This is a genomic window from uncultured Brachyspira sp., assembly GCF_934747485.1.
GTDB lineage: Bacteria > Spirochaetota > Brachyspiria > Brachyspirales > Brachyspiraceae > Brachyspira.
The window spans coordinates 1-45,650 of the sequence record NZ_CAKVGN010000017.1 but is presented as its reverse complement, the minus strand read 5'-3'; the positions used below and the strand labels follow the sequence as shown (position 1 = coordinate 45,650).

Here is a 45,650-nt window from a genome sequence, read left to right as displayed (position 1 = left end):
TAGCTATTTATATTATAAGGAATACCTACTTTATTTTAACTAAAAAACGTGCAATATCTATGGCTCCTAAACAAAAATTGTTTTAATAAAGTATTGACATAAAAGAAAAATAATTATATAATTGAATACCACTTAAAATATAAGTAGTCTAAATTTCGGAGATATAAAAATGGCAGGTAATAAAGTAAAAACCGAACAAATACATTTACAATGCACAGAATGTAAAAGAAAAAATTATATAACAACTAAAAATAAACAAAATGTTCAAGAGAAATTGGAATTAAAAAAATATTGTCCTCATGATAGAAAGCATACAGTTCATAGAGAATTGAAAGTTTCAAGATAATTTTTTATATATTTGGGTCAGTAGTTCAATTGGTAGAGCACCGGTCTCCAAAACCGGGTGTTGCAGGTTCGACTCCTGTCTGACCTGATTTTTTACTTAATTTAATATTAAAATTTAAGGTATTGTATATGGCAGAGAAGAAAAAGAACAAATTATTTAATTCTTTAGAAGAGATAAAAAAAGAGCTTTTTGAGAGAAGCGTATGGCCTACTCGTCAGGAAGTTCTTAATCAAACAGTAGTAGTTGTTATTTTGCTCATTTTGTCTGCTGCTTTTTTGGGTGCTGCAGATTATATAGTAACATTTTTGACTAGGGCGTTATTGGACGGCTCTATATTATCTTCTATAGTTTCATCAAAAATAGCTTTAGCTTTAATACTTCTTGTTGTTGTATTATTTGTGGTTTATTTTGCTATACGATACGTAAGAAAAAATAGATATAGTAGGTGATATATGTCTGAAGAAATGACTAAAGATTATAGATGGTATATAGTTCACACTCAGCATGGTTATGAAAATAAAGTTCGTGAACGTTTAGAGAAAAGAATTAAAGAAAATGGTATGTCTGATTTGGTAGTAGATATATACATACCTTCTGAAACTGTACAAAAAAACAAAAATGGTAAGAAAGTAACTAAAGAAGAGTTTTTTTATCCCGGTTATGTTTTAGTTAAAATGGTAATGAATGATGCTACACAATCTATGGTAAGAAGAACACCGGGAGTGGCAGGATTTATAGGAAGTCATGCTACAACAAAAGAGGAAGGAAATATTATTCCAACTCCATTAAGCGAAGCTGATGTTGCTCGTATATTTGAAGACAGAGAAGCTAAAAACAAAAATGATATTAATGAGCTTATAGGAATGGAATTTGAAATAGGGGAGAAGGTACAAGTTATAGACGGACCTTTCAATGGTTTAAATGGCTTAATAGAGAATATTAATGCTGATAAGGGTAAGGTTACAGTAAAAATAGAGATATTTGGAAGAAGTACCCCAACAGAATTAGACTTTAATAAAGTAAAGAAATTATAATAAAAAGAGGTAGTAAAAATGGCTAAAAGAGTAGTTGGTATTGTAAAGGTTAGAATACCCGGCGGAGAGGCAACACCTGCTCCACCACTTGGACCTGCATTAGGTCAGAAACAAATACAAATAGCCGCTTTCGTTAAAGATTTTAATGCTAAAACATCTAAAATGAAAGGTCAGCTATTAAACACTTATATAACAGTGTATGAAGATAAAACTTATACATTTGTTACTAAAGGTACATCAACTTCTACTTTAATAAAGAAGAAATTGGGTATCGAAAAAGGTTCCGGTGAGCCTAACAAAACAAAAGTTGCAACAATCAATCAAAAGCAGCTTGAAGAAATAGCTCAAGAGAAAATGGCTTATATGTCAGCTAATGATATAGAAGCAGCAAAGAAAATAGTTGCGGGTACAGCTCGTGCTATGGGTATTAAAGTAGAATAATTAAAGAAAATTAAAATAGGCAACACCATTTAATAATAAATGGAAGTACGCGTTTGAAAAAGGAAAGAAAAGATGGCAACAAAAGAAAAGAAAATAGGTGGCAAACGTTACGACGCTATAAGAAAGACTGTAGAGAAATTAACACTCTATTCTGTAGATGAAGCTATAGATTTAGCTAAGAAAAACGCTACCTGTAAATTTGATGAAACTATTGAGGTTACAATCAACCTTAATATATTACCAAAACACACAATAAGAGATACATTATCATTCCCTAATGCTTTCGGTAAAGAGAAAAGAGTAGTAGTATTTGCTCAAGGAGAGAAAGCAGATGAGGCAAAAAATGCTGGTGCTATGGAAGTAGGTTTTGAAGATTTAATCAGCAAAATTAAAGGCGGATATACTGACTTTGATGTTGCAATATCTACACCAGATTTAATGAAAGAAGTAGGTAAATTAGGACAGATTCTTGGTAGAAAAGGACTTATGCCTAACCCTAAAACAGGAACAGTTACACTTGATATAGCTCAGGCAGTAAAAAGCTTTAAAGCAGGAAGAATGGAATACAGAGCAGATAAATTCGGAGTTGTAAGAATGGCTATAGGTAAAGCATCTATGGACGTTAATAAGTTAAATGAGAACTTCAGAGCTTTTTATGATGAGATTTTAAGAAAGAAACCATCAGACTTAAAAGGTGATTATATAAAGAGCGTTGGTGTAACATCAACTATGGGTGTAGGTATAAAAATAGACCATAAAAAGATAAAATTATAATAATATAGCTGATAAACATTTTTATAAAGGAAGTCGTATTTTGTGATCCCATTATATGAATAGCTTTATAGAGATTGTTTAATATAAATAGAAGAAGGTGGATATATGCCTAATAAGAAAAATATAGAAACAGTTGCAGCTCTTAAAGAAAGTATGGGAAGTTGTGCTGGTTTAGTTTTCTTCGATTATAGAGGAGTAACAGTAGCACAGCTAACAGATTTGAGACGCGAATTAGCAAAAACTTCTTCTTCAATGAAAATATGTAAAAACTCATTAGTAGACATTGCTTTGAAAGATTTAGGCAGAGAAGTAAAAGATGAGATGTTTATTAACCCAACAGCAGTTGTATTTGCAAAAGAAGATATGCCTTCAGCTGCTAAGGTAATCAGTGAAGCCGCTAAAAAGAATGATAAAATCAAAATAAAAGGCGGTTACATGGGTGAGGATTTATTAGACCCTGCTAATGTACAGGTTGTAGCTAATATACCTCCAAGAGAAGTTCTACTTTCTCATCTTGTTACAGCACTCGAGTCTCCTATATCAAGTTTTGCAAACAGCTTGCAAAGCGTTATATCAGAGCTTGCTTATGTGCTTGACAGCGTTGAAGAGGAAAAAAAGAAATCAGCATAATATGTTGATATTAAATTAAAAAACAAGAAATTAAAGAAAACATTTAAGGAGAATAAAAATGGCTTTAAGTAAAGAAGAAATATTACAAGCAATAGAAGAAATGAAAGTTATCGAGCTTCATGAGTTAGTAGAAGCTATAAAAGAAAAATTTAATGTAACAGCAGCTATGCCAGTAGCAGCAGTAGCAGCAGCACCAGCAGCAGGTGGAGCAGCAGCTGCAGCTGATGAAGAAAAAAGCGATTTCGATGTTATTCTTACAGGTTTTGATGCAGCTCAAAAAATTGCTCTTATTAAAGAAGTTAGAGCAGTTAGCGGTTTAGGCTTAAAAGAAGCTAAAGACGCTGTAGAAAAAGGCGGCGAAACAATTAAATCTGGCGTTTCTAAAGATGAAGCAGCAGCTATCAAAAAACAATTAGAAGCAGCTGGTGGTAAAGTTGAAATTAAATAATATCATTAATATTTGATTATATTTAAGAAGGGTATGATTGTTTTTCTACCCTTCTTATTAGCGTATCTTGAGAAAATAAAAAATAGTATATAATAACTGTTATAAATATAATAGTGGAGATCTTTAAATATGTCTAATAACATTCAGATAGATAATAAAGTATATAAAGAACGCGGAGTAGAATTCGCAAAAAAATACAGAATGGAGAATGGCCGTGTAAACTTTTCACGTTCGGCTTCTGTGATAGAGCCTCCAGATCTCCTCGCTATACAGAAAGAATCTTATGAAAGCTTCCTTCAAAAAGATGTTCCTGAAAATAAAAGAAAAAATGAAGGCTTGCAAGAGGTTTTAACTTCTATATTTCCTATAGTGGCAACTAATGAGAAAATGCAAATAGAGTTTATCTCTTATTCTATAGGTGAGCCTAAAATATCTGAAAAAGAAGCTAGAAGAAGAGATAAAACTTATGCTTATCAATTTAAAATAAAAGTACAATTAACTGTAAGAGACCCAGAAAGAATAATAGAACAAGAAATATTTGTTGGTGAAATACCTGCTATGACAGATAGAGGTACATTCATTATTAACGGTGCTGAGAGGGTTGTTGTTTCTCAGATTCATAGGTCTCCGGGTGTTGTATTTAACCGCAGTGATAGAGATGCTATGTTTGTAGCTAAGATTATTCCAGATAGGGGTACTTGGCTTGAATTTGAACTTGATACCAAAAAAGATATAATGTATGTAAGAATTGACAGAAAGAAAAAACTTCCTGTTACAGTATTTTTAAGAGCTATTGGTATCACAACTAATGAAGAAATTTTAAAATTATTCTATGAAATTGATAAAATATCTTTAGCTAAACTTTCTGATGAAGAGAAAAAAGCAGCACTTATAGGAAGACGCTCATATTCAACAGTGTTTGATAAAGAAAACCCAGAAGAAATCATATTAAACCCAGGCGAGCTTATTAACCAAAACCTTGCTGAAAGACTTTTAATGAGCGGTATAGATGAAATTGAAGTATTAAATATGGAAGCTATAAAAGACAATGTTACTATAATTAATACTTTAGATAAAGACACTACAAAAAATCAGAAAGAAGCTTGCACAAAGATTTATAATGTAATAAGACCGGGCGAGCCTGCTTTAATAGAGAACGTTGTAAAAACTTGTAATGATTTAGTATTTGACCCTAAACTTTATGCTTTAGGTGATGTGGGACGTTATAAAATAAACAAGAGATTAAACTTCCCAGAAAGCGAGCAGGATAAGGTTTTAAGACATAAAGACATAATAGAGACAATCCGCTTTTTAATTAAAGTTTTCATAAATGAAGAGCAATTAGATGATATAGACCATTTAGGCAACAGACGTATAAGAAGCGTTGGTGAATTATTGGCTATACAGATAAAAACAGGCTTTACAAGAATGGAGAGAGCAGCGAAAGAGAGAATGCAAATGCAAGACATGGAAGCTGTAACTCCTCAATCACTTGTAAGCATAAAAGTAATACAAGCGGTAATTAAAGAGTTTTATGGTACAAGCCAATTATCTCAGTTCATGGACCAAAACAATCCATTATCAGAGATTACGCACAAAAGGAGACTTAATGCTTTAGGTCCTGGAGGTCTTACAAGAGATAGGGCTGGTTTTGAGGTTCGTGACGTACACCATACTCACTACGGTAAAATATGTCCTATTGAAACTCCTGAAGGTCCAAACATCGGTCTTATAGTTTCGCTTGCTACATACGCTAAAATAAATAAACATGGATTCTTAGAGACTCCATATAGAAAAGTTGTTAATGGTAAAGTAACTGATGAGATAGAATACTTAACAGCTCATGATGAAGAGCGTTATCATATTGCTGATGCTAATGCTCCTTTAAATGAAGATGGAACATTCAAAGAAAATCTTATTCCTACAAGATATAGAAGTGAATTCCCATATTCTACACCAGATCAAGTACAGTATATGGACGTTTCACCTCAGCAGATAGTTTCACTTTCAAGCTCACTAATTCCATTCTTAGAGCATGACGACGCTAACAGAGCTTTGATGGGTTCAAACATGCAGCGTCAAAGTGTACCTCTTTTATTCCCAGAATCACCTATAGTTGGTACTGGAGTAGAAGCAAAAATCTGTCAGCCCGGCACTGGTATTGCTGTTCATGCAAAAAGAGCTGGTAAGGTTATAAAAGTAGTTCATGATGAAATAGTTATTAAACCTACAAAACAAAATAGCGATGATGATTATGATGTTTATGAACTTATAAAATATCAAAGAACTAACCAAGATACTAATTATCATCAAAGACCTGTAGTTAATGTTGGGGATACTGTTAAAGCTGGCGGGCTTTTAGCTGACGGCCCTGCTACAGACCATGGTGAATTGGCACTTGGAAGAAATGTTTTGGCAGCATTCATGATTTTTGAAGGATACAACTTCGAGGACGCTATTCTTTTAAGTAAAAGATTAGTACAGGAAGATGTATTTACTTCAATTCACATAGAAGAGTTTTCTGTTGAAGCTCGTGAGACAAAATTAGATAAAGAAAATATTACAAGAGATATACCAAATGTACCAGATTCTGCGTTTAAAAATCTTGATGAGAGAGGTATTGTAAGAATAGGTGCTAAGGTAAAAGCTGGAGATATATTAGTTGGTAAGGTAACTCCTAAAGGCGAAACAGAGGTTACTCCAGAATACAGACTTCTTCATTCAATATTTGGTGAGAAGTCAAGAGATGTAAAAGATACTTCTTTAAGAGTTCCTCATGGTAAAGACGGTACAGTTATAGATGTAAGAGTTTACAGCAGAGAGAACGGCGATGAATTAAAGCCGGGTGTTGAGGAAGTAGTAAAAGTATTCTTAGCTAAGAAGCGTATAATACAAGAAGGCGACAAAATGGCAGGACGTCACGGTAACAAAGGGGTTGTTGCGAGAATTATGCCTATAGAGGATATGCCTTATTTAGAGGACGGTACTCCTGTAGATATATGTCTTAACCCTCTTGGTGTACCTTCTCGTATGAATATTGGTCAGGTAATTGAGATGTTGCTCGGTTGGACTGGTCATAAGATGGGATTAAAATATGCTTGTCCTGTATTTGAAGGTCCTAAGGAAGATGAGTTAAAAGAGGCTATGATAGCAGCTGGACTTAATCCTACTGGTAAAGTAAAACTCTTTGACGGAAGAACAGGTGAGCCTTTCAAAAATGATGTAGCAGTAGGGTACATGTATATGCTTAAGCTTAATCACTTGGTTGAAGATAAGGTTCACGCAAGAAGTACAGGTCCTTACTCACTTGTTACTCAGCAGCCTTTGGGCGGTAAATCACAATTTGGTGGTCAGCGTTTAGGAGAGATGGAAGTTTGGGCATTAGAGGCTTATGGAGCTGCTAATATGCTTCAAGAGTTCTTAACTGTTAAATCTGATGATATGACAGGTCGTGCAAGAATATATGAATCTATTGTTAAAGGTGATGTTATATCTTCTCCGGGTATACCTGAAAGCTTTAACGTATTGGTTCAAGAGCTTAGAGGTTTGGGTCTTAATATCACTATTCATGATGAAGAGGGCAATCAGCTTCCTTCTACTGAAAAAGAATTAAAGAAAAAAACCAAAAAACAAACTAAGATTTTTAAATAATTAGGAGAAGTTTAATGCAATTTACAAACTTTGACCAAATAAAAATAGGTATAGCAAGTCCTCAGGTTATGAGAGAGTGGAGTTATGGCGAAGTTAAAAAACCAGAAACTATCAACTATAGAACTTTAAGACCTGAGAGAGATGGGCTTTTTTGTGAGAAGATATTTGGAACTACTAAAGAATATGAGTGTTATTGCGGTAAGTTTAAAAGCAAGCGTTATAAGGGTGTTGTTTGTGATAAATGCGGAGTTGAAGTTACACATTTCAAAGTAAGACGTGAGAGAATGGGTCATATAGAGTTAGCTGCTCCTGTTGCTCATATTTGGTATTATAGAAACACTCCTTCAAGAATTGGACTTCTTCTAAACATGAATATTTCTCATTTAAGAAGCGTACTTTATTTTGAGAGATATGTTGTTATTGATGCGGGGGAAAGTGATTATTCTAAGGGTGATTTGCTTACTGAAGATGAATATAATGAAGCTTTAGATAGATATGGTGATAATATTCGTATTGGTATAGGTGCTGAAGGCATACGCGATATGCTTAAAGACCTTGACATGGACGAAGAAATCAGAAAACTTAGAGAAGAAATGATTAAAAAGGGTGAGAAATCTGACAGAAGACTTAGAAAACGTCTTGAAATTTTTGAAGATTTCAAATCATCAGGCAATGACCCTACTTGGATGATACTTGATGTAGTACCTGTTATTCCGCCTGAATTAAGACCTATGGTTCAGCTTGACGGCGGACGTTTCGCTACTTCAGATTTGAATGACCTTTATAGAAGAGTTATAAACAGAAACATTCGTTTAAGGAGATTATTAGTTTTAAGAGCTCCTGATATCATTATAAGAAACGAAAAGAGAATGCTTCAAGAGGCAGTTGATGCTTTATTTGATAACAGCAAGAGAAAAAAGGTTGTAAAAGGTCCCGGAAACAGAGCTTTAAAATCACTTTCAGATATGTTAAAGGGTAAGCAAGGACGTTTCCGTCAAAACCTTTTGGGTAAACGTGTTGACTATTCAGGACGTTCAGTTATTGTTGCTGGTCCTAGGCTTAAAATGCATCAATGCGGTCTTCCTAAAAAAATGGCTGTTGAATTATTTAAGCCATTTATTATGAAAAAATTAGTTGAGAATAATTCAGCTCATAATATAAAATCTGCAAAAAGATTTGTAGAAGAGGGCAGAGAAGAAGTTTGGGGAGTATTAGAAGAGATTGCTAAAGAGCACCCAGTACTTTTAAACCGTGCTCCGACACTTCACAGACTTGGTATACAGGCTTTTGAACCTGTACTTGTTGAAGGAAAGGCAATTCAGCTTCACCCGCTTGTTTGTCACGCTTATAACGCTGACTTTGACGGCGACCAGATGGCAGTTCACACTCCGCTTTCTGCAGAATCACAAATTGAAGCTTGGACTTTAATGCTTGCTCCGCATAACATATTAAACCCTGCTAATGGTGAGCCTATTGTTAACCCTACTCAGGATATAGTTCTTGGTATTAGTTATTTAACTAAATTAAGAACTGGCATGAAAGGCGAAAATAAAGTATTTGCTTCTCCTGAAGATGCTTTGCTTGCTTATGACAGCAATTTAGTTGAGCTTGAGGCAAGAATTAAAGTGCTTATGAAAGATAAAGACGGAGAAGAGAAATTTGTTGAAACTTCTGTTGGAAGAATTATGTTTAATCAGGTGATACCTGAGGACTTTAGATTCCAAAACAGAGATTTCGGAAGTAAAGATTTAGCTAAATTTATTCATGAAGTATATTTAAAACACGGTACTGCTACAACTGTTAATATGCTTGATGATATTAAAGAACTTGGATACAAAAGTGCTACTGTATTTGGCTCTACTATATCTGTATCTGATATACTTATACCTCCAATGAAGAAGCATGAAATTGAAGAGGCTACTAAACAGGTAGAACAGCTTAGAGACCAGTATATGAACGGTATTATTACTGATGATGAGAGGAGCCAGAAGGTAAAAGACTTATGGACTGCTGTAGAGGGTAGAATTACTGATGCGATGATGGATAATTTAAGACAAGACCAAGACGGATTTAACCCTATATATATAATGGCAGATTCCGGAGCAAGAGGTTCTAAACAGCAGATAAGACAGCTTGCAAGTATGAGAGGACTAATGGCTAAGCCTAATGGTGATATTATAGAGCTTCCTATTATTTCAAACTTTAAAGAGGGTCTTACTGTACAAGAATACTTTATCTCTACTCACGGTGCAAGAAAAGGTCTTGCAGATACTGCATTAAAAACTTCTAGTGCTGGTTATCTTACAAGAAAATTGGTTGATGTTGCTATTGGGGTTGTTGTTTCAGAGCATGACTGCGGTACTGTTAAAGGTATTGAGATTGAGCCTATTAAAGAATATGATGAGATTAAAAAATCATTAAAAGAGAGAGTTGTTGGTTTCTTCAGTAATGAACATATTTATCATCCTCAAACTAAAGAGCTTATATGTGAGGCTAATACTGAGATTACAGAAGAGATTGCTGATAGAATAGAGCAGGCTGGTATAGAAAAAATTAGAATAAGACATCCGCTTACTTGTGAAAGCAGAATGGGTGTTTGTCAAAAATGTTACGGTAGAAGTTTATCTACTAACACTCTTGCTTCTATTGGTGAGGCTGTAGGTGTAGTGGCAGCTCAAAGTATTGGTCAGCCGGGTACTCAGCTTACAATGAGAACTTTCCACATCGGAGGTGTTGCTACTCAGTCTGTTGAAGAAAATGAAGTTAAGCTTAATTATCCTATATATATTGAGCAGTTCTCTAACTATGTTGTACAGCCTAATGGCGTAAAAATTACAGCAAGAAACGGGGAGCTTTTAATAAGACGTGTACTTAATAAATGGGAAAAGAGCTCTATAAAAGATATATTAAAAGAAAACAATGCAAAAGTGCTTATTGGAGATATTATTGCTAATACAAAAGATGGTGAGGATATTAAGGCTACACATAATGGTACTTTGAAAATTACTAGCGATAATAAATATTTAATGATTACAGGTGCTAAGCATAATATACCTATTAAAGTGGGTAGTGAATATAGAGTTAATGAGAATGTATTTATTGATGCTAATACAGTAATTGCGAGCTTTGATGGTTATAATGAGCCTATAATATCTGAAAAAGCTGGTATTGTAAGGTATCAGGATATCATTACTGGAAGAACTATGGTTGAGGCTATAGACGAGCAGACTGGTAACGTTACTAAGATTATTCAAGAGTTTAAAGATGCAAGCATGCAGCCTAAGATACTCATTGTAGACGGTGATGATATTTTTGAAACTGATATACCTAATGGTGCTCAGCTTATGGTTGAAAATAACCAAAAAGTTGAAGTTGGTGAGGTTATAGCTAAAACTACTCGTATACAGCAAAAAAGTAATGACATTACAGGCGGTTTGCCTCGTGTACAAGAGTTGCTTGAAGCTCAAAAACCTAAAGATACTGCTATTATTGCTGGTATTGACGGTGAAGTTGAAATCGGCGGTTCTCATAAGGGTAAAAAAGTTGTTAAGATTAGAAACGAGTTTGATGAAACTAAACATTTAGTTCCTCATGGTAAAAAATTGCTGGTAAGAAATGGAGACCATGTAAAAACTGGTACTCAATTATGTGATGGTAAGATTAACCCTCATGATATATTGGAAACTCAGGGTGATTTGGCTTTACAAACTTATTTGCTTGAAGAGATACAGAGCGTTTATAATAAGCAGGGTGTAGGTATTAACGACAAGCACTTCGCTTTAATTATTAGACAGATGCTTAGAAGACTTGAGATTATTGATCCTGGCGATACTAAATATATTGTTGGTCAGTATGTTGATAAGTATGAGTTTGAAGAAGAGAATAGACGCTACGAAGAGGCTGGCGGTTCTCCTGCAAGCGGTAAGCCTGTACTTCTTGGCTTAACTAAAGCTGCTCTTAATACTGAAAGCTTTATATCTTCTGCTTCATTCCAAGAGACTACTAAAGTATTGACTAATGCTGCTATTAAAGGTAAGGTTGATAAGCTGCTTGGATTAAAAGAAAACGTTATTATCGGACATCTTATACCTGCTGGTACTGGTGTTAAACTTTATAATAAATTACATGTTTACAACAAAGAAAGCGGCGATATGAGTAATGATAATGATATAGATTCTTCAGCTAAAGAAGAAGATGTAATGCAAATTACAGTTTGATTGTAAAGCAAAATTGATGATATAATAAGCGATAGTACGAATTGTATTATCGCTTTTTTTATTGTAAAAAATTAAATTAGTTTTGTTAAAATATGGCTATATTATTTTATATTTATAAAAGTTATAACATTTGCACTTTTTGGTTCTTTTTGCGGCGGGAAAAAGAACAATAAAAAAATTTGATTAAGATACAATTATTTTAGTATATATTTAAATAACTATATTTTGTCAAAAAAATTTAAAGTTTTTTTATTTGTGGTGGCTTTGCCCCACACCCCCACTTCTTTTATTGGTATAAAAGAAGCAAAACAACTGCATTTTTATTCAAAATATACGCGTTATCTTACATTTTATATTATTATGAGCATGTAAATCTAAGGAACCAAAAAGTGCAAATATAGAATTATATTAAATATTTAAAAAACTTTTGAAACAACTCTATAAATAAAACTTGACTTATTAAATTATTTTCATATAATAAATGGTATGTGTAAATCAATTCAAATAATTATAAAAATAACCGCACCGCACCGCACCGCACCGCACTAATATCATATTTATCTAAAAATTTATTTCATATCATATTCAACAAGATAAAAAATATTGTATATAAAATAGCTGAAATTTTATTTTTAAAAAATATTATGTTTACTCCTAAACATATAAAATCTTATAACATATTCAATTTATTAATTATGTATATAAATTTATTTTATATAAATCAAACAAATTTAAGGAGTCTAAAATGTTAGAAGAAAATAATAATCAACAAAATCAAACAATTATATCTAGAAATGCAGATGAAAAATTCTGCAGTTTTTGCGGTAAAATCATTAATAAAGATGATGAAATATGTTCTCATTGTGGAGCAAGACAAATGATATACCCTGCTAAAAAATGGAGTACACTTTTACTTTTATGTATATTTTTACCTGAATTTGCAGCACATAGATTTTATGCAGGAAAACCAATAACAGCAATACTATTTATATTAACTGCAGGCGGATTTTTAATATGGTGGATAATAGATATTATTATGATTTTAAGCAAAAATTTTAAAGACTATCAGGGAAGAAAAATAATATCATAACAATAAAATAGAAAAAATGAATAATTATTCCATCTTAAATGCTTAATAAAAAAGGAGAAACAAATGAAAAAATTTATAGAGAGAATTAAAATATTTTGGAGTATGTATATAGTATTATTTATAATATTCTGTATAGGCTCTACAATAATTATGGGGAAAATAAATAAAGATGCAGTATCAATACCAATTATTATTATAATAGCTGTTTTATTTATAATAATATCAATATTATCCATTACATCATCTGAGGATAGTAAATTATTTGCTATGCTCTACAAATCAAGCAGAATTACTAGATATATAATGAGCATATTTACAGAAGCATATAGAAGATATGGACTTCTGACTGAAGATAAAAAATTAGTATGTTCAAAATGCGGAAGTATTTATCCAAGAACTCATTCATCTAAATGCGACAGATGCGGGGGAAGTTTGCATTGGAATTAGGATTAATTATATTAAATTAGGGCTGTATATTTTTATACGGCTCTAATTCAAAAAATATTAAATTATTAAGGAATAATTTTTATGAAGAAACTAATAATTTTTTTTATGTTCATAATATCTTCAAACATTTTTGCTGAAAATATAATAGAACTTTATTATTTCTATTATACTAATAAATTATATCATAGCACACTAAAAACAGAAATAATACCTAAAGACTGCATATTTATAAATGAATATTCAAATAATAATACTTACAAATATATATATGATTTTAAGAAAAAAGAAAAGAAATTATTTTATAAATATATCAATGATGAATATAAGTATTATTACTATGATTTTAATAATAATATGTATGAAAATTTTACAGATAAAAATATGTCAGAAAATTCAATGTATAAAGTTACAAAAAATAGATTTGGTGAAAGTTTATATGATAGAATAATATATGAAGATGGAAATTACTATGAAGATGATTTTAGTATTATGGATAGTTTAAAACAAAAAATATATTTCTATAGAAGCGATACTTATAATACAAATTATATAAATAAGGCGTATAAGTATAGTTTAACACAAGATGAAATAATTAATAAAAATTCTGCAGGAATATACTTATTAAAATATACAGAAAATAATAATGATGTGTATAAAAAAATAACTAGTATATTATGTTTTCAAAATGAATATTATTATGATATAAATGATGTAAATGTAGATGAAAAAAAATTAAAAAATTACAATAATGATGGTAATATTCAATTAATATATAATCCTCAATTTTATTATACTAGCACTATAGCTCAGTATATAGACAGCAAAGATTCATTTCTTAATTTATTAGTACCAAAAGGCTGGTATACTAATACGGACACTTATTATTTAAATGAAGATGAGTATAAAATAACAAATTATCTTGATTTAAAATCCAAACAAATAATAAAAAAAGATTATAATACAGTAACTAATGATTATTTAAAAAGCGTTATGAGCAAATCCAAATCTACTAAAACATATATATATTTAAAAAATTTCTACAATAAAGAAGATATGGAAAATAATGTAAATAAATATAAAGATACTGAATTAATTGGATTTATACCTTTAGAAATTTTTGAATATTATTTACAATAAAATAATAAAAACCTTACAGTATAATTAATATATAAAAATTATAATGTAAGGTTATAATTTTATTCTCAATTTGTATTTTTTAGTTTTAAATATTTGTGCAGTTTTTTCCTATTATAAATCAAAATATTTTACTTTGTATAAACTCTTCCGTTGTGTTTTGATTTTATTTTGGATACTGTTTCGCTAATCATATTAACAGATTCCATCACATCAGCAAATGTTTCTGGTCTTATAGATTGAGCTCCATCGCATAAAGCATGTTCTGGGTCATTATGTACTTCTATAATCATGCCGTCAGCACCTGCAGAAATTGCTGCTAAAGTAAGAGGTAATGCCATCCAAGCTTTTCCGCTTGCATGTGAAGGGTCTCCTATAACCGGTAAGTGACTCATTCTTTTTATTACCGGTATAGCTGATACATCGAAAGTGTTTCTTGTGTATGTTTCAAATGTTCTTATGCCTCTCTCACACAACACTACATTAGGATTGCCTTTATCTAATATATATTCAGCACTCATAAGCCACTCTTCCATAGTGTTAGCTAAACCTCTTTTTAAAAGTATTGGCTTTTTTAATTTACCTACTTCTTTTAAAAGCTCAAAGTTCTGCATGTTTCTCGCACCAATTTGAATCATATCAACAGTGTTTTCAAAATCTTCTAAATGTCTTATAGATACAATTTCACTTACTATAGGTATACCAACCTCTTCTTTTGCTAATTTTAATATTTTAAGTCCGTCAAGTGCTAAACCCTGAAAAGCATAAGGTGAAGTTCTTGGCTTGAAAGCTCCTCCTCTAAGTATTGAAGCCCCTGAAGCTTTTACGCTTTTTGCTATATTTATTACCTGCTCTTCGCTTTCAACAGAACAAGGTCCTGCTATAATTACAGGCTTTTCTCCGCCTATTTTTACCCCGCTTACATCTACTATAGTATCTTCTTTTTTGAATGCTCTATTTGCTCTTTTGAATGGTTCTTGTACTTTTAATACCTTATCTACGCCCGGTAATGTTGCTATTAATTCTTTATCTACTTTTGAAGTATCTCCTACAATACCTATAACTGTACAGTCTACACCTACGATTTTGTTTGTACCGAGTCCTAAATTAGTTAATCTATCTGTTATATTATTAACTTGTTCTTCTTTGGCATTTGCCTTCATTACTATAATCATGATTGTTTTCTCCTTAAAAAATATATTTATTTTTTATAATAATTAAGCATTGCGTTGTTTTATAATAATGCTTTTATTGTTTGATTAAATTAAAATGTATATATGTGTGGTTGTTTTAAAAAAGATACTCTGGCGTTTTAAACGCCAAAATAATAAAAAGACTTAAAGTAATAAGCTAAAAAATTGTTTGTATTTGAAATAATATTACCTTTCATAGTAATATATTATATTCAAAATAATTAAAAAGTCAATAGATTTATAATTATTTTTAATAGTTTTGGTAATATTTTTTTTAAGTTTTTGTGATTATATTGTTTTTAAATATTATTTTTAAAACTTTTTATTATATCACAAGCTTCTTCAACTTCTTTCATGCTAATATCTCTATGAGTTACAAATCTTAATTTATAATCGCCAAAAGAACTTGCTTTTACTCCCTTTTCTAAAAGTTTATTTACTAATTCTATTGATTTCTTTTGTGTTTTTGCTATTACAATATTAGTTTCAACTTCATCTAAACTCAACTCTCCCAATTTTGATTCAATTACAGCAGCGGCTATTTTTTTTGCTTTTATATGGTCTTCTTCTAATGAATCAATATTATTTTCTAAAGCATATATTCCAGCAGCAGCCATCAAACCAATCTGTCTTAATCCGCCTCCTATTAACTTTCTAATTTTAAAAGCTTCGTCTATAAACTCTTTTTTTCCGCATAACATAGCTCCCATAGGGGCTCCTAAGCCTTTTGATAAACAAAATGTAATAGAGTCTGTATTAGAGGCTATTTCTTTTACAGAGGCTTTTGATGCAATTGAAGCATTAAATACTCTCGCTCCGTCCATATGCATATGCACATTCTTTGATTTTGTAAAACTATATAATTCTTTTAAAACTTCTATTGGGTATACGCTTCCGCCATGCCTATTATGGCTATTTTCAACTTCTACTATATTTACATTAGACATATAATAAGGCTGAGGAGAAAAATAATCTTCTATTATAGATTTTGTCAATATTCCTCTTTTAGCTTTTACTGGTAAAGGCAAAACACCTGCTAATGCAGCTACTCCTCCAAGCTCATAATGTATAATATGTGATTCTTCTTCCAAGAGTATTTGTCTTGTTTTTGAAGATAATATTAATAAAGGTATTAAATTACCCATAGTACCGCTTGAAAGAAATATTGCTTTTTCTTTTCCTGTGATTTCTGCTGCCATATCCTGAAGTTTATTTACAGTAGGGTCTTCCATATAAACATCATCACCGCATTCTGCATTATATATCGCTTTACGCATTTCATCGCTTGGTTTTGTTATAGTGTCTGTTCTTAAATCATAAACTCTCATATTGTTGCTCCCTGTATAAAATAAAAACATATTATTTTTATTTTATATACCTATTTTGGTATAAAAATATAATATTACAATTTTTATATAATGTCAAGGATTTAAAAAATATTACTATACTTGATAAATTAAATATTATTAATATACTATTATTTATATATGAGTTTATTTGTATAAAAAAATATTAATTAATTTCCGATATTATTATATATAAATATTATAGTAGGTAAATAAAATATGTTTGATTTAGACGTTGTAAACGCTTTTAGTAAAGGTACAGTTGTTATATTAAAGAGTTATTTTAATTCTAATGTTGGTAAGGGAAGCATAAAAATACATAGAAATGCTAACCATGTCGGCGGAGTTATAGTTTTTATTGGTATTAATGGTGATTTGAGCGGAAGGCTTATGTTTAATATGAGTAAGGCTACTGCTTTTAAATTGGCTTCGGCTCTTAATATGGAATCTATTACTGTTATAGATGATATATTTATTTCTACTATAAAAGAATTTGTTAATATGGTTGCTGGGTCTGCTATCAATGAGCTTTCTACTAAACATATAGATTTGGATATGACTCCTCCTGCTATACTTATGAGCGACCAATTATCTATGCTTGAAAAAGAAAATGATAAGATACTTTCTATATGTTATAAAACAGAGCTTGGCGAAATATTTATGAATTTAATAATATTTAATCAAACTCCATCATGATTCAATATTTATTAATATTATTTGCTTTTACTCTTCTTATAAAATATATAGTCTCTAAAATAATAATAATAAAGAAAGCCAATATTTTTTTAAATAAATATTTTCCAGATGAAGATAAATTATATACAATAGAAGAAGTTTCAAATAGTTTTAAATTGGATAAAGAACATTTTAAATCACTTATAGGCATATTAGAAACGCATCAATATTTTAATTTTTTTAATAAGAGAGGCGTTACTATGGTAAAAGATTATTATTCAAGGTATGAGCTTAAATATTTAGTAGGGCTTCTTTTAAAGAAAAAGAAATTGAGATTTTAATATAGTCATCTTATCTATATACTAAAAATTTTCAAATTTATAAAAAATATTTTTAATGAATTATACTGTATATAAAATAAAAATTAATATAATTTAATATAATTTTTATTTTCACTTTCGCAAAGTATATCTAAATAACTTGAATAAAACAAAAATATAAATTAATATCAAAAGAATATTTTTTAAATAAAAATATTTGCAGGGCTTTGCACCGCACCCCACTTCTTTTGCGACCGAAGGGAGTGTCGGAGACGTGGCCCAAAGAAGCAAAAGGACTGCATTTTTATGAAGTACAATTTAGATATAGTTAAAAATACAATATATTATTTATATATTTCTTAGATATAAAACTAAAATATTTTGCATTTTTTGCAACTTTGACGAAGTCCGCACCGCGAAGGCGGGAAAAAGTTGAATAAAATAAAAAAATTATATAAATAAAAATTAAATCGCTGTAAATATTTTTAATTTAGTTTATTGTAACTAATAAATCTATTCCAACTTAGAAGAAAGTAAATCTTTTTCTATAGAGTTGCTTAAAAACTCAACAAATACATCATAAAGTATAGGGTCTAACTTCACATGCTTTTCTATAAAATCTTCTTTCATGATGTTTAGAGCTTCTTCAGGAGTAAAAGTTTTTCCACCCCTATATTTTCTTGCAGGGTCAATTAAAGCATCATATACATCTATTATCTCAAGCATCTTAGCAGGGAAATAAGCAAAAGCATCGCAGTCATCTATTACCTTAGCCTCATAAGACATAATCCTCGGTATTTGAAAGCTAGGAACTTTTTCTAATTTTAATTTGTATAAACGTTCATAAGGTCCATAACCAAGTCCATAATATTCATGATGCAAAGCAACAGTTAAAATAACCTCAAGAGAATATTCAGAAGTTTGGCTTACAAGAGTGTAACTGTTAAATAAATGTTTTTTTATTCTCTCATAATCTCTTCCAGATTCGCCTTCAAAATAATCCAAATCCTTCACTTTTCCTATATCATGAAGCAAAGCACCAATGGAATATAAGTTCATCTCTTTCTCTTCAACAAAACGCATACCATTATCAATACAGTCTTCGAGTGTTCTAAAGTCTTCGTATATTCTATATTTTTCTGAGGAAGTAGTCATATTCTCATAATATTTTTTATACACTGTAGGGAAAGCTGTTCTTATGCTGTGTATTAAATTTCTTCTTTTTATGAGATTGTTATAAAAGGCAAGAAAATTTACATAAGAAACAAAAACTCTGTTTGAATGAGCCATTACGCCGCCGTCAGAGAAATTTCTTAATTCTGTAAAAACTTTTTGAGTCTCTAAATTCTTTGAAAGCATATTAACTATAGTGTTTACCAAAGAAGTAGTAGTATCATTAATTTCCTGATTTTCTAATTTTGCCTGATCCTGTGTAATCTCATTTCCTCTAATTTTTTTAATACTTTCAAACATAGTAACCTTAGCAATAAGTCCTACATCATTACCGGCATCTACTATTTGCTGTGCTGTATTTCTGTTGATTGTATGTTTCTCATCAACTTTAATTTCTTTTAGTTCTTTATTGTAAGTTTCAATTATATTTACTTTCTCATTATAGCTCATTTTAGATATTTCAGAAATTTTCCTACTCATCTCTTCAGCAGCTTCTTTTGGAGTTTGAAATACATATTTAGTTGTTTCTACATATGCTGCTCCGGTATTAGTGTTTAATAATTTAAACTCATTTATAAAGTGAGAAAAACTTTTAGGAACATATAATTTTATATTAGAATATTTAGGATTATCTACTATAAGACTTAGCTGTTCTGTAGGAAAAGATATTATATTATTCTCTTTATCCATTCTAAATAATGGAATATTATGTGCTATTAAATTATCTTTAATTTCTTTTATTTCATCTAAAGTAAGAACGAGATATTTATCTATATTTAATTCTTCAGACATATTTATTAATTTTCCTTAATGTGAAATTTATAAAAATAGTATATAATATTTTATAAAAAAATAAAACTATTATTTTTTTATAAATTTTATATTATTTTTTGTTTTTTCTTTTAGGTTTAACCCCCGGGCAAGGTCTTTTAAATTTTCCAGATATTAAATTTCCATTTTTGTCTGTATATTCATTCCAATAAGGGTAAGTGCGGCATTGTTTGGGCTTGGCATCATGAATAATGCATTTATCTTTTTCATCTAAAAAAGGACATCTATTTTCTTCATCTACTTTTATATGATATTCAAGAGAGTAGCTATGTTTTAAATATTTATTTATAAAGACAAGAGGATTAATATTTAAATATTCTGAAGCTTTTTTAATATCCTCTAAAGAAAAATACACATATCCATTTTCTTTGCAGCATAACCCGCATCCTATGCAAGAGAACTCTAATATGTCATTTTTCTTTTTGATTTTTTTCATTATTTTATAATGTTATTAGCGGTATTTCTTACTATATTAGATAAATTAGTTTTGCCAAGTTCAATATATCTATCAGCAACTTTTATATAAGCATCATATAGATTTTTTTTTTCAGCTTGATTCATATCTTCAATTTTTTTTTTGCCGTCATCAGGTATTTTTATATTTACATTAAATACTATCTTATCTGGGTCTGTAAATATATTATCATTAGCAGCAAATATCATAGGCCATTTTCTTGCATCTCCAAGTTCTTTTATGGCAATAGAAGTCAAAGTATCAGTCCACTGAGTTTTATATAAATTACCATCTAAATATGCAGCAGCATTGTTTTGAGTATTATTATTATTTTGTGTTGCAGGAGGAGTAGGCGGATCAGGTATCACAGGGGGATTAGGCAGCTGAGGCTCTTTAGGAGGATTAACATTTGTATTAATTGTGTTTGTTTTTACTGCTGTTGTGTTATTTGTATTTACTTGATTATTGTTTGTTGTTTTATTTATTTGATTATTAGTAGCTGTATTATTAGCAGCATTATTAGTTGCAATATTATTATTGGTTGCTATGTTGTTATTTGTTGCAATATTATTATTAGTTATAACTTTATTTGTGTTGTTATTTTGCTGATTACTTACAACATTATTTTTATTGCTGCTTATAGCATTTATATTTGATATATCAGATAAATTATCATAATCGTTTGTTATTTCATTGATGTTTTCATTGCTTAATATATTTTCATTAGTAACTATATTATAGAAACCATCATCATTATTATCATTTTTAGAAGTTAAGAATTGAAATCCTAAGAATGATAAACCTAATATTATAATTATAATACCTATAATTGGTATAAGTTTGTTTGGTTTATTTTCTTCTTTTTGGTTTTCTATTGAATGCTCTGGAACTTTATATGGTTCTACAGGTTTCTTTTCTATTTCAGGTATAACAGTAGAAGTTTTTAATTCTTCTTCAGTTTCTATTATTTTTATGTCTTTTTCTTCTAATTCTTTTAATTTTTTATTTGAATAGTTTTGATAATCTTCTACTGGAGTATCATCATCTATTTCTGCGGCATTTTCTATTGCTTTATCTATTTCTTCCTGATTAAACTTTGATTGCTGCTCATTAATGTTTTGCTGCATTATTGTAGGAAGTATAACTTTTTTATTTTTAAATATATCGCCTTTAGTGTATGTTACTTTTTCTTCTTCTTTAGTTTCTTCTTTTACTTGTACTTGTTCTGCAGTTTCAATTTTCTCAGCTTGTTCTATAGTTTTAGTCTCTTCTGTATTTTCTGTATGTGTTTCTATTCCTTCTATATCACTTTTTATTTTTTCTAATTCTTCTTTTATTTCTTCAGGCTCTTTGTCTTTGTTTTCATCTTCTTTGTATTTATCAAAAGAATCAAAATTGTATTTTTTAACAACTTCTTCTAATGTTTGAGGCTTATCATTATTTTCTTTAAGAACTATTTCATTTTCTTTTTTGTTTAGTACATTGTTTACTATATCGCTTGTTTTGTTAAAAATGTTTTCAGTAGTATTTTTAGATTCATTTGTATTTGATTCTTTTTCATCTATTTTATCATCTGCTACAACTAAGTGTTTTTTTGCCACTATAGGTCTTGAAACATTTTTAGATTTAGCTCTTATAGCTTCTTTTAATAAAGTTATTGATTCTCTTTCATTAGTTCTTTCTGTAGTTTTTATTAGCTCTATTTTTCTTATAGTAGATGAAGTTCTTATAGGGGTGAAAGAGCTTTCTTTTGATTTGTTTTCAGCTGATTCACTGCCTTCATCTTTAGAAGCCATTTTTTTAAATATATTATCTATTGTTTTTTGAGTATTATCTTTTTTTAGAGAAGTTAAAGGGGCTACTGTTTTTTTTACTTCAGTTTCAGTTTTTACAGGAGTATCTTTTTTAGCAGTGTCAGTTTTTTTAATGCTTGCAGTGGTTTTTTTAACTGTAGTAGTTGCAGAATCTTTAGCTGCTGTTTCTTTACTAGCAGTTTTTTTAGATGTAACGGTCTTTTTAACTGTAGTAGCTTTTTTAGGAGTTTCCTTTTTAGCAGTATCAGTTTTTTTAACACTTGATGCTGTTTTTTTAGCTGCGGCAGTTTCTTTTGCCGAGTCTTTTACTTCTTTATTAGCAGTTTTTTTTGCTGCAACAGTTTTTTTAGCTGCAGTGGTTTTTTTTACTTCTTCTTTATTTGTTGTTTTTTTTGTTGCCATATTTTTACTCTGTAATATTTTGTTTATTTTTTATTATTATGTTTCTTATAGTATTCATTTTATCATTGTCAAATATATTTTCTTTGATATTTCCTTTTTTCAATAAATCTATAAGATATTTATTTAGGTCTATATCGTTATCATTTAGCTTGTACTTTTTAACTATATAAACCGAATCAGCCATAAATTGTATTATTCTTAATTTATATCCATCGGAAGAGTATTTTTCTATTATTTTTTGCGGATTATCAATACCAAGACAGCTTAAATTATAACAAACTTTGAAGAATAATTTATCTATAGCTTGTTTAACTTGCTGTTCTTTTTTTACTTTTTTGTTTATTGTGTAAAGTACAGAAAAATCCCTTGGGCTAAAATGACACATATCAGCAAAAAACTTTTCTTGATAAGGCATAAGATAGTAATGGCTTTTAACTTTAGATTCAACTCTTGTAATAAAATTATTTTCTTCTAAAGTATCTAAAGATTTTACTATAGTAGCATTACCTCCAATTCCTGCCTCGTTTAACATTTGAGAATGAGTAGTTTTCGCTATACCGTTTTCGTAGTCATAATTAGCAACTAAAACTCTGTATACTTCTTTGGCTGAAAGAGGGAGTTTTTTCCATTTGTTGTTTTCTGTTATAGATTTTGGAATGAAAGAACATAAATTGGCTATTGATATAAAAGTATCATTGTCAAGGTTTTTGATACTTTCCAATTGTACCTTATTTATGATATCTAACATTGTTTCCAAAATACTTCTCCAATTATTATAGATTGTAATGATACATCAAAATCAAGATAAAATCAAGATTAACAAAGAATTTTATAATTAAAGTTTTTTTTATAATGATTTTGGTAAATTACGGAATAGTTTTGTTAAAACATTAGAGTGTAGTTATTTTTTTATATAATCTTTAAAGTTGTTATTTTTATTTTGTATTGTATCTAATTTGTTTTGCATTGTATCTAATAAAATAACATCTATGTGAATAAAAAAATATAAAAAAATATTTGAAATATAAAAAAAATTAGTTAAAAAAGTATGTTAAAGAGCAAAATTTCTCAAAAATTCATGGTTTATATTGAAATTTATGGGTTGTTTTATGTGTAAATTTAGAGTTTCATGAATTTGTCTTGAAAAATATGTTTAAAATGTAGTATAAACAGTTTAATCCTAAATAAATTCTCAAAAAAATAAATAAATTTGCTTTTTACCCTATTGCTATTTATCGCACTCATGCTATAATAATAAAACAAACGATGAGAAATAAAAAAAATCGCTTGAAACAAAAAGTTCTTTGAAATATGGATAGCAGAAGCTAAGTTTAATAAAACAAAACACAACTGGTGTAAATGAACTTTTAATTAAGTTCAAGAGACCTAAACGCGTTACAATAAGTAACAATTTCTTTGCAAAAGTAAATCATCACTTAGTAAAGTGATAAAATAAAGAATCGAAAACGATTCACTGAAAAGTGAGTATGGAGAGTTTGATTCTGGCTCAGAGCGAACGTTGGCGATGCGTCTTAAGCATGCAAGTCGAGCGGGCTTATTTGGGCAACTGGATAAGTTAGCGGCGAACTGGTGAGTAACACGTAGGTAATCTGCCGTGAAGTGGGGGATAACCCATGGAAACATGGACTAATACCGCATATACTCTTGCTACATAAGTAGAGTAGAGGAAAGTTTTTTCGCTTCACGATGAGCCTGCGGCCTATTAGCTAGTTGGTGAGGTAAAGGCTCACCAAGGCAACGATAGGTAGCCGACCTGAGAGGGTGACCGGCCACATTGGGACTGAGATACGGCCCAGACTCCTACGGGAGGCAGCAGCTGAGAATCTTCCACAATGGACGAAAGTCTGATGGAGCGACATCGCGTGAGGGATGAAGGCCTTCGGGTTGTAAACCTCGGAAATTATCGAAGAATGAGTGACAGTAGATAATGTAAGCCTCGGCTAACTACGTGCCAGCAGCCGCGGTAATACGTAGGAGGCAAACGTTGCTCGGATTTACTGGGCGTAAAGGGTGAGTAGGCGGAACTATAAGTCTAAGGTGAAATATCGAAGCTCAACTTCGGAAACGCCTCGGATACTGTGGTTCTTGGATATTGTAGGGGATGATGGAATTCTCGGTGTAGCGGTGGAATGTATAGATATCGAGAAGAACACCTATAGCGAAGGCAGTCATCTGGGCATTTATCGACGCTGAATCACGAAAGCTGGGGGAGCAAACAGGCTTAGATACCCTGGTAGTCCCAGCCGTAAACGTTGCACACTAGGTGCTCCTATTAAAATAGGCGTGCCGTAGCTAACGTCTTAAGTGTGCCGCCTGAGGAGTATGCCCGCAAGGGTGAAACTCAAAGAAATTGACGGGTCCCCGCACAAGTGGTGGAGCATGTGGTTTAATTCGATGATACGCGAAAAACCTTACCTGGGTTTGAATTGTTAGATGAATGATATAGAGATATGTCAGACCGCAAGGACATTTAACATAGGTGCTGCATGGCTGTCGTCAGCTCGTGTCGTGAGATGTTGGGTTAAGTCCCGCAACGAGCGCAACCCTTACCCTTTGTTGCTACCGAGTAATGTCGGGCACTCTTAGGGGACTGCCTACGTTTAAGTAGGAGGAAGGTGGGGATGATGTCAAGTCCTCATGGCCCTTATGTCCAGGGCTACACACGTGCTACAATGGCAAGTACAAAGAGAAGCAAGACCGCGAGGTGGAGCAAAACTCAAAAAAGTTGCCTCAGTTCGGATTGGAGTCTGAAACTCGACTCCATGAAGTTGGAATCACTAGTAATCGTAGATCAGAACGCTACGGTGAATACGTTCCCGGGGATTGTACACACCGCCCGTCACGCCATCGGAGTTGGTTTTACCTGAAGCCGTTAGCCTAACCGTAAGGAGGGCGGCGTCGAAGGTGGGACTGATGATGAGGGTGAAGTCGTAACAAGGCAGCCGTACCGGAAGGTGTGGCTGGATCACCTCCTTTATTCGGAGTTTGTCCTTTTAAACTCTTACTGCTATTCATATTTGAAAGAACTTTTATATATTTCCTATACCTCGTTAATTAACTAGCCTACGCGGCTGGTTTTTTTGTGTCTTAAATATTGCCATTTAATCTAAACTTGTTATACTTATAACAATGGAGTTTTTATGTATCAGGATTTTAATAAAATTGAATTAAAAAATTTAGGAAGTGGACTTAAAAGAAAAGTATTGGCTTATTCTGATAATCTCATGACTGTTTATATGGAATTTGATGAAGGCTCTATAGCTGAAATTCATTCTCATGATAAACATGAACAAATTACTTATATTATAGATGGTGAGTTTGAGTTTACAATTAACGGAGAAAAACATTTATGTAAGTCTGGAGATAGTATGTATTTTGCTAAGAATATTTTTCATGGATGTAAATGTATTAAGAAAGGCAAGCTTTTAGACACATTTACACCTAAAAGAGAAGATTTTTTGAATATTTAATTAATACATATTATATTAAAAATATTATAAGAAAATAGAAGAAAGCGTTCCAAAACTACTAAATATATAATGAAAAATTATATTAAGAATAAAAATCTAAATCAAATAACAAACTAAAGTGTTGGCGTATAATAATATTTTACTATTAAAATTAATTAAAATATTGGCTTTTCTATATCTTCCGAATTTCTTTTTATTTCTTTTACGAGCATATATTCTATTTTTATATTTTTTTCTTTTGCTGTTTTTTGGTTTGTATTAGAATTAGCTTTACCTATTACTTTGGCAGGAGCATCTGTAATTACTATCACTACTTTATTTTCATTTCTATAATCAAAAGTTTCTAAAGCTTCCTGTATTGCTTCATACATAGGTTCTGCTTTGTCTCCGCCGCCGCTTGCATAAAAATAATTAACATCTCTGTATATTTTATTTATATTATTATCAAAATCTATTTTTTTAGTTAAATATGTATCATTTACATCTCTGTAAAGCAAAAAACCAATTCTTGAATTATTATCATTTTTAAATATTTTTTTACTTATGGATTTAATTTCCTCTTTTATTGAAGTTAAATAGGGATGCATACTTTCTGTTGTATCTAACACAAGAACTAAATCAGCGGAATTGGGATATTTATTTAATATTTTATATAATTGATTTGTTAAATCTTTTTCATCATTAGCATAATGATTTTCAAATTTGCTGGCATTATTTAATGAATCTATTGCTTCTCCGTCAAAAAAATTTTTTTCTATGTTATTATTTATTTTCTTTTTACTTACTATCATTTCATTTGTGTTTAATTCTATAATTTCTTGATTAGGAGGCTCTATAATAGGCACAACATTAATTTTTTCTTCTGTAGGTGTAATAGTGTTTGCTGCATTATTTGTTATTTTGTTTTCTATTATATAATCTATAGGATAAGTAAAAGTTTCTCCTTTTGTGTTAAATACATTAAAAGACAAATATCTATCTTCTGGTAATTTTCTAAAATAAGCCTTTATATAAAGTTGCTTACCTATTTTACTGTTATATGTATCTTCTAATATTATTCCATTATTATCTGCTTGTACAGCATAATTAAATGAAGTTTTAATTAATTTATATGTAGTATTAGTTAAACCTTCTCTCACATAAAAAGCATACTTTCCATTTTCTCCGCCGGAATAGTAAAGATAAAATGCGTATAAATCACCTTCTTTTTCTACATTTCTTAATGTTATTATTGGGTTAGTTCTTCTATTATTGTCAACTTTAAATAAAAATTTTGAATCTGTTACAATATTGCCGTTATTATCTAATGCTTCTAATATAAGCTCTGTATTATCAGCTAAAGAAATTCTTGCATTTCCATTATTAGTATCTAAATATACAGATTCTCCTATAGATGCCTGCAAAGCTGTTCCCAATTTACTGTGTATTGATACTTTGTTAATATTTATTAATGAATTAGCATCTGATGATTGATTTAGATAAAGGTATGAATATTTATTATTTTGCAATTTAAATAATAGTCTTATACTGTCTATATTATTTTTTTTTCTTATATTTATTTGGTATCCTGTTACTAATTTTTCTATAATAATATCATCTTGGGTTATTTCTGTATATTGACCATATAAATTTTCTAAAGTAGTAAAAAATACTACCGATAAAATAATAAATAAAAATCTTTTCATTGTTTAAAACCTCTATAATCTATTATCGGCTCTATTATCTATAAATATCTATTGTTATGTTAATTGAAGTTAAAAAATTGTTAGTTTATAAGAAATTAGTATATGTTTATTTTAAAATAAAAAATACCCGCAATATTATGCAGGTATTTTTATTTAATTATAAATATTTTATTATTTTACTTGAAGCACTTTATCCATTTCTAAGAAAAACTCTGTTCTTAATTTGTCTAAATCAGATAAAGTTTTAGCTCTATCATCTATAGCTTTATTTATAGCATTTTGGTTAGGGTTTTGTTTGCTCATTTCTAAATTTATAGCTTGGTTTTTGTTGTATACTTCTCTTCTCAAATCATCTATTTGAGGGAAATATTTACTTTCTATAGTTTGTATTTGGTTAATTTGGTCTTGAGTAAGGTTGTAATAACCATAACCTCTGCCATATCCATAGTTGCATCCCATACCGTATCCTCTTCCATAGCCTCTGCCGCAGCCCATGCCATAACCTCTTCCGTAACCTCTGCCATAACCCATTCCATAACCTCTGCCATATTGTCCAAACAAAGATACTGATCCAAATACCATAATTGCTATAGAAACCAAAATTATAAATGCTTTTTTCATTTTTAATTCTCCTTTAGTTGTGTGTTTTTATTTATTTTATTTTTTAATTATTTTACATATGAATTATTGTAATAATAGCATCCATTGTAGCCATTATATCTGTTATATTTATAACCGTCATTGTATCTGCCATAACCTACGCCGTAATTGCAGCCCATGCCATAACCTCTTCCGTATCCTCTTCCATAACCCATTCCATAGCCTCTTCCATATCCAAATAAAGATACAGAACCAAATACCATAATTGCTATAGAAACCAAAATTATAAATGCTTTTTTCATTTTTAATCTCCCTTTACTTTTATATTTATTTTATTATTTTTTGTTTTCTTATGCTTTATTAGACGTACAAAAAAAATAAAAGTTCCCGAAAAAATAAAAAAACTTATTTTTTTTAAATACTATATCATGGTATATAAAAAAGAGTGCTTTTTTATAAAAGACACTCTTAAAATAGAATATTAATTATTTATTGAAAATATTAATAGATTTCAATAACTTCATTGTATGTAGGTATAGAATCTATAGCTCCTTTTCTTGTAACTGTTATATTAGAAACTTTAGTTGCAAATTCAATAGCCTCTTCTATATTTTTACCATCAGCAATTGTTCTGACAACGCCGCCTAAAAAACTATCTCCCGCAGCAGTAGTATCAACAACATCAACTTTATATGCATCAAAATGCTTCCTCTTTTCTTTTGTTATCAAATCGCACCCATCAGCACCTAAAGTAAGTATTATGTTTTTTACACCGCATTCAAGCACATAATCTATACCGCCTATAATATCAATTTCTGTTTCATTTGGAATTAATATATCTACGCAGCTTAAAAATTCTTTATCGAGTTTTACAGCAGGAGAAGGATTTAATACTACAGTTTTTCCAAGTTTTTTTGCAACAGATGCAGCATATTTTGCTATTTCTAATGGTATCTCCAATTGCATAACTATTATATCAAATGATGAAATCAATTTTTCTTTGATATCATCTTTTGTAATTAAAGCATTAGCTCCCTGTGCTACGATAATATGATTAGCTCCATCATTAGTAACAGTAATTACTGCTATGCCTGTAGAAATATTATTTTTTACTAATAAATTATCTATATTAACATTGTTGGAATATAAAGCATTTGATAAGTCTTTGCCAAAATTGTCATCGCCTATGGCACCGAGCATAGCTACATTTCCGCCTAATTTACCTATCGCACATGCCTGATTAGCACCTTTGCCTCCATTGCTTGTGGAAAAATTATTACCGAGTATAGTTTCGCCCTCTTTAGGAAAACGCGGAGTTGTTGTAACCAAATCTTTATTAATGCTTCCTATAACCAAAATTTTTTTACTCATTTTTTATTCCTTATTGTTTAGATGTATTATTATTAGCAATTACCCCCATTACACTAGCAATGAAGAAAAAGAAACCAGATATACATATTGAAATTGTAATACTAAAATTAAAAAATAATATACCTATTATAACTCCAACTATTGGCTGTGTTGCCATAATTAATGCTGAAATTATAGGAGATAAATTTTTCTGAGCAACAAATTGACAAGCATTTCCTAATACATAAGAGCCTAAACCATAAAATAATATAGGATATAAAGGCAAATTGCTTATAGAATGAATGCTTCCAGTAATTAATGATGCTATGAGATAACCTATAGAACTAACTAAACTTTGTATAAAACCAAATGACTCAAAACCAAAAGATCTTGCACATCTTCCTATCCATATAATAGATAAAGCATAACAGACAGTGGTTGCCAAAGATAAAAATTCTCCAAGACCAAAAGAAAATATTTTCATCTCTTTGTTATAGTTTAATATAAAATTTCCTATAAAAGCAAATATTAAGCTTGGATATATAAGTTTTGGTATCTTTGCTTTATACATAAAAAAATCTAATATAGGTACAATAATTACAGTAAGTCCAACTAAAAACCCTATTTTTTCAGGGGTTGTCATAGAAACTGCAACATTTAATGACATATTACCCACTAATAATATTATAACAGGTTTAAGTCCATCTTTCCACATACCCGCATCAAACATAGGCTTTTTTTTCAATATACAAAGCAAAGCAAACACACAAAAGGCTATAAAATAACTTATAGATGCTAAGAAAAACAACGACCACCCAGCATTTTTTGAATAATTAGCTACCCAAGCAATAGATGCAAAGATAGTCGTTGCTATAAACATTATTATATAATACATTATATTAATCCTGAAATTATTCCAGCAATAGCTGCAGTCATCCAAGAAGCAGCTGCTCCTATAAACATAGTTTTAAATGCTAAATTAATATAATTTTCTCTATTGTTTCCAGAAAAAGGCAATACCTTACCTAAATTCATAGCTACTGTACCAGGATTAGCATATCCGCATAAAGCGAAGCTTGCTATTATAATAGATTTTTCTGTTAAAGCATTGCTTTTTATAAACTCACCAAGCTGTGTGAAAGCAACAAATTCATTAATAGAAAGTTTAGTTCCCATTAAATAACCCATTTTTATAATATCTTCAACTGGAGTACCCATAGCAAAAGCTAAAGGTGAGAATATATATCCCAATAATGTTTTTAAACTTCCAGGTACAAATCCATTATATTCACCATATATATTTTTAACTCCATTTAATAATTGACCATCAACATAAGCATCTAAACGTCCAAGTATGCTGTCGAATACTCCTATCAAAGATATAAATACAACCAAGCTTCCTGCCATTATTAGTACAGTTTGAATTGCATTATTTATACTATCCATAATAGCATTCATAGGTTTACCATAATTAGCATCTTTTACTACTTCTATATCCTGACCTCTAGTAACTGGATTATCTACTTCAGGGTAACATATCTTTGACACAACTATAACAGCAGGTACACTCATAGCACTAGCAGCCAATAAATGCACTGGTGAAATACCTAAAGATACAAATGCAGCAAATAAGCTAGCAGATATAGTTGCCATTATAGCTGATATAGATAGAGATATTTCAGATCTTGTTAAAGTGCTTAAATAGTTTTTTATAAGAAGTAAATTATCTCCTCCCATTGGAATACTAGAAATAGCAACAAGAGTTTCAGCACCGCTCAATGGCTTAATTCCCATTCCTCTCATATTCCAATCTATAAATCTAGCTATGCTTATAATAACTTGATTCATTAATCCAAGACTTTCTAATAATCCAACAAAAGCTATAAAGAATATTGTAGCTACTCCAACATCTATAATAAATACCCAACCTGCTGCTCCAGTGTATAACTGACCAAATATAAACTCACCGCCCAAAGAAGCAAATTTTAAAAATGAGGTTATAGCATCTCCTATTGCTCCAAAGAAGTCAGCACCAGTTTTTCCATTAGCTAATAAATTACCAAATATTATACCGCATAATAAAAAGCCAGCAATATTTGACCAATGTTTATATAGTTTTATATCTTTACCAAAAGAGAGTAAAGCAACTCTCACTACTCCAACAATTATGAATAGATACCAAACTATTGAAAGCAATAGTGAAGATACCTCTCCTCCAAGTAAATATGTTAGACCTATAACAATAGCTGTTAGAATTAATGATACTATTGCACTATATATTATATTCATTTTTTTTGCTCTAAAAATAAATACATCTAAATTATACCAAGCTATAGCCCATATCCATATAAAAAATGGCACTAAACTTATTAAGCCCTTACCTAATATTATAGCTGCAATAATAAATTGCATAACTATACCCCAAATAACCAATTTCCAATCAATAGCTTTTTTGTTTTTAGAAAATAAAAATCCTATAAAACAAAATAAAGCAACACCTAAAAAACCTGTAAATTGCATAATATTATCCTTATCTTAAAAATGTTTTTAATAATGTATCTATATAAATGTTTTTATCTATCGTTAATAATCTTTTTACTTTTTTTATATTTTTTTCTGGAAATAAATAATTTGTTATCCTCATACCCTCATAATCATAAGCAGTAAAACCTCTCATCTTTCCGCTTAATTGAACATCTACATATACTTCATTAGTTGTAAAATAATCAGGATATTTTACATACATAAAAGGAAGCACATCGTATATTCTTGCCGCATGAGGTAAGGCACTTTTAGATATTCTGAAATTTAATAACTGATTTACCCAATCATCTATACTTCTGCCTTTTAAATAAGAATCAATATCTTCTTTTGTAAAATAAGCGTAATGATCTGTGATGTCTAAATCGCTTAAAACAATATTCATATTCTGATTAAAAACAAAATGAGCAGCTTCAACATCAGCATAAATATTAAATTCACCATAAGCCGTCATATTTCCGAAACTTCCTCCGCCCATAATATATAAGCATTCTATTCTTTCTTTGTATTTAGGAAAATGCATTAAAAATGTACTTATATTTGTAAGCGGTCCTAATGTGATAATATTTAATTTATCATCGCTATTTTCAAAAAAGTTAATAAGTCCATTAAATATATGGTCTTTTGCCTTATAATCTTTATCTATCACTATAGGTCCTAAATTTACACCATGTATATGTGAAGCGTCTATATGTCCCCCTATAGTTGCATACGAAGCTCCATAATATACAGGTATATCCTTTTTACTATATTCTAATAAAGCACATACGTTTCTCACTGTAGATTCTACAGCCAAATTACCAGCTACAGTGCTAAATCCAACAATATTAAAATCATTATTTAAAGCCCATAATATAGCAACGGCATCATCTACTCCAGCATCTGTATCTACCCAATAGAGTTTATTATTATTTACCATAATTTATATCCTATGTTTATTTTATATTAATAAAGTATAGTCAAGTTTTATATGAAGTCAATTTTTTACAGAAAATTTTCTGAAATTTTTCTGTAAAATAACTCTTTATTAAAATTATATTGACAAATTAAACTTCATGCATTATAGTAATAAAAAATCTTAATTAGTATGATTTGTATATTATGAACGATAAAAAAATTACACTAAGCTATATAGCTAAAAAAGCAAATGTTTCTGTTGCTACTGTTTCTAGGGTATTGAATGGAAACAGCAGTGTAGATGAAAAGATAAAAAATAAAATAAATAAAATTATTAATTCTGATGGTTATAATATAAAAAAAACTATTAAAAATAAGCAAATTATATCAGTAATTATTCCAGATATTACAAATCCTTTTTTTGCAAACATAATTGAAGGGATAGAGAATACAGCAAATCTTTATGGATATCATATAATATTATCTCAGTATAAAGAGAATAAGGATATATTAAATTTTAGAGATATTACAAAAATTGCTGTATCAGGATATATAATAGTGGCATCTACAGGAAAGAGTGAATATTTTAATGAAATATTAACAAAAGTGAATGTTCCTATTATATTTTTAGATAGAAAAGTTGATATTGAAAATATAAATTATGTTGGCTCCGATAATGAAATAGGGGCTTATAATGCAACTAAATATTTAATAGACTTGGGGCATAAAAATATTATATATATGGCAGGTCCTCAAGATATTAGCACAGAAAATGAAAGATTTAGCGGTTTTATAAAGGCATTGAATGATAATAATATAGATTTTAATTACAGCAAATATAAAAAAGTAGCAAATTTTAATTTTGAAGAAAGCTATATTCAAATGAAAGATATAATAAAATCAAAACTCGATTATACTGCTATATTTTCTGCATGCGATGTTATGTGTTTTGGTATAAAGAAAGCAACAGAAGAGTATGGAATATCAATACCTAATGATATATCTTTAATTGGTTATGATAATATACCATTTTCTTCTATGATAGGTCTTACCACTGTATCTTCTCAAGCTTATGAAATGGGAAAAAATGCAGTTCTTTCAATACTTAATATTATAAGTGAGAGAATAACAGATAATGTAAATATTGTACTTCAGCCCAATATAGTTATTAGAAATTCCTGTAAAAAAATATAAAACGCTGCCAACAAAATAATAATCTAATATTTATATTTTGACAATTTCTGTAATTTATGTATAATCTAAAAAATAATATAAGAGTAAATAAAAAATGGCTAAAAAAGACAAAAAAGATAAAAAAAATAATGCTGTTTCATCTGGGGAGATAGCAAGAAACAAAAAAGCACTTTTTAATTATGAAGTGATAGAAAAGTTTGAGGCGGGCATAGTTTTACTTGGTACTGAAGTGAAGTCTCTTAGGGATAGGGGAGTTAATATGGCGGATTCTTATGCTTCTTTTAAAAAGGGAGAGCTTTTTATAGTGAATATGCATATTTCTCCGTATCATTTTGGCAACAGAAACAATCATGACCCTTTACGTGAAAGAAAACTTTTAATGAAAAAAAGGGAAATTAAAAGGCTTTATGGAAAAATAAAAGAGCAGGGGCTTACTCTCATTCCTATTAGTTTATATTTTAGCAGGGGAAAGGTAAAAGTGGAGCTTGCTTTAGCTAAAGGTAAAAAGCTTCATGATAAGAGAGAGACTCTAAAGAAAAAAGCATTAGACAGAGAGATGGAAAGATATATTAAAAGATAGATATGCAAAATTATTATAGTTTTTCTGATTATGTAAAAAAAAAGTTTGGTTTTAAGGTTGGTAAAATTTCTATAGACACAGATTTCGGCTGTGCTCATAAGGCCAATAATGGAGGATGCAGGTTTTGCAATTTAAATAGTTATAAGCCTCCATATGTAGAAGAAGATGATATTAAAAATCAATGGATAAACGGCGTAAACAATTATAAAAACAGATACAAAAAATATTATGCTTATTTTCAGCTTGGCACTCCGCTTTCAAAATTAGCTTCATCAGAATCTCTTAAATATGCAAATAAATTAATTGAGTTTGAGGATTGTGTTGGTTTAATGTTTGGGGCAAGAAGCGATATGCTTGAAGAGGCAGTTCTCTTAGAGTTAAATAATTTGTCAAAAAAATATAATAAAGAGATATGGCTTGAAATGGGGCTTCAATCTTCAAATGATGATACTTCTATTTTTATAAACAGAGGGCATAATTTTAACTCGTTTGCTGATATGACAGAAAACATAAAAAATAATTACAGCAATCTAATAATATCAACTCATATAATATTTGGTTTGCCTAAAAGAATTGAAGAAAAAAAAATAATTTTGGAAACAAGAGAAGAGATGCTTCAAACGGTTAGAGATATTTCTAATTTAAAAATTGACAGTGTGAAGTTTCATCAGCTTGATATTGTGGTTGGAAGTGCTTTTGAGGCAATGTACAAAAATTATGATTTTCCTACGCTTGATGAAGATTTTTATATAGAGCTTATGGCGGATGCTATATCTATTTTAAGAGAGAATATAATAGTGTCAAGAATTATGGGGGACAGTTTAGGAGATAGTTTAATAGCACCGAAATGGAAAAAGTCTAAAGGCGAAATAATAAACTCTATAAACAAATTGATGACAGAGAGAGAGTTGCGTCAAGGCTGCATGTTTTTGTAGATTTTTATCAACTTTTTCCGCATTTTGTTATATGATTTTTTATTCAACTTTTTCCCGTAGCAAAAAGTTGCAAAAAGTACGAATTTATATGTTGCCAATATATATAATAAAAAACAATATATATTTTTTAGATTAAAATTGCAGTCCTTTTGCTTCTTTGGGTCACCAAAAGAAGTAGGGGTTTGGGGACTAGTCCCCAAAATATAAAAACAAAAATTGATAAACTTAAAATTTTTAGATATATAATAAGTTTTTTTATTCAACTTTTTCCCGCGTACGAGCTGTACCACCTTGCCGCACTACTCGCCTAGCTGTGCACTCCCTGCGGTCGGGGGCTTACCGCACGGTAATGCTATGCTTTAATTATAACTTCTTAGTCGTGCGGGGGAGTGCATTTTAATGTACAATTAAATTATAAAATTTATAATAAAAATGCAGTTCTTCGCGAAGCGTATCCGGAGGATATAAGGTTCTTTTATACCAATACCGAAGGCACTTCATTCGGTCGCCCTGAAGGACTCCCTACGGTCGCTGTGCGGACTTCGTCAAAGTTTTCGCCCTTCGGGCACGCTTCATGAAAATGCAAATGTTATAGCTTTGTATGTTTGGAATATGTATAAACTATAAGATAGTACCTTTATTTTAAGCTAAATAATGCAGTCCTTTTGCTTCTTTGGGTCACCAAAAGAAGTAGGGGTGTGGGGGCAACGCCACCACAAACGAGAAATTTTTAGTATATAATTAAACAATTATGTTTTATTATTATAAGTATTTGTTTTTGTTCAACTTTTTTGTCGCTCTCGCACCACAGGCACTTCCTTCGGTCGCTGTGCGGACTTCGTCAAAAAGTTGCAAAAAATGCACATATTATAGCTAATATCTTAGGAATATGTATTAAATGTGGGGTAAAACCTAAATTTTAGCTAAAAATACTTAATAAAAATTTACACAAATACACTCTAATACACAACTTAATTTAAAACTTTTTTATAACCTTATTCGTCTAAAATTATACAACAATATGTATACATACTATATAAGAAGGAGTGCAAATGAGGAGTTTTATAGAGTTAGTAGTAAAAAGACCCGTAGCTGTTTTTATGTGTATAGTAGCAGTATTAATATTAGGTTTTGTAAGTTTAACAAAATTAGCAGTAGATTTTTTGCCTAATATGGAGCTTCCTTATATTACAATAAGAACAGAATATGAGAATGCTGGTCCTGAAGAAGTAGAAAAATCTGTAACTAAAGTAGTTGAAAATGCTGTTGCTACAGTAAGCGGCATTAATTCAATAACTTCTACTTCTGAAGAAGGTCAGTCAAGCGTATTTATAGAGTTTAATTGGGGTACAGATTTAGCCGTTGCAACTGCCGATGTAAGAGAGGCAATAGATAGAATAAAAAACTCTCTTCCAGATGATGCTGAAAGCCCTACAGTATTTAAATTTTCTACAGATATGATGCCTGTTATGGAAATAGCATTTTTTGGTACAGATAATTTAGGGGCATTATATACTTTAATAGACAATCAAGTATTAAACAAAATAGAGCAGGCATCGGGAGTGACAAGAGCAGAAATTAGAGGCGGACTTAAAACAGAAATGAAAGTTGATTTAGTGTTAAACCGTCTTCATGCTTATGGTATAGACATTAATAGCATAGTCTCTCTTTTATCATCAGAAAATCAAAACCTATCAGGAGGCGATACATACGAAGGAGTTTATAAATATACTATAAGAACAATGGGTGAGTTTACAACTGTAGAAGATATTGAAAACACTGTTATAACATTAAAAACCAATGACACGCCTATAAAATTAAAAGATATAGGAAGAGTTTATCAAGGATATAGTGATGATTCTGAGATAGTAAAAATAAATGGAATGCCTGCTATATCGGTATCTGTTAATAAAGAATCTGGAGGAAACTCTGTTAATGTATCAAAATCCGTAAAAAAACAATTAGAGAATTTGAATCTTCCAGAAGGCATAAAATATGAAATATTATTCAACAGTGCTGACAATGTAAATGAATCTATAAACGGAGTATTAGAAACAGCTTGGCAGGGAGGTTTGTTTGCTGTTATAATACTTATGTTTTATTTGTGGAATATAAAAACTGTTTCTATAATAGCAATATCAATACCCACATCAATAATCATTACATTTACATTAATGTATTTTATGGGAATTACTTTAAATATTATTTCATTGTCTGGACTTGTACTCGGAATTGGTATGATGGTAGATAACTCTATTGTAGTGCTTGAAAATATATTTTATTATCGAAACAGCGGATACGGAAAATATTCTTCTGCTATAAACGGAACTTCCGCAGTGGCATTAGCAATATCAGCTTCAACACTTACAACAATAGCAGTATTTTTGCCTTTTCTTTTTGTTGAAGGACAGACTGGGCAGCTTTTCAAAGATTTATGTATTACTGTAACAGTTTCAATGATAGGCTCTTTATTTGTTGCTCTTACAGTTGTTCCTATGCTTGTGGCTAGACTTGTAACGAATAAAAAAACTAAATTTTTAATACCTATAGAAAATTTTGTCAATAAACAATTTCACGATAGGGTTAATAATATATACTCTTTTATGGTTAACTTTTCTATAAAAAATAAAAAGAAAGTTTTGATTTCTTCTTTAAGCGTGATACTTGCTGTAATAGTGTTGGGATTAACATTTATTGGAAGGAAGGTTTCCCAACTTCAGATGAAGGACAATTTAAGATAGATGTAAAAATGCCAGTAGGTACAAAGTCAGCACAAACTCAGTCTTTTGTAAATATAATGGAAGCAGATATACAAGAAGTAATAGGGGAAGATTTTGACAGAATGCAGTCGAGAGTAAAATCTGGTTCAGAAGAAAACTCTGCTGAAATAAGAGTGCAGTTAAGAGATAAAAACGAAGGCAGAGAAAAGTCAGTTGATGAATATATAGAGCTTACAAGAAATGTATTAGCATCTTATCCTGCTCAAATAAATATAGCATCAATAAATACTTCAGGTATAGGCAGCGGAGGAGAAACGGAGGTACAGGCGGGCAGGAAATAGAAATAGAGCTTGTAGGCGATGATTTAGATAAAGCCACAGAAATAGCAAATAATATAATAAATGCAATATCTGATATAGAAGGAATAAGAGAGCCAAGACTTACAAGAGATGATTCAAACCCAGAATTAAAAGTATATGTTAATAGAGAGATAGCGGCAAAAATGGGCGTTAATGTAAACACAATAGCAAATATCATTAAAACAAGTTTCGCAGGAACAACAGCAACAACTATGACACCAGACAATTCTGATGTTACAGATATAGATGTTAATGTTCAATTGGGTGAACCTGATAGGCTTAATATAGATGATATATCAAGGCTTATGATACCTACAACAGCTGGAATAGTGCCTATATCATCAATAGCAACAGTAGAGAAAAGTTATTGTCCTACAGAGATAGAGAGAAAAGACAGCACAAGAATAACAAGTATAAAAGCTTCAGCTTATAACAGAGCCTTAAGCGACATAATGTTTGATGTTCAAGAGAAAATAAAAAATGAAGTATTTATACCTTCAGGATTTAGCATTAATTATGCAGGAGATTTTGAGGATATGAATGAAGCATTTTTACAGTTAGTTCAGGCTTTGATATTAGCATTAGTTTTAGTTTATGCCATAATGGCAAGTCAGTTTGAATCGCTTATTGCTACTTTTGTTATAGCATTGGCAATTCCATTTGGTTTTGCTGGTTCTTTGATAGCATTATTTATAAGCGGGCAAACTTTGAGCGTGTATAGTGGTATAGGTTTTATAGTGCTTATTGGTATTGTAGTAAATAATGGTATTGTGCTTATAGACTATATGAATCAGCTTATGCATGAAAAACATATTAATGGAGATGAGGCTGCTTTAGAGTCTGGACCTAGGCGTTTAAGACCAGTACTTATGACAACACTTACAACAATATTAGGTCTTTTACCTATGGCATTATCTGGAGGAAGCGGAAATGAAATGTATCAGCCTTTATCTATTGCTGTATTAGGAGGGCTTTTAGTTTCAACTATGTTTACTTTAATAATAGTTCCTACAGTTTATGCTGCTGTAAGAAATAAAATACCTTTAAAAGATTATGAGAAAAAAGATTTAGAAAGCCGAAGCGACTTTTCTAATTATGATACTATAACTGTAACGGGTAAATAATAATTTTTTTACGAATTATAATTTTATAAATGCTTATTTTATTTTTTAAGGCTTTATTTATATTGTTTATAAATAGAGCCTTTTTTAATATTAAAGTAGTTTTTTATATTTAGCGTTACTATATTTTTTAATCTTTAGTTTTTAGTAAAATAGAGTTTTTACTGCATTCTAAAAAGTTATTGCTCTTCTTGATAGCTTATTCTCATTTTAGATAATTCTTCTTCTGAAACAGTTTTTATTTGAGTGAAAAAATAAACATATTTTGAAATAAATAATATCACTAAAACTATGCGGGCATATATATTATTTACAAAGATGAATGTAATTATAAGCATGCAGCTTACAGGTATGAGTATAGTTAATTTTCCTTTTAGAGTCATAGCTCTTGATTTTACGAAGCTCTCTAAATATTTTTTATATAGTTTTGTAGATAAAAACCAATCATGAAATCTTTTAGAACCTTTTGCAAAGAAAAATGAAGCTAAAAGCAGAAATGGGGTAGTAGGTAAAATTGGTACAGCTATGCCAACAGCACCTACTCCAAGAAATATGAACCCTAAAGCTATAAATAATATTCTCATAAAATAATTATCCTCTTTGTTAAAATATAACAAATAAACAAAAATATCCCACTCTTAAAATAAAGAATAGGATATTAATAAAAAATAATATATTTTAGTGTATAATATTATTCAGCTATTACACTTATAGTTTTTTTACCAAACTTATTAGTGTGGAATTTAACAACACCATTAGCAGTTGCAAAAATAGTATGATCTCTTCCTATATCAACATTTTTGCCAACATGGAATTGTGTACCTCTTTGTCTAACTATAATGTTACCAGATACAACCTTTTCTCCGCCATAAACTTTCACACCTAAACGTTTAGATTGACTATCGCGTCCATTTTTTGAACTTCCGCCGCCTTTCTTATGTGCCATTTTTTAACTCCTCTTTATATTTTACATAGTCGGGATACTCTTTAATTAGAGATTTTATACCTAGTAAATATCCTCTACTAACTGTAATATATTCATAAGCTTTTTCTTTATCAAGTTTATCAAACTCAACCAATTCAAAGCTTAAATATCCATCATTAATTTCATGTTTAATACTCTTACTTCCAATTATTTCAGTGAGAGCATTTAGCATAGCCTGAGACAAAGCACTCAAAGCTATACAAACTTCATAACCTTCACCAGACTTTTTTATTCCAGCATGCCCTTCTATAGTAACTTTTATTATAACACCATCACTATTATAAACAACACTGAATAAAGAAGACATTATAATACTTAAGCTAAAGTAATATCTTCTATAGTGATTTTATGATATTTATGTCTATGACCTGTTTTTCTTTTGTAATCTTTTCTTCTTTTATGCTTACCTATAACTACTTTATCACCTTTTAAGCTTTCAACTATTTTAGAGCTTATTTTTACTCCGTTTACATAAGGCGTACCAACAACTACGCTTTCATCATCTTTTTTTAGAAGGAGTGTTTTTATTTCTGGTGATTCTTTAGCATCATCGCCCAAATATTCTATTAAGATATCTTGACCTTTTTCTATTTTGTATTGTTTTCCCTTTACTTCTACTATTGCATACATGATGGTTTTACTCCATTTATATTAATTTTAAAATTATACTATTACATGAGTAATATATTATACTATATTTTTACAATTCTGTCAACACTATTTATATAACTTTATGGTAACTCTTTTAGTTTCGTCATTAAGCCATTTTACGAAAGAGTCTCTCATACGAATTTCGCTCAGATAATTTTTTACTCTTGTGCGAATGCTGTCCATATCTTTTTGTATTTCTACTATTTTTACTATATAAAAGCCCTTGCCAACCAACTCACGCACAGAACTAACAGTACCCACTTTATAGCCTCTCTTTGCTAAAGTAAGTCCGGCATTTACCTGTGCAGGCAAAGAACGTTTTCCTGCATCATATAAAAGATTATAGCCTAAATCTCCGCCATAATTTTTTGTTTTTTCATCATCGCTGTATTTTTTAGCTAATTCAGCAAAATCATTGCCTCTTGCAGCCCTACCACGCACTCTATCAGCTAACTCTTGTTTTTCGCCTTTTTCTGTAAAGGTGGTCGCTTTGAAGAATATCCAAGAAAGTTTTACTAAAGTATCAACTTCAAAAGCTGTTTTATCTTTACTATTATTATAATACTCATCTGCCTCTGCATCGGTAATTTCTGTATTATTAACAACAAGTCCGCTTAAATTTTCCATAGCTATTTGCTTTCTAATAGAGTTGCGGTATTCTTCGTATGATATTCCTTCAGATTTTAATTGCTTAGCAAATTGGTCTAATGTAAGATTATACTGATTAGCAATGTTCTCAAGACGTCTGCTTACATCATTTTCTTCTATAACATAATTATATTCTTTAAGCTTCAAATACATTATTCGCTCTTCAACTAAATCCTTGTAAACCATATCATCATTGATTTTTTTACCAACAGACCTCGCCTGCAAAGACAAAAACGACTTTCTGCTGACAAAATCTTCATAAGTAATAGGAATAGAACCAACAACTCCAACTATGCTATTAACTACATCATTAAATAAAGTATTGCTGTAAAAAATGAATACAGATAAAACAAGCAAAATCTCTTTTTTCAACTATTTTCTCCCTAATACAATTATTAACCAGCTTTTAAATAAATCATAAAATATTATTATGTTAGAATTATAATATATTATTAAAAAAAATAAATAAGAGGACTATTAATTTTTTAACAGTCCTCTTAAAAAAATTTATTTATAAAAAATTAATTACCGAAGTGGAGACCTACGCTAAGACCTATACCTAAGTCAAGATAACTAGTTACAAAATAACCCATAAACAACTGATCAACTTTATAAGTCATAGGAAGCATGTAGTCTACATATAAATTAAGTCCAACTACAAAAGCCAACTGTCTAAATATAAAGAATCTCTGTTCTACAAAAGTTTTGAAATAAATACTTATAGGAGGAGGAGTCATAGTAAGTACTATATTTGGAGCATATATTAAAGCTTTAGCAGCAACTCCAACACCTAAAACTGTATCTCTAGGAATTAAGCTATTAACATTACCGATTACAAATTTAGTTGTAAAACCTAAACCCATACTTAAACCACTTTCTTTATTAACTATTTTTTTGTCTCCAGGATAAGTAATACCTATGGTACTTTGTTCTATCATAACATCGCCTAAAAGACTTATACCTTTTAAGCCGTTTTGCATAGGAAGCATATAACCTATTTGGGCAGAAAGTTCTGGTCTTACTTCTGTTGAACCATTAATTTTTACAGTTTGAGAGTCCAAAATTGGAAATCCTGTTACAGCACTAAGCTGACCTATAACATCAACTTCAAATGCTGGGAAAAGTGTACTAAAACTCACTAAAAAGATTACTAAAATTAGTTTTTTCATCATTAGTCTCCTAAAAATACTAGTTACCTATACCTTTTAAAGTATAATAATATTTAACCCATTAGTCAAGTATTAATTTTGTATAGGTTAATATAATAATACTACATTTCTTTATCGGATTTTTTTTATAAAAATAAATTAGATACATAATAAAACTAAAAAAAATACATTTTTTTTCATTTTACTTGAAAAACTGCAACTATTTATTATAATTAAATAGAGTTTTTTTGGAGAACAGTATGAAATTTATATCTTTTTTAGAATGGAACAACACTGAAGCAATAGGAATTTTAACTAAAAATGAACAAAGTGTTATACCTATAGCAGATATTATACCTGAGTTTAAAAACTATAATATGGTTAATTTTATTGAAAATTGTAATAAAGATGTACTAAACAAATTAGAAAAAGAAATAGATACTTTTAAACAAACGTATTCTATAGAAAAAATTCAGCTTCTCTCTCCTATAACAAAACCTATACATGATATAATATGCGTAGGAGTAAATTATCAAGACCATATTAACGAAGTAAAAAATAATATTAATGATGTACAAAACACAAAACCTGTATATTTCTCTAAAAGAGCTGTTTATATAATAGGGCATAATCATAATATAAATGCAAGATTAGATTTAGACGAAGCTTTAGATTATGAAGCAGAATTAGCAATTATAATAGGAAAAAAAGCAAAAGATATAAAAATAGAAGAAGTAGATGAATATATATTTGGATATAGTATTTTTAATGATATATCTTCAAGAAAAATACAAAAAGAGCATTCTCAGTGGTATAAAGGAAAAAGCTTAGATAATTACAGTTCAATGGGTCCATGCATCGTATATAAAGATGATATAAAAGATGTAAATAATTTAAACATTAAATCAACTCTAAACGATGAAATAAGACAAAACTCAAATACAAAACATATGATACATAATATACATGAATTAGTAAGCGATGTATCTAAAGGAATGACGCTCGAAGCAGGCGATATCATAGCCACAGGCACACCTTCTGGGGTTGGCATGGGATTTAATCCTCCTAAATATATGAAAAATGGAGATAAAATAACTTGCTGTATAGAGAATATTGGTGAATTAACAAACTATGTTAAATAATTAATCATAAATTTAATTTAACATCGTCTTCGCCCTCATAGCAGTATCTGCATACGCATTTGTATATATCATCTCCGATTACAATTCTATCAACATCTTTAATAATTCTCTTTGAATATATTCCTTTCCTTCCGCAATCGCATTTGCCAAACACCTTTATATGCACATCTATTAAATCTTCTTCAATTAAATTACTCACGCTTTCCCAATAATTCCTCTTAAAATCCATGTCCAAAGAAGCTATGTAAAAATCTATATTAATATTGTTTTTTGAGAAATCTTTTATTAACTTAATAAAATCAGAAGTTTTATTTAAAAAACAAAACTCATCAATACCTACAACATTATAATTAGATAAATAATTTTCTATATTCGTAAATTTATCTTCTAACTCTTCTTCTGTGATAATATCTATTCTTTCATCAAGCACCACATTTTTATCTCTGCAAAAATATCCCCTATAAGAAATATTAGGGTATATAAATAGTATTTTTATATCTTTTTTTTCCATAAGCAGATAATCTAAAGTTTTTATCAAATATTTAGATTTTCCTGCAAACATAGGACCTGTTATTAAATAATTCATAGAAATATAAAACCTAAGCAAGTAAAAAATTAAAATAGATTTTATCAAAAAAAACACTTTTTGCAAGTAAAACTATAAATATATAAAACATATAATTGTAAAATATTTTTAAATTGCACAGGAGCCAAACATATTGCAGTTAGGAATTCCTTAATTTCTTAAAGTATAACATAGGAGTATCATAATTTAAAGCAGAATGTATTCGTTTATAATTGAAAAAATGATTATATTTTTGTATGTTTTTATTTGCTTTCTGTAAAGTTAATTCTTTAGTACAAAAATCATAAAATTCTTTTTGTGGTCTAGCCTATGTGTACTTTCTACTACGCCATTATACCAAGATGATGCAATTGGACTATAAACTTTCTTAATATAGTTCTTCTTGCAAAATATATCTAATGGGTGTTCTGTGTCAAATGAATGTTTACGGTAAGTAAATTCTGTACCATTATTACCACAGGCACTTCCTTCGGTCGCACTTTGAATACAATGTATTCTAAAAGGAAAATAATTTATAAGTCGTTTCATAAAATCAATGGTACTGTATGGACTTTTTTCATCGTATAAATATCTAAAGCTCATTCTCGTTGCTAAATC

The 45,650-nt window shown here is 29.9% G+C and carries 39 protein-coding genes, 1 tRNA gene, 1 rRNA gene and 2 pseudogenes; 22 read left to right on the top strand and 21 right to left on the bottom strand.

The annotated features are described in order from the left end of the window. The first annotated feature begins 169 nt into the window (after positions 1-169). The 13 genes from rpmG (at position 170) to Q0H31_RS04795 (ending at position 14,215) form a co-directional block, all read left to right on the top strand. Complete coding sequence (gene rpmG / locus Q0H31_RS04855; RefSeq protein ID WP_147731029.1) at positions 170-346, top strand: 50S ribosomal protein L33; 177 nt, start codon at positions 170-172, stop codon at positions 344-346. 14 nt (positions 347-360) lie between these two features. After that, positions 361-433 (top strand) — tRNA-Trp (locus tag Q0H31_RS04850). A gap of 41 nt (positions 434-474) precedes the next feature. Next, entirely contained in the window at positions 475-795 is a 321-nt protein-coding gene (secE, locus tag Q0H31_RS04845; protein ID WP_295296111.1) for a preprotein translocase subunit SecE, read from the top strand. Between the two features lie 3 nt (positions 796-798). Then, a complete protein-coding gene (nusG, locus tag Q0H31_RS04840; RefSeq protein WP_295296110.1) occupies positions 799-1,380 on the top strand; it encodes a transcription termination/antitermination protein NusG in 582 nt (193 codons plus the stop codon). A gap of 18 nt (positions 1,381-1,398) precedes the next feature. Then, on the top strand, positions 1,399-1,821 hold the full coding sequence (gene rplK / locus Q0H31_RS04835; protein ID WP_013244493.1) for a 50S ribosomal protein L11: 423 nt from the start codon (positions 1,399-1,401) through the stop codon (positions 1,819-1,821). 72 nt (positions 1,822-1,893) lie between these two features. Next, positions 1,894-2,595 carry a 50S ribosomal protein L1 gene (rplA, locus tag Q0H31_RS04830; protein ID WP_295296109.1) on the top strand — a complete coding sequence of 234 codons (702 nt, stop codon included), beginning with the start codon at positions 1,894-1,896 and terminating at the stop codon, positions 2,593-2,595. Positions 2,596-2,700: 105 nt separating this feature from the next. Next, positions 2,701-3,225 (top strand): 50S ribosomal protein L10, encoded by a 525-nt coding sequence (rplJ, locus tag Q0H31_RS04825; protein WP_295296108.1) that lies wholly within the window; start codon positions 2,701-2,703, stop codon positions 3,223-3,225. 58 nt (positions 3,226-3,283) lie between these two features. After that, positions 3,284-3,673 carry a 50S ribosomal protein L7/L12 gene (gene rplL / locus Q0H31_RS04820; RefSeq protein ID WP_013244496.1) on the top strand — a complete coding sequence of 130 codons (390 nt, stop codon included), beginning with the start codon at positions 3,284-3,286 and terminating at the stop codon, positions 3,671-3,673. 129 nt (positions 3,674-3,802) lie between these two features. After that, positions 3,803-7,324 (top strand): DNA-directed RNA polymerase subunit beta, encoded by a 3,522-nt coding sequence (gene rpoB / locus Q0H31_RS04815; protein ID WP_295296107.1) that lies wholly within the window; start codon positions 3,803-3,805, stop codon positions 7,322-7,324. 14 nt (positions 7,325-7,338) lie between these two features. Beyond that, complete coding sequence (gene rpoC, locus Q0H31_RS04810) at positions 7,339-11,541, top strand: DNA-directed RNA polymerase subunit beta' (protein ID WP_295296106.1); 4,203 nt, start codon at positions 7,339-7,341, stop codon at positions 11,539-11,541. Positions 11,542-12,418: 877 nt separating this feature from the next. Further along, positions 12,419-12,631 carry a TM2 domain-containing protein gene (locus tag Q0H31_RS13220; RefSeq protein WP_367117125.1) on the top strand — a complete coding sequence of 71 codons (213 nt, stop codon included), beginning with the start codon at positions 12,419-12,421 and terminating at the stop codon, positions 12,629-12,631. Positions 12,632-12,694: 63 nt separating this feature from the next. After that, entirely contained in the window at positions 12,695-13,078 is a 384-nt protein-coding gene (locus Q0H31_RS04800) for a hypothetical protein (RefSeq protein WP_295296104.1), read from the top strand. 81 nt (positions 13,079-13,159) lie between these two features. Next, complete coding sequence (locus Q0H31_RS04795; protein ID WP_295296103.1) at positions 13,160-14,215, top strand: hypothetical protein; 1,056 nt, start codon at positions 13,160-13,162, stop codon at positions 14,213-14,215. A 128-nt stretch (positions 14,216-14,343) separates the two neighbouring features. On the opposite strand, the gene aroF is transcribed toward Q0H31_RS04795, so the two are convergent. Then, the gene (gene aroF, locus Q0H31_RS04790; RefSeq protein WP_295296102.1) at positions 14,344-15,387 is read right to left on the bottom strand and encodes a 3-deoxy-7-phosphoheptulonate synthase; all 1,044 of its coding nucleotides are present in this window, start codon (positions 15,385-15,387) and stop codon (positions 14,344-14,346) included. Positions 15,388-15,704: 317 nt separating this feature from the next. Further along, positions 15,705-16,733 (bottom strand): low specificity L-threonine aldolase, encoded by a 1,029-nt coding sequence (locus Q0H31_RS04785; RefSeq protein WP_295296101.1) that lies wholly within the window; start codon positions 16,731-16,733, stop codon positions 15,705-15,707. A gap of 237 nt (positions 16,734-16,970) precedes the next feature. Here Q0H31_RS04785 and Q0H31_RS04780 point away from each other — a divergent pair, with 237 nt between their 5' ends. Together Q0H31_RS04780 and Q0H31_RS04775 are read left to right on the top strand one after the other, a co-directional pair. Continuing rightward, positions 16,971-17,447: a chemotaxis protein CheX gene (locus Q0H31_RS04780; RefSeq protein WP_295296100.1), complete on the top strand. Its 477-nt coding sequence runs from the start codon at positions 16,971-16,973 to the stop codon at positions 17,445-17,447. Next, positions 17,444-17,767, top strand: a complete 324-nt coding sequence (locus Q0H31_RS04775) for a hypothetical protein (RefSeq protein WP_295296099.1) — start codon at positions 17,444-17,446, stop codon at positions 17,765-17,767. The genes Q0H31_RS04780 and Q0H31_RS04775 overlap by 4 nt, the downstream gene beginning before the upstream one ends. Before the next feature lie 492 nt (positions 17,768-18,259). Here Q0H31_RS04775 and Q0H31_RS04770 read toward each other — a convergent pair whose 3' ends face one another. The 4 genes from Q0H31_RS04770 to Q0H31_RS04755 form a co-directional block, all read right to left on the bottom strand. After that, positions 18,260-19,711 carry an HD domain-containing protein gene (locus Q0H31_RS04770; protein WP_295296098.1) on the bottom strand — a complete coding sequence of 484 codons (1,452 nt, stop codon included), beginning with the start codon at positions 19,709-19,711 and terminating at the stop codon, positions 18,260-18,262. Positions 19,712-19,802: 91 nt separating this feature from the next. Further along, complete coding sequence (locus Q0H31_RS04765) at positions 19,803-20,186, bottom strand: YkgJ family cysteine cluster protein (protein WP_295296097.1); 384 nt, start codon at positions 20,184-20,186, stop codon at positions 19,803-19,805. Beyond that, positions 20,186-22,420, bottom strand: coding sequence for a hypothetical protein (locus Q0H31_RS04760; protein ID WP_295296096.1), 2,235 nt, complete (start codon positions 22,418-22,420; stop codon positions 20,186-20,188). The genes Q0H31_RS04765 and Q0H31_RS04760 overlap by 1 nt, the downstream gene beginning before the upstream one ends. Before the next feature lie 4 nt (positions 22,421-22,424). Then, a complete protein-coding gene (locus Q0H31_RS04755) occupies positions 22,425-23,177 on the bottom strand; it encodes a hypothetical protein (protein ID WP_367117124.1) in 753 nt (250 codons plus the stop codon). A gap of 727 nt (positions 23,178-23,904) precedes the next feature. Here Q0H31_RS04755 and Q0H31_RS04750 point away from each other — a divergent pair. Together Q0H31_RS04750 and Q0H31_RS04745 are read left to right on the top strand one after the other, a co-directional pair. Beyond that, positions 23,905-25,417: ribosomal RNA gene (locus tag Q0H31_RS04750) — 16S ribosomal RNA — on the top strand. Between the two features lie 164 nt (positions 25,418-25,581). Further along, positions 25,582-25,911, top strand: coding sequence for a cupin domain-containing protein (locus Q0H31_RS04745; RefSeq protein WP_295296095.1), 330 nt, complete (start codon positions 25,582-25,584; stop codon positions 25,909-25,911). 155 nt (positions 25,912-26,066) lie between these two features. Here Q0H31_RS04745 and Q0H31_RS04740 read toward each other — a convergent pair whose 3' ends face one another. The 7 genes from Q0H31_RS04740 to Q0H31_RS04710 all read right to left on the bottom strand — a co-directional run bounded on the left by Q0H31_RS04740 (position 26,067) and on the right by Q0H31_RS04710 (position 33,006). Next, positions 26,067-27,596, bottom strand: a complete 1,530-nt coding sequence (locus tag Q0H31_RS04740) for a vWA domain-containing protein (RefSeq protein WP_295296094.1) — start codon at positions 27,594-27,596, stop codon at positions 26,067-26,069. A gap of 171 nt (positions 27,597-27,767) precedes the next feature. After that, positions 27,768-28,217, bottom strand: coding sequence for a periplasmic heavy metal sensor (locus Q0H31_RS04735; RefSeq protein ID WP_295296093.1), 450 nt, complete (start codon positions 28,215-28,217; stop codon positions 27,768-27,770). Positions 28,218-28,264: 47 nt separating this feature from the next. After that, a complete protein-coding gene (locus Q0H31_RS04730) occupies positions 28,265-28,498 on the bottom strand; it encodes a hypothetical protein (protein ID WP_295296092.1) in 234 nt (77 codons plus the stop codon). Between the two features lie 199 nt (positions 28,499-28,697). Beyond that, positions 28,698-29,567, bottom strand: a complete 870-nt coding sequence (rbsK, locus tag Q0H31_RS04725; protein ID WP_295296091.1) for a ribokinase — start codon at positions 29,565-29,567, stop codon at positions 28,698-28,700. 10 nt (positions 29,568-29,577) lie between these two features. Then, on the bottom strand, positions 29,578-30,441 hold the full coding sequence (locus Q0H31_RS04720) for a DMT family transporter (RefSeq protein WP_295296090.1): 864 nt from the start codon (positions 30,439-30,441) through the stop codon (positions 29,578-29,580). Next, the gene (locus Q0H31_RS04715; protein ID WP_295296089.1) at positions 30,441-32,066 is read right to left on the bottom strand and encodes a nucleoside transporter C-terminal domain-containing protein; all 1,626 of its coding nucleotides are present in this window, start codon (positions 32,064-32,066) and stop codon (positions 30,441-30,443) included. Before Q0H31_RS04715 ends, Q0H31_RS04720 begins: the two co-directional genes overlap by 1 nt. Before the next feature lie 10 nt (positions 32,067-32,076). Continuing rightward, the gene (locus Q0H31_RS04710; protein ID WP_295296088.1) at positions 32,077-33,006 is read right to left on the bottom strand and encodes a nucleoside hydrolase; all 930 of its coding nucleotides are present in this window, start codon (positions 33,004-33,006) and stop codon (positions 32,077-32,079) included. 182 nt (positions 33,007-33,188) lie between these two features. Between Q0H31_RS04710 and Q0H31_RS04705 the strand changes: the two genes are divergently transcribed. The 4 genes and pseudogenes from Q0H31_RS04705 (at position 33,189) to Q0H31_RS04690 (ending at position 39,896) form a co-directional block, all read left to right on the top strand. Next, the gene (locus Q0H31_RS04705; RefSeq protein WP_295296087.1) at positions 33,189-34,178 is read left to right on the top strand and encodes a LacI family DNA-binding transcriptional regulator; all 990 of its coding nucleotides are present in this window, start codon (positions 33,189-33,191) and stop codon (positions 34,176-34,178) included. A gap of 94 nt (positions 34,179-34,272) precedes the next feature. Then, positions 34,273-34,758 (top strand): SsrA-binding protein SmpB, encoded by a 486-nt coding sequence (gene smpB, locus Q0H31_RS04700; RefSeq protein WP_295296086.1) that lies wholly within the window; start codon positions 34,273-34,275, stop codon positions 34,756-34,758. 2 nt (positions 34,759-34,760) lie between these two features. Beyond that, positions 34,761-35,693, top strand: a complete 933-nt coding sequence (locus tag Q0H31_RS04695; protein ID WP_295296085.1) for a TIGR01212 family radical SAM protein — start codon at positions 34,761-34,763, stop codon at positions 35,691-35,693. Between the two features lie 1,052 nt (positions 35,694-36,745). Beyond that, positions 36,746-39,896: pseudogene (locus Q0H31_RS04690) on the top strand (efflux RND transporter permease subunit). A 176-nt stretch (positions 39,897-40,072) separates the two neighbouring features. Here Q0H31_RS04690 and Q0H31_RS04685 read toward each other — a convergent pair. From Q0H31_RS04685 to Q0H31_RS04660, 6 genes are all read right to left on the bottom strand, one after another. Then, positions 40,073-40,477, bottom strand: coding sequence for a YbaN family protein (locus Q0H31_RS04685; RefSeq protein ID WP_295296084.1), 405 nt, complete (start codon positions 40,475-40,477; stop codon positions 40,073-40,075). Positions 40,478-40,584: 107 nt separating this feature from the next. Further along, positions 40,585-40,839 carry a 50S ribosomal protein L27 gene (gene rpmA, locus Q0H31_RS04680; RefSeq protein ID WP_013244528.1) on the bottom strand — a complete coding sequence of 85 codons (255 nt, stop codon included), beginning with the start codon at positions 40,837-40,839 and terminating at the stop codon, positions 40,585-40,587. Then, positions 40,829-41,185 (bottom strand): ribosomal-processing cysteine protease Prp, encoded by a 357-nt coding sequence (locus Q0H31_RS04675; protein ID WP_295296083.1) that lies wholly within the window; start codon positions 41,183-41,185, stop codon positions 40,829-40,831. Before Q0H31_RS04675 ends, rpmA begins: the two co-directional genes overlap by 11 nt. Positions 41,186-41,193: 8 nt before the next feature. Further along, the gene (gene rplU / locus Q0H31_RS04670; protein WP_013244526.1) at positions 41,194-41,508 is read right to left on the bottom strand and encodes a 50S ribosomal protein L21; all 315 of its coding nucleotides are present in this window, start codon (positions 41,506-41,508) and stop codon (positions 41,194-41,196) included. An 87-nt stretch (positions 41,509-41,595) separates the two neighbouring features. Continuing rightward, positions 41,596-42,549: a peptidylprolyl isomerase gene (locus Q0H31_RS04665; RefSeq protein WP_295296082.1), complete on the bottom strand. Its 954-nt coding sequence runs from the start codon at positions 42,547-42,549 to the stop codon at positions 41,596-41,598. A gap of 149 nt (positions 42,550-42,698) precedes the next feature. Continuing rightward, complete coding sequence (locus Q0H31_RS04660; protein ID WP_295296081.1) at positions 42,699-43,349, bottom strand: hypothetical protein; 651 nt, start codon at positions 43,347-43,349, stop codon at positions 42,699-42,701. A 236-nt stretch (positions 43,350-43,585) separates the two neighbouring features. Between Q0H31_RS04660 and Q0H31_RS04655 the strand changes: the two genes are divergently transcribed. After that, positions 43,586-44,467, top strand: a complete 882-nt coding sequence (locus Q0H31_RS04655; protein WP_295296080.1) for a fumarylacetoacetate hydrolase family protein — start codon at positions 43,586-43,588, stop codon at positions 44,465-44,467. Between the two features lie 4 nt (positions 44,468-44,471). On the opposite strand, the gene Q0H31_RS04650 is transcribed toward Q0H31_RS04655, so the two are convergent. Beyond that, positions 44,472-45,053 carry a thymidine kinase gene (locus Q0H31_RS04650; protein WP_295296079.1) on the bottom strand — a complete coding sequence of 194 codons (582 nt, stop codon included), beginning with the start codon at positions 45,051-45,053 and terminating at the stop codon, positions 44,472-44,474. A 139-nt stretch (positions 45,054-45,192) separates the two neighbouring features. Beyond that, a pseudogene (locus Q0H31_RS04645) lies at positions 45,193-45,650 on the bottom strand (integrase core domain-containing protein); the annotation flags it as partial.

Bases quoted from the DNA above. Each gene is read 5' to 3' on its own strand.
- Q0H31_RS04695 (WP_295296085.1), top strand. From the start codon at position 34,761: ATGCAAAATTATTATAGTTTTTCTGATTATGTAAAAAAAAAGTTTGGT.
- Q0H31_RS04765 (WP_295296097.1), bottom strand. From the start codon at position 20,186: ATGAAAAAAATCAAAAAGAAAAATGACATATTAGAGTTCTCTTGCATA.
- Q0H31_RS04720 (WP_295296090.1), bottom strand. From the start codon at position 30,441: ATGTATTATATAATAATGTTTATAGCAACGACTATCTTTGCATCTATT.
- Q0H31_RS04730 (WP_295296092.1), bottom strand. From the start codon at position 28,498: ATGAAAAAAGCATTTATAATTTTGGTTTCTATAGCAATTATGGTATTT.
- rplU (WP_013244526.1), bottom strand. From the start codon at position 41,508: ATGTATGCAATAGTAGAAGTAAAGGGAAAACAATACAAAATAGAAAAA.
- Q0H31_RS04650 (WP_295296079.1), bottom strand. From the start codon at position 45,053: ATGAATTATTTAATAACAGGTCCTATGTTTGCAGGAAAATCTAAATAT.
- secE (WP_295296111.1), top strand. From the start codon at position 475: ATGGCAGAGAAGAAAAAGAACAAATTATTTAATTCTTTAGAAGAGATA.
- rplK (WP_013244493.1), top strand. From the start codon at position 1,399: ATGGCTAAAAGAGTAGTTGGTATTGTAAAGGTTAGAATACCCGGCGGA.
- Q0H31_RS04785 (WP_295296101.1), bottom strand. From the start codon at position 16,733: ATGAGAGTTTATGATTTAAGAACAGACACTATAACAAAACCAAGCGAT.
- Q0H31_RS04770 (WP_295296098.1), bottom strand. From the start codon at position 19,711: ATGTCTGAAGAATTAAATATAGATAAATATCTCGTTCTTACTTTAGAT.
- rbsK (WP_295296091.1), bottom strand. From the start codon at position 29,567: ATGAGTAAAAAAATTTTGGTTATAGGAAGCATTAATAAAGATTTGGTT.
- rpoC (WP_295296106.1), top strand. From the start codon at position 7,339: ATGCAATTTACAAACTTTGACCAAATAAAAATAGGTATAGCAAGTCCT.
- Q0H31_RS04710 (WP_295296088.1), bottom strand. From the start codon at position 33,006: ATGGTAAATAATAATAAACTCTATTGGGTAGATACAGATGCTGGAGTA.
- nusG (WP_295296110.1), top strand. From the start codon at position 799: ATGTCTGAAGAAATGACTAAAGATTATAGATGGTATATAGTTCACACT.
- Q0H31_RS04735 (WP_295296093.1), bottom strand. From the start codon at position 28,217: ATGAAAAAAGCATTTATAATTTTGGTTTCTATAGCAATTATGGTATTT.
- Q0H31_RS04775 (WP_295296099.1), top strand. From the start codon at position 17,444: ATGATTCAATATTTATTAATATTATTTGCTTTTACTCTTCTTATAAAA.
- Q0H31_RS04675 (WP_295296083.1), bottom strand. From the start codon at position 41,185: ATGTCTTCTTTATTCAGTGTTGTTTATAATAGTGATGGTGTTATAATA.
- Q0H31_RS04705 (WP_295296087.1), top strand. From the start codon at position 33,189: ATGAACGATAAAAAAATTACACTAAGCTATATAGCTAAAAAAGCAAAT.
- Q0H31_RS04715 (WP_295296089.1), bottom strand. From the start codon at position 32,066: ATGCAATTTACAGGTTTTTTAGGTGTTGCTTTATTTTGTTTTATAGGA.
- aroF (WP_295296102.1), bottom strand. From the start codon at position 15,387: ATGATTATAGTAATGAAGGCAAATGCCAAAGAAGAACAAGTTAATAAT.
- Q0H31_RS04740 (WP_295296094.1), bottom strand. From the start codon at position 27,596: ATGAAAAGATTTTTATTTATTATTTTATCGGTAGTATTTTTTACTACT.
- Q0H31_RS04760 (WP_295296096.1), bottom strand. From the start codon at position 22,420: ATGGCAACAAAAAAAACAACAAATAAAGAAGAAGTAAAAAAAACCACT.
- Q0H31_RS04795 (WP_295296103.1), top strand. From the start codon at position 13,160: ATGAAGAAACTAATAATTTTTTTTATGTTCATAATATCTTCAAACATT.
- rplA (WP_295296109.1), top strand. From the start codon at position 1,894: ATGGCAACAAAAGAAAAGAAAATAGGTGGCAAACGTTACGACGCTATA.
- Q0H31_RS04655 (WP_295296080.1), top strand. From the start codon at position 43,586: ATGAAATTTATATCTTTTTTAGAATGGAACAACACTGAAGCAATAGGA.
- rpmA (WP_013244528.1), bottom strand. From the start codon at position 40,839: ATGGCACATAAGAAAGGCGGCGGAAGTTCAAAAAATGGACGCGATAGT.
- Q0H31_RS13220 (WP_367117125.1), top strand. From the start codon at position 12,419: ATGATATACCCTGCTAAAAAATGGAGTACACTTTTACTTTTATGTATA.
- rpoB (WP_295296107.1), top strand. From the start codon at position 3,803: ATGTCTAATAACATTCAGATAGATAATAAAGTATATAAAGAACGCGGA.
- rpmG (WP_147731029.1), top strand. From the start codon at position 170: ATGGCAGGTAATAAAGTAAAAACCGAACAAATACATTTACAATGCACA.
- Q0H31_RS04660 (WP_295296081.1), bottom strand. From the start codon at position 43,349: ATGATGAAAAAACTAATTTTAGTAATCTTTTTAGTGAGTTTTAGTACA.
- Q0H31_RS04800 (WP_295296104.1), top strand. From the start codon at position 12,695: ATGAAAAAATTTATAGAGAGAATTAAAATATTTTGGAGTATGTATATA.
- Q0H31_RS04685 (WP_295296084.1), bottom strand. From the start codon at position 40,477: ATGAGAATATTATTTATAGCTTTAGGGTTCATATTTCTTGGAGTAGGT.
- rplL (WP_013244496.1), top strand. From the start codon at position 3,284: ATGGCTTTAAGTAAAGAAGAAATATTACAAGCAATAGAAGAAATGAAA.
- rplJ (WP_295296108.1), top strand. From the start codon at position 2,701: ATGCCTAATAAGAAAAATATAGAAACAGTTGCAGCTCTTAAAGAAAGT.
- smpB (WP_295296086.1), top strand. From the start codon at position 34,273: ATGGCTAAAAAAGACAAAAAAGATAAAAAAAATAATGCTGTTTCATCT.
- Q0H31_RS04780 (WP_295296100.1), top strand. From the start codon at position 16,971: ATGTTTGATTTAGACGTTGTAAACGCTTTTAGTAAAGGTACAGTTGTT.
- Q0H31_RS04745 (WP_295296095.1), top strand. From the start codon at position 25,582: ATGTATCAGGATTTTAATAAAATTGAATTAAAAAATTTAGGAAGTGGA.